The following is a 57671-nucleotide window of genomic DNA, read 5'->3' on the forward strand; positions in this document are numbered from 1 at the left end:
CAAAGGCTTGAATGGCAGGTAGCGCCTTTTCAAAAGCACTCGCTTCTCCGCCAATCATTACAGTTAAGGTCGCATTTTCAGCCCCAATGGTTTGACCACTGACTGGTGCATCAAGGAAATCTACATCTTGTTCTTTTAATTGGATTGCCAGTTTTTTTGCCGATTCAGGAACACCACTGGTGCAATCCACCCATACAGCACCGGATTTAATTTTGATACTGGCAATCAAATCTTCGACGTCTTTGCTGGTCGGTAGGCAGGAAAAAATGATGTCTGCTTGAACTGCCTGTTCAAGTTCAACTGCTTGCGTACCAAACTCAGTTGCATGCTGTTGGGCTTTTTCGAAATTACGGTTCCAGACATAGACCGTGTCGAAATGTTGAGGTAAATGTGCCGCCATGCGGTAACCCATCGCCCCTAAGCCGATGAATGCAACTGACTGAATCATGATGTGTCCTTTATATTTTGCTTGATCTATGTTTTAGCCATGTGGTCATAAATGGCCAGAATTCATTGGCACTAGATTGACTCGACATCAATCCTAAATGACCACCCGGAATAAGAGTAAACGTGACATCCTGACTATTTGTCAATTCAATTAAAGGCTTAACCGCCTCTGCAGATACGATTTGGTCGCTACGACCCGCACCCACCAATACAGAGCACTCAATATTCTTTAATTCGATATTGTTATCTTGTAATTGGATAACGCCATTTTTGAGCGGATTTTGTAGCCAGACATTAAAAATCATGTCCTGATTGATACCACCGGGATAATCAATCATGCGGTTGAGGAAATGTCCCATGGTGGCGTGTTCATACAAAATTTGCGTGTTATCCAAATTAAGCAGCAGTTGCTTTTGACTTTGAATCCATCCTATAGGGTCTATAATTTTAAACCCGAAAGCATTTAGCAATCCCGGAGTATGGATCAGATATTTAGGTAAAGATTCAGAAAAGATTTTATTTTGCAGAGCTCTATTTTTAGCAATCAGTTGATTGACTTTTTGAAACAGTTTGCCGGTACGGCCTGAGGCGTAACTGTCTACCGGACTGCCCAATACAATCAAATTTTTAACGTAATTCGGTTTATGCAGTGCGCAATACAGCATGACGAATACACCGGACATACTCCAGCCATGCAGTGAAATTTCATCGCTGTTTGAATGTTGGCGAATTTGCTCAATACAATGTGGAATTGCATCATCAATAAATGACATAAAATTGAGGAAGCGATCTTTATAGTTGTATTGTCCCCATTCGACCAAATAAACATCAAAACCACTATTTTGAAAATGTTTGACCAGCGAGCGGTAAGGGTACAAGTCATAAATTGCCATGTTGATGGCTAAAGGTGCAATAAAGACCAGTGGTTCTTTATATTGTTTGTCTGGAGAAGCGTAATAACGCACACGAGTTTGTTTATATTCAGCAATGACTTCATAAGGCGTGGTTTGCGATAAAACCAGCGACTTTGAATTAAACAAACTGGTCGACAGGTTTTTAAGCTTGCTTTTCTGTTTGGCAATTTTATTTTTAACTTGAATCATTGCTGAGAGTACTAACATATGAGTGGATTGATCGAAGTGTAGGCGATATTTATGCATTATACCTTGACCTTAAATACCATAGGCGCTCAAAATGTTGGCAATTATTAGCAACGGCAGTCTAAGGACTGGGTAGGAAAGATGAGCCAACAAGACGACATTGAATACCAATTAGATACTTTAGCCATCCGTACAGGTCATACACGCAGTTTTGAAGGTGAACACAGCGAGCCAATTTTCCTGACATCTTCATTTGTTTATGAAAATGCAGCAGAAGCAGCCGCTAAATTTTCCGGTCAAGAACCGGGAAATATTTATTCACGTTTTACCAATCCGACTGTAGCGATGTTCGAAAAACGTTTAGCTGCCCTGGAAGGTGCTGAACGTGCTGTGGCAACCAGTTCGGGTATGGCAGCCATTATGGCTGTGGCAATGTCCTATTTAAAATTGGGCGATCATGTCATCTGTTCACGTGCAGTGTTTGGTTCAACTGTATCCTTGTTTGAAAAATACGTGGCCAAATTTGGTGTAACTGTCGATTTTGTTGATTTGACAGATTTACAAGCATGGAAAAATGCCATCAAGCCTGAAACCAAGTTACTGTTTGTTGAATCTCCATCCAATCCGCTTGCTGAAGTTGCCGATGTTCAAGCCTTGGCAGATCTTGCCCATGCCAATGGTGCATTGCTGGCCATTGATAACAGCTTCTGTACGCCAGTGTTGCAACAACCGATTAAATTGGGTGCCGACTTGGTGGTTTACTCAGCGACTAAATACTTAGATGGTCAAGGCCGTGCTTTGGGCGGTGCTGTGGTGGGTAATCACAAACTGCTTGAAGAAGTATTTGGTTATGTGCGTACCACCGGTCCATCAATGAGCCCATTCAATGCATGGATATTTTTGAAAGGTCTGGAAACTTTACGTTTACGTATGCGTGAACATTCTGCAAGTGCCCAAAAGCTGGCTGAATTCTTGAACAATCATGAAAAAGTTGAAAAAGTGTATTACGCCGGTTTAACTTCGCATGTGGGTCATGAACTTGCAGCAAAACAACAAACTGGTTTTGGCGGCATTGTTTCATTTGAAGTGAAAGCTGGTCGTGAAGGGGCTTGGAAAGTCATTGACAATACCCAATTTATTTCTATCACCGGTAATTTAGGGGATGCGAAATCGACAATTACTCACCCAGCGACCACAACTCACGGTAAACTCTCAGCGGAAGCAAAAGAAGCGGCAGGTATTCGTGAAGGTTTAATTCGTGTATCTGTTGGTTTGGAAGATATTGATGATATTATTCGCGACATTCGTCGTGGTTTAGATTTAATCTAATTTATAAACACTGATTTAGAAAATAATTGTTCGGAGAATTTTATGAACATTAATATGTTGATGCAGCAAGCGCAACGCATGCAGAAAGATGTTGAAAGCAACATGAAAAAAGCCAAAGAAGAGCTTGCTCAGACTGAAGTGAATGCTGAAGCTGGCGGTGGTTTGGTGAAAGTGACCATGACTTGCCGTAACGTGGTAAAACGTATCGAAATCAGTCCTGAACTTCTGCAAGACGATCCTGATATGATTGAAGACTTGATTGCTGCTGCAATGAATGATGCTGCACGTCAAGCTGAAGCGGTTTCTGAAGAACGCATGAAAGCGGCTAACTCCGGTATGGGCTTGCCACCTGGCCTTTCTGGTTTGTTCTAAGGAATACGTTGAGTGTTTAGTGATCGGTTTGATCAGCTGGTACAAGCTTTACGTATTTTGCCAAGTGTTGGGCCGAAATCGGCTCAGCGCATGGCATTACACCTGATCATGAAAAATCGGGAAGGTGCCGTAGGCTTGGCCCATGCTTTAAATGAAGCAACCACCTATATTCATGAATGTAGCGTTTGTCATTCACTGACTGAAAATGAAGTCTGTGATATTTGCCTGTCCCATGAACGTGATGATCAGCTGCTCTGTGTGGTGGAATCACCTGCAGATGTGATGGCGATTGAACAAAGTGGCAGTTTTCGTGGTAAATACCATGTGCTGGGTGGGCATTTATCGCCACTGGATGGGATTGGCCCTGAAGAAATTGGTATTCCATATCTGATTCAGCGCTTGAGTCAAGGCAATGTTTCTGAAGTGATCCTGGCCACCAATGCCACTGTAGAAGGTCAGGCAACTGCACATTACTTGGTTGAAGCGAGCAAGCATTTGCCTGTACAAATGACCCGAATTGCTCAAGGGGTTCCTCAAGGGGGAGAGCTTGAATATGTTGATAGCCATACTTTAAGTCAGGCAGTTCATAACCGGATGCGTATGAAATAAGTACTTAGGTGCTTATTTTATCATTTAAAGAGTAAACCAAGACTTAACTAACGTTTAGCTCATTGAAATATAAACTTATACAAAAAAAATATAAGAAATGATTTTCGTTTAAAAGAAAGGCTTAAATTAAAGTAATAAATTCTACAAACATAAATTTTGTTATATCTAAATGTTATATATCGGTTAATATACTTTTAAAGAGAATCTGATTTTAGACTCGGTAATATGTTTCAGTTCATTCAGCACCAAAAAGACTTAGATAATATTTTGCATTTGATGGGGCAGACCTCCATTTATGGATTAGACACAGAATTTATTAAAGTCGACACCTTATGGCCTAAATTGGGTGTATTTCAGATTAATGTTGCAGGTCAAATCTTTTTGCTCGATGGGGCAAGTCTGGATTTGTCTGCATTTTGGCAAAAATTATTTCAAGCACAGCAAAATATTTTTCATGCCTGTAGTGAAGATATCGATCTCATCTATCACTATGCACAGCAAAAAAGCCTAAGCAATGTTTTTGATACCCAAGTGGGATTGTCTTTTCTGGGACATGGATTGCAAGTTAGTTATCAAAATGCGTTGAAACAAATACTTGATATCGATATCGACAAAGATCAGACACGATCTGATTGGCTGGCACGTCCGCTTAGTCCGGAACAGCTGACTTATGCAGCCAATGATGTGCTTTATTTGATGAATTTATCCAATAAAATTCAGCATGAATTAACCGAGAAAAATTTGCTTGAGTTTGCAATTGAAGATTGCCGTCATTTAACTCATGAGATTGGTCAAGAAACCCCACTAGATTTGCTCTACCATGATGTGGGAAATTACCGCCATTCACGCCGTCAATTGATGCAGTTACAGCAACTGGCAGTGTGGCGTGAACAGATGGTGAAAGCGCTGAATTATCCACGCAGTTTTATTCTGAAAACTTCAACTATGATTGATCTGGTGGAAAAAAATCCACGTAATCATTTTCAGTTATCCAGCATTAAAGATATTCGTCAAAATATCGTGCGTGATCATGGTAAGACCATTCTGGATTTATTGAACTTCTTACCCCAACAGGCGGAATGGCCACTTCGTATGGCACGACCAATTCGTCATTCCTCCAAGGATATTGGTGAAAAAGTCGATAACATTATTCAGGCGATAGTGGAAGAAACTACCGTACCGAAAGAAGTATTAATGCGTAAAAAATGGCTGAATGCACTGTATCAACATGTGGTTTTTCATAATGACGAACAGGATTTACCTGCCTATCTTTTAGGTTGGCGCTATGAGCTGTTAACCAAACCACTGATTGATGTTCTGCATGCGGATGAACAATATCTGTCTACCCAAATGAAGGTGATTGAGTAATTTTTAAACAGATTGCTTAAAGAATTATCGTTTATACAAAATCAAGACTGATGCGTTAATAATCACTAATGTATCGGTCTTTTTTTTGCTGTATGCTTAAGCCAAGTTTTATGAGTACTGTTTCAACTATGCATTGTTCAATTTTCAAATCCAGCAAAAAAGATGAAATGTATCTTTACATTGCCCGTCCTGAGCCAACTGAAAACGAAGCTGAAGCAGCAAGTCCGCTTGAGGTTTTACCTGAGCCGATGCGTATTGCATTTGGTCGTGCGACTTTTGTGATGGATTTAGAGATCTCTGAGAGTCGTAAATTGGCACGTGTAAATGTGTTGCATGTGATTGATTCAATTAAAACCAAAGGCTTCTTTATTCAAGTGCCACCAGAAGGTTTAATTAATCCTAATCAACCTGCCCCAGAAGGGTTGCGCGGTGCCTAAAATCGATTCAGGAGTTGCACGATGAATAGTTTTCTTTCTCTCCTCGATTCAATTCCTGAAGACAGCATTGCTGTCACGGTTTATGTATTGGGAAGTATGATTATTCTTTGGGCGTGGTATGCGATTGCGAAACGCTTGCCTCAACCTTTGGGTGGAATTACGTGGATCATTGGATTTGCGATTTTACTCACCCCTACGGTTTCTGAAGGAAATAATGCGTCCATCGCCCCGGCAATTTTTGGGTTGTTATTTGGCATTTTAACCAAAGAAACTGCTTTGGTCTGGTCAAATGCTTCCCTTATCTTATTTGTTGTGGGACTTGGTCTGGTGGTTGGCTATTTATGGTCAAGATACACCGCCAACAAAGCAAAATTTGTAGTCAATAAAAATAGTTCACCGCTTTAAGTAAAATAATAAGGTTAAATTATGTCTGTGGATACTCAACAATTTTCTGGTACAGATCAGTACATTGCGACTGATAGTTTAAAACTTGCTGTCAAAGCTGCACGCACACTGCAAAAACCGCTTTTGGTTAAAGGTGAGCCGGGTACAGGTAAAACTTTACTTGCAGAACAAGTCGCTGAAAGTTTGGGGCTTGAGCTGATTACCTGGCATATCAAGTCAACCACCAAAGCACAGCAAGGCTTATATGAATACGATGCAGTCTCACGCTTGCGTGATAGCCAGCTGGGCGATGATCGTGTTTATGATATTAAAAACTATATTAAACCTGGGAAATTGTGGGAAGCATTCACCCGTGAACAACGTTGTGTGTTATTGATTGATGAAATTGATAAAGCAGACATCGAGTTTCCAAACGACTTGTTGCATGAACTGGACAAAATGTCGTTCTTTGTTTATGAGACTGGGGAAACCATCACTGCGATCCAACGTCCAATCGTGATTATTACTTCAAACAATGAGAAAGAATTGCCGGATGCATTCTTGCGCCGTTGTTTCTTCCATTATATTGAATTCCCTGATGAAGCGACCATGCGCGAGATTATTGATGTGCATTTTCCGCAAGTATCAGCAAGCTTGGTCAACGAGGCTTTGCAAGTTTTCTTTAAGCTGCGTCAAATCCCAGGTTTAAAGAAACCACCTTCAACTTCTGAACTGATTGACTGGTTAAGCCTGCTAATGGCAGATGACATGCCTGAAGACGTTCTGCGCAATCATGATAAATCCAAAGCGATTCCACCACTTTATGGTGCGCTGATTAAAAATGAGCAAGATGTCCAGTTGCTTGAACGTTTAGCCTTTATGTCACGTCGTTAAGGGAGAAACACGCATGTTTGTGCGATTGTTTTATACTTTGCGACGTTACGGCGTGCCCGTTTCAACACGTGAACTGATTGATCTGAATGAAGCGGTTGCGTCTGGTCTGGTTTTTGCAGATCAGGACGAGTTCTATCAACTGGCAAAAACTGTCATGGTTAAAGATGAACGTTTCTTTGACAAGTTTGACCGTGCTATGAAAGATTATTTTGATGGTATCTCAACGTTTGACTTGGATGATTTGCTCAATCAAGTGCATAAATTGCCGAAAGACTGGTTTGATCTTGAGTTGCTGGAAAAGCATCTGACACCAGAGCAGCGCGAAGAACTCAAAAAAGCCGGTTCCCTTGAAGAATTGATGAAGATGCTGGAAGAGCGTCTGCGTGAACAGCACAAGAAGCATCAGGGCGGCAACAAAATGATCGGCACGGGTGGCACATCACCCTTCGGTGCGTATGGCGATCATCCTGAAGGTGTGCGCATTGGTGGGCCGGGACGTAAACGTTCTGCCGTCAAGGTCTGGGAGCAGCGTAAATATCAAAACCTCGATGATGAACAGATTTTAGGTACCCGCCAGATGCAAATGGCACTCCGCCGGTTACGTAAATTTGCCCGTCAAGGTGCTGCTGAAGAACTGGATATCAATAGCACCATCCGTGAAACGGCCAAGCAGGGCATTTTAGATGTGCAACTGGTGCCAGAGCGTCGTAACCGCATTAAAGTGCTGATGTTGTTTGATGTCGGCGGATCGATGGATTCACACATCGCGCAATGTGAAAAATTGTTCAGTGCTGCAAAAACCGAATTTAAAACCTTAGAGTACTTTTATTTCCATAACTGTTTGTACGATTATGTGTGGAAGGACAATATCCGTCGCTCTAACACGCGCATGAATACTTGGGATTTATTCAATACCTATGGCCGGGACTATCGTGTGATTGTGGTAGGCGATGCCAGTATGGCACCTTATGAGCTAAGCTCGGTGGGTGGTTCGGTTGAATATATGAATGATGAAGCGGGCAATGTCTGGCTGCATCGTTTACGTCAGCATTTTGAAAAGACCGCATGGCTCAATCCTGAAGAAGACCGGTATTGGCATTACACACATACCATCGGTCAAATTAAGCAGATTTTTGAAAATCATATGTATCCAATGACCTTGAAAGGTGTGGAAGATATGACGAAATATTTAGCTCGCTAGTATAATAAAACTTAACGCGTTGCTTTCAAATAAAGGAATTGGAAAATGACTCATCAAATTAATGGTATTCCATTGCCAAATGAAGAAGGTTTCTTTGGACAATACGGTGGTCAGTTTATTCCACCTCATTTAAAAGAAGCGATGGATGAAATTAATGTGGCGTATGAGAAAATTCGCCACACTGCAGAATTTCAAAATGAACTGGCAGATTTATTTACCAATTATGTCGGTCGTCCAAGTCCATTGTTTCATGCCAAGCGTTTGTCGGATCAATTGGGTGGTGCACAAATCTACTTGAAACGTGAAGATTTAAACCATACGGGAGCACACAAAATTAACCATTGTCTAGGCGAAGCTTTACTTGCCAAATATATGGGTAAAACTAAAGTCATTGCAGAAACCGGTGCCGGGCAGCATGGTGTGGCACTCGCAACAGCATGTGCTTTGGTCGGTATTCCGTGTGAAATTCACATGGGTCAAGTGGATATTGAAAAAGAACATCCCAATGTCGTGAAAATGAAAATTCTGGGTGTCACCCTAATTTCAGTCACACGCGGTACTGCAACCTTAAAAGATGCAGTAGACAGCGCATTTGATGAATATCTCAAAGATCCAAAAAACTTTATCTATGCCATTGGTTCAGTGGTTGGTCCACATCCATTCCCAAAAATGGTACGTGATTTTCAGTCCATTATTGGTGATGAAATTAAAGTTCAAACTCAAGACCGTTTTGGTTCGAATCCAGATTATATCGTGGCCTGTGTCGGTGGTGGCTCAAATGCGATAGGTGCTTTTACAGCGTTCTTAAATGAATCTGATGTGAAGCTTGTGGGGGTGGAACCTGCGGGACATGGTCTGGATACCAATATGCATTCAGCAACCTTGACTTTGGGTAAGCCGAGTCAACTGCATGGTATGGCTTGTTATGTGCTTGAAGATGAGCAAGGTGAGCCATTGCCGGTACATTCAATTGCGTCGGGTCTGGATTATCCGGGTGTAGGTCCACAGCACAGCTTCTTGAAAGATTTGGGTCGTGTGGAATATTCAACGGCAACAGATCAGGAATGCTTGGATGCATTTATGACCTTGTCGCGTGTAGAAGGTATTGTTCCTGCACTGGAAAGTTCTCACGCGGTGGCATGGGCGATCCGTGAATCACCGAAAATGGCGAAAGATGTAAAAATCGTGGTGAACTTGTCTGGTCGTGGTGATAAAGACGCTGATTATGTTGCGGAAAAATTAGGGTTGAACTAAAGATAAATTTCCCTTGATAAAAGGGGGATTTAGATGGATTAAAAAAACCTCTCAATATGAGAGGTTTTTTATTGGCTTAAATTAAAAGCTTAACTGGCAATATATTGTTGTAACTGATCAATGAGTTTACGCTGATCATCCATGACGGCTTTAACCAGGTCACCAATTGAAATCAAGCCGATCAGTTTGTCATTTTCAACCACAGGAAGATGACGCAAATGGCGGTCTGTCATAAGATCTAAGCAAGCTTCAACACTGGTTGATTTGGTCACTGTTAATACTTTTGCAGTCATAATTTCACTGACTGCAGTTTCTTTAGAGGTACGTTCCATCAACATAACCTTGCGTGTGTAATCACGCTCAGAAAGAATACCGACCACCTTATCTTGGTCAGTGACCACAACCGCCCCAATGCCTTTTTCTGCCATAAGTGAAATTGCTTCAAATACCGTTGCTTCAGGACTGATCGTAAATATGGTTTGTTCCATTTTGTCCTGAATAACTTGTGCTACCTTGGTCATTTACTGTCATCCTTTATTGTTTGTTATTTGACATTAAACTTAGCGCGAAATCAGAAAAATGCAAATACTTTTCAGTTCATAAATAAAATTTTACATCTCTATGTTTTTTGCTTTAACCCTTTGCACAATTGTTTAAGCAGGTTGCAAAGATTCAGAGAAAAATAAATCACGCATTTGTTGAGTGGTTAATTTAAATTTTCGACTAGAAGAATTACATAAAGCAGGGGTGACTTTTAAGCGCGTTAAGGTCGGCAGCAATGATTCTTGAAAATCCTGAGGTGTAATTTTACGCGGTGTATAGTCGGGCCAATGTAATTCAGCGTATTTATGCGCTTGAACATTGTTAAGCCAAAAAGGAAATATATAGTCTTCATGGTCAGACATCATTGCCCAGCCTTGTTGGTGATATAAACCCCAAAGTACACCGCAATACATCATTGACTTTAAAAGTGTGATTTTAAAGAACAAGTCTTTAGGAATAAGGTGTAAAGATTTAATCTGATTCATACCAAAAGCATCAAGTGACTTAAGACGCTATTGTAGGAAATTTAAATGAAAGTTCTGTGTAAGCTTTGAGAAACAATGTAAGAAAATATATATTTAAAAATAATAGGCATTAAAAAACGCCACCTTAGTGACGTTTTATTAAGCTTGCATGGTGGCTAAATTTTGCCAATATTGGGCTTTTAACGAGTCTCGTTCTACACGGAAACCTTGATAATAAAGTTCTGCTAGAAATAATGCAGCTTTACCATGCCCAGCACGAGCGACATCTTCCAATTTTTGAACTGCGTCTGCAAAATTCATTTGTGATTGAATCGTGTTTACTGCATCTGCATATGCATGTTCTAAGTCTTGATGAGAGAGTTGTTGAATCATATTAAACTCCTTATTGTAATTATGATTGCTAAGATTAAGACTTTTAAGTTTGTCTTGATATTACTTTAACCAGGTTTTGTTAAAGTAATATTACATTCAACTTAAATTGTCAAACAATATATGTGGGTCGTTGTTATAAATTCAAGTTTACATGATTAAACAATGCGCAAAATGATTTTTTATTAATATGGATATACGGAAGTTCGTAAATATAAGGAGAATAACATGACAAAAACATTAGATGGTATGAATTTTGATTTGCCTCCTACAGCCGATCAAATTGTTGAGCTGGCACATCAGCATCGCAAAAATTTAGACGAAGCCGTTTTTCATCAAGAAATTCACTTAGGTGACTTTTGTTTAGCTCAGCGCAAAAGAGTTTATGATTTTACCCGTCAGTTGGATCCCCAACAACGTGAACAGTTTTATGACGTTTATAATGGTGAGTTAATACGCATTGCGGATGATGATGAACTGCATCCAGCAGATTCGGAAAGAGGGGTTGGGGTTTTTGCTATTGCACTTGTTTTAGGGATTATTGCGTTGGTACTTTACTTTGCCGTAATTAGAAACGTAATAGGTTAAGCAATTGATGATTGCTCAATTTCTGCCACAAGTGCTTTGGAATTGAGCAAATCTGCTTGTACTTATTTTTACTGCGCCATACACTACCTGAAGTTCGAGGTAGGTTATGCATATTGCTATACAAAAAATTATTCAATTAAAATCTGAAATAAAGCTGGAAAATGTTTATAACGTGCTCATTGTTACGATTATTGCCATTATATTAACGTTGGCTTTTATTGCCCTGCATCGACCAATTTCAGTTTCACAATTTGAAAATATTGTGAAACTTTCTTCCCAAGCCAATTATCCTGATACCCAAGAAATGGCTTTGCACCTGATGCAGCAGCCTCAGATTCCTTATGCTCAATACTTTAAATTGATGCAGGCGCATCAGTTGGAAATGACACGGGCGCATCAGTTACCTCCTTTGCAGCTGGAGCAATAATTGTGTTAGGAATCTGTTCGATGGAAGGCGCTGAAAGCTTAGGTGCATCTGGAAGCAGATTTTGATTAAGGGCGGCTTCCAAGGCTACTTTATCGAGTTTTTCATTGACGACAATGATGGTCAAGCGTTCGGGATGCAGATGCTTGCGGATTGCATCTTGGATATCTTGGGCGGTCATTTTCTCTAATAATTTTGGATAATCATTTAGATAACCAGCTGCCTGATTATAAAAACCTATTGAGCCTAACTGGGCATTAATATTGGCATTGCTACTATAATTATTTGGAAAAGCTCGTAACATACCTGCTTTGGTTTCTTCCAGCTGTTTTTGATTAATCGGTTGTTTTACAAAATTGACCAAAGCCTGATGAGCAACTTGTATGCTATCGAGCAGTTGGTCTTGTCGGGTTGAGTAACTGAAACTAAAAGTACCCGAAACCTGGCTAAATGAAAATGAGCTATAAGCTCCATAAGTGTATCCACGTTTAACCCGTAGCTCTTTCATCAATACAGAATTGAAGCCACTACCACCAAACATTTGATTGGCAACTTCTAAAGCTAAACGGTCTGGATCAAAGCGTGTGGTGCCCAAATGCCCCATAGTTACATGTGCTTGGCTAGAATTAAAAGTAAGGTGACGAATATCAAAAGTTGATTTGTCGAGTGGCTGAGCCAGCGGCTTGGCTTTTTGCCCCTGTTTTAAATTACCTGCAATACGTTCAGAAAGTTGTAGTGCTTCTTTAGGGGTAAGTTGACCGGTAATGGCAATATTCAGATTTTGAGCCACCAGAAATTGATCACTAAATTGTTTTAATTGTACGGCAGTGATTTTACTGATGCTGCGTTGTGTTCCGGTAATCGGTTCTGCGTAAGGATGCTTCCCATACAAAGCACGATAAAACTGAACATTCATCATCCGGCTCGGACTTTCCTGAATCTGCTTTTGACCGACTTGGGTGTTGCTTAACACCAAATTAATACTCGATTTTTTAAAAGTGGAATGATTTAAAACTTCCATCATCATGCCTAATGCCGGCTCAAGTTTTTTCGGATCCGATAGCACTCTTAATTTTACAACGAACATATCCCGATAAGCCTGGGCACTAAATTGAGCACCCACTCTTTCAAAAGCACTGGCAATTTCGTTGGCATTATATTTTTCTGTACCTTCATCAATCAGCTTTGCTGCCATATTGGCAATCCCATACAAATCTGGAGCGATCTCTTCATCCCGTGCTGCACCTGCATTAAATGTCAGTTGGATATCAACCATGGGCAAATCTTTTGATTCTACAAACAGGCTGCGGACTTTATAGCGATTTTTCAGTTCATGAACATAGGGGGCATTAAATTGAAGTTGTTTATTATTAATTTTTAAACTTTGTAGAAGCGGGATTGAGGTTAAATGGGTTGGATTGTCATCGGTTATGTTATTTAAATCTACATCTGCAATTGTAGATTGAGCGCAGATCATTGAACTGAGTAAAACGATAGGGCGTAGCTTCAACATGTAAAATTCCGTTATTGTGCTTTATTTTCGGGAGAAAGATATAAAGTGCTGAGATTGTCACGGGTAAAATACATATTCGCCACGCGCTGAATATCTTGAGGGCTTACGGTTTCAAAATGTTTAGGCAGTTCATCCATTAAGCGAAAACTTAAACCATTGATTTCCAAGTTGCCAATCATTTTGGTTTGTCCCGCAATATCGTCTTGGCTATAGACTAAATTAGCCACGAATCTAGCCGTCACGCGTTCAACTTCTTCGGGTTTAATCAGTTCAGTCTTTAATAAATCAATTTCACTTTGAATGGCTTTTTCAGCCTCTTGTAAACTCACACCGTCCACAGGTAATGCGGAAATACTGAGTAAGCTGTCTCCACGACTATAGGGATCATACGAAACACTGATTGCGGTCAAAATTTTCTTGTCGCGGATCAGTCGATCTTGTAATCGGGAGGAAATACCGCTATCTAATACATTTTTAATAATAGTGAGGGCATAAGCATCTTGCGGATTTTTTGCGGTCACCAGTGAGCGGACATTCCATGCCATATATAAATTCGGTACTTGTACCGGTAAGTTGAGTTCCATATGGCGATAACCAACCCGATCAAACTCCAATACGTCATTTCTGGGTGGTGTTTTTCTGGCTGGAATGTCAGCAAAATATTTTTGGACTTGTAATAAAGTACTTTCAGAATCAACATCACCGACAATAATCAATATGGCATTATTGGGGGTATACCAGTCTCGATACCATTTTTTGACATCTTTAAGCTGAATATTTTGCAGATTTTTCATGTAGCCAATGACAGGTTGTCGGTAATGGCTGGTTGGATAGGTAATCCATTTAAATCGTTCGAAAGCCAGAGATCTGGGATTGTCATCGGTACGTAAGCGCCGTTCTTCCATGACTACTTTGATTTCCGGATCGTAATCTTGCTGCCGTAACAGCAGATTGCTCATGCGATCCGCTTCAAGCTCTAAAGCCATTGGTAAATAGGTTTTCGGGTAAAGCTGATAGTAGTTGGTGTAATTGGTAAAGGTTGAGGCATTGACGCTTCCACCATAAATCCGACTTAAGCGGGTAAACTCGTCATTCGGAACTTTATTGGTTCCTTTAAACATCATGTGTTCTAGAACATGGGAAATCCCCAATAAATTACCTGATTCATCGCTGCTTCCCACACCATACCAAATTTGAGTCATCACCATAGGCGAGCGATGGTCTTCACGAATAATCACTTTTAAGCCATTTTTAAGCGTGGTTTCAAAGGTGGTACGCGCTAATTCACTGCGGGTCTCGGCATGAACCCATCCGCTTTGCACTGAGAGTAATGCAAAGCACATGGCTAAAATGTATTTTTTAAAAAAAGACCGCTTTGGAAACAGTGAGAAGTAACTTTTGGGCACAATATTTACCAAAGTGATTATTTGTATTTATGACTATTTTTAAGAAATTCCTGTTTGAAAGCAAGGTGGAGTTGTTCGTTTTTGGTGTGTTGTACGTCTACTGGGGATTGCAAAGGAAATTTATGCTAGAATCCTTGTTTTTCAACGCAATGCTTTTCAAGGATTCGGCATGCAACAGCAATCTAATGGGCAAAATAAATTTTTGATTGATGCTGATATCGGAGATGACGATGTCACTTTACCGAATTTACCTGCGGTAAATGTACCTATTGTTGAAACTCCAAAACAAGAACAAGCAACTGTTTCTGCGCCTGTAGCCACAGAAACTGAGCAAGATGAAGCATCAAAGAGCGGTTTTTTTAGCCGCATGAAAGTCGGCTTAAGCAAAACCCGTAAAAACCTTGCCGATGGCATGGTGAATATTCTGATCGGTGGTAAAGAAATCGATGATGAATTATTAGAGGAAGTGGAAGAGCAATTACTGGTTGCAGATATCGGGGTTGAGGCAACGAAAACCATTATTGCCAATTTAACCGAGCGTACTACGCGTGGTGATTTGATCTATTCGCATTCGTTGTATAAAGCTTTGCAAGAAGAGTTGGTGGCGATCCTTGCTCCACGTGTCAAACCTTTACACATTGACCCAAATAAAGCGCCGTTCGTTATTTTAGTAGTAGGCGTCAACGGTGTCGGTAAAACCACAACCATTGGTAAACTGGCAAAACGCTTACAAGGTGAAGGCAAGAAAGTCATGTTGGCAGCAGGTGATACCTTCCGTGCTGCAGCTACAGAACAGCTTCAAATTTGGGGTGATCGTAATAATATTGCAGTAGTATCACAAGGTCATGGGGCGGATTCTGCCTCAGTGATTTTTGATGCCTTTGAAAGTGCGCGTGCTAAAGGTGTGGATGTTTTGATTGCCGATACCGCGGGACGTCTACATAATAAAAGTCACTTGATGCAAGAACTCACCAAAGTTAAGCGCGTGATGCAAAAAATTGATGCAACTGCACCGCATGAAATTATGTTGGTTGTTGATGCGGGTACAGGTCAAAATGCCATTAATCAAGTTGAAATGTTTGATGAAGCTGTTGGCCTAACCGGACTTACCATTACCAAACTTGATGGTACGGCCAAGGGTGGTGTACTGTTTAATATTGCTAGCCGTACCCATGTACCCATTCGTTTTATTGGTGTGGGTGAAAAAATAGACGATTTACGTCCGTTCTCGGCCAAATCTTTTGTTGCAGCATTATTTGAAACTGAAAAGTAAAATGCTTGATATTTCACACAAACTCCGCCAAGTGCGGAGTTTGTTGTTTTTAAGCTAATTGTTTGATTTAAAAAACATCATATAAAAATAACTTATTCAAAGGAGTGCTCTGGAAACGATTAGAATAAAAGGAGATTAAAAGCTTGGGCATTTGTATTGGGGAGTACTGCTGTGGCATTGTTAGAAAAAATTGGTCATGTCCTGACGGCAGATATCACCAAAGATTTTAAGCTTAAGAAAAGAGCTGCTGAAGAAATACACCAATTAACTTTTGTTGATCATTTGAAGAAACGTCGTAGCATCTATGTGCTCGGGAAAAAGGTTCATTATAGTCAAGCTTATTTGGCAGAACTCATTCAGCAAGCGGTACGAAGTTGTCCCTCGGCCTTGAATTCTCAAAGTTCACGTATTGTGGTGTTATTTGGTGATTCTCATGAAAAATTTTGGGACATTGTTAAAGAAGTACAACGTAAATTGGTTGCAGCGCATGTTTTTGCCGGTACAGAAATGAAGATTGGGCAGTGTGCCGCAGGTTTTGGTACGGTTCTTTTTTATGAGGATCAGCAAACCATTCAGCGATTACAAAAGAAAATACCTTTCAATGCTGGTGATTTTCCAGTCTGGTCAGAACAGACTTCAGGCATGGCACAATATGCAGTATGGACGGCCTTGGCTGATTCGGGGATCGGAGCTTGCCTGCAACACTATAACCCGAGTATAGATTCAGCAGTTACAGACCATTTTAATATAGACGCATCGTGGTTGCTTCGAGCACAACTGGTTTTTGGTTCAATTGAGCAAGATGCTGAGCCTAAAATAGATTTGCAGGAAGCTGATCGATTTAGAATATTGGTCTAAATGATACTATGCACAAATCAAGCACCTACTCGCGGTGCTTTTATATTTTTAAAGTCAGCATAAAATTGTTCTATAAATAAAACACAATGTCACTTTTTAGTCATGTACTCATACTAGAATTAAACTAAGATTAATCCATCCTAATAATGTTTAACAAAAATCAGAGGGAATTAAATCATGTCATTTCTAGAGCAAATTAAACAACGCCGTAGTATTTACTCAATCGGTAAAAATGTTCCCTTGGCACAAGAAAAAATCGAAGAAATCATTAGAGACGCTGTGCGCAATAGTCCATCTGCTTTTAATTCGCAGACATCACGTATTGTTACTCTATATGGTGACTCACATAGCAAATTTTGGAATATTGTGCGTGAAACACTCCGTAAAATGGTTCCAGCAGATGCTTTTGAAAAGACCGATACAAAAATTAATGGTTTTGCAGCAGGTTATGGCACCGTTTTATTTTTTGAGGATCAAGATGTTGTAAAGTCTTTGCAACAGCAGTTTGCTCTATATGCTGATCATTTCCCCGCATGGTCAGAGCATTCCACGGCTATTGCCCAATTTGCGGTATGGACAGCATTGGCAGAACACCATATAGGTGCTTCATTACAGCACTATCATCCGGTAATTGATGAGGAAGTTGCAAAGATTTTTGATATTCCCAAAAACTGGAAATTACGTGCTCAACTGGTGTTTGGTTCAATCGAAGCCCCTGCGGGAGAAAAAACCTTTATGGATGATAAAGAGCGGTTTAAGAAATTTGACTAAATTGTTGTTAATTTAAAATTATAGAGAGCGTTATTTAACGCTCTTTTTTATGGTTGGAAAAAAATTTAATATTTATATCTACGAAGTTGCAAAGCTTATCTCAATAAAGTATTGAAAATGCTGGTGTATTGAAAATGGCTTTGTCATAAAATCGTCATTTATACATTGCATAGTGCAACTCAATTTTAACAATCAAAGAAGAGAAAGCAGAATGGCTTTAAGATTAACTTTTGCAGCAGTTGCATTAATGATCAGTGGTGCTGCATTTTCAGCAGTCACGATTACAGCACCTGAAGAAATCAAAATTCTTGCGGTAAATGATCAGGAAGTTAATACAGGATTGTTTCGTTCGGCAAATAACCAATATAAAGTCGATGCAGGTGAAAGTAGTATTAGTGTGCGTTACACCCAATATTTTGAACATCTGAATGGTGAGCACGACATTGTTAAGTCTGGTGTAGTAACGCTAAAAACTCCCTCGCTAAAAGATGGTGAAAATTACCGATTAGATTTAGTCAATGCACCCGCAAGTTTTGAAGCTGCAAAAAAATATGCTGAACAACCTATCATTGCTTTGGTTGATAAAAATAAACAACTACTAGTTCAACAAACGGGTGCAAACACAGAACAAAAACCTTGGTTGGGACAAGGTATCTTTGCAAAAGCTACAGACTTAACCCAAAAGAAATCCACACCAGCTAATCAGCCAGCACCCGTTTATACACAGGCAGCAGTTATTGCAGGGGTTGCTTCACCAGCGAGCTTAAAATCTAGCGTATCAATTTATTCTACCCATACGGCAGATCAGCAACTGATTCAGCTTTGGAAGGATGCGAATAAAGTCGAACGTCAAAAATTTATGTCATGGTTAGCTGAACAAGCGAACTAATTCATGGATTCATTCATTGAAAGAAAAAACTGGCTTTAGCGGGTTTTTTCTTTTTTAGAGAGGTGATTGTGATGTCAGATTTGTATTTATGCATAAAAAAAGTACGAAAAAGACTTAAAAAGTGAGAAAAAAAGTATTTGGGTGTAAAAAATGAACAGTTGGTTCCGTTTTTTAGGTATTTTGATAGATAGGGGTTGCGCGGATGCTGAAACTGTATAGAATACGCCGCATACCAACGAGATATGTTGAAACGAACGAAGCGCGAAGCGCTGAGTTGTTGAGATTATCTTGTTGTTTCTTGTCTCTGACGAAGAGCAAGATAAATCATTAAGAACTTATGAAGAACAACTTGTGTGGATTTTTACTGGTTGATCGATCGAAATTATTTTCATTGATTGATGGTAAAAATGACTCGAAGTTTATTTGAGAAATATTTGTCAGAAAATTGATGAGCCAAGATTGGTGCCCTTTAAGGCACTAAGCAATATTAAACTGAAGAGTTTGATCATGGCTCAGATTGAACGCTGGCGGCAGGCTTAACACATGCAAGTCGAGCGGGGAAAAGTAGCTTGCTACTTTACTTAGCGGCGGACGGGTGAGTAATGCTTAGGAATCTGCCTATTAGTGGGGGACAACATTTCGAAAGGAATGCTAATACCGCATACGCCCTACGGGGGAAAGCAGGGGATCTTCGGACCTTGCGCTAATAGATGAGCCTAAGTCGGATTAGCTAGTTGGTGGGGTAAAGGCCTACCAAGGCGACGATCTGTAGCGGGTCTGAGAGGATGATCCGCCACACTGGGACTGAGACACGGCCCAGACTCCTACGGGAGGCAGCAGTGGGGAATATTGGACAATGGGGGGAACCCTGATCCAGCCATGCCGCGTGTGTGAAGAAGGCCTTTTGGTTGTAAAGCACTTTAAGCGAGGAGGAGGCTACTTAGATTAATACTCTGAGATAGTGGACGTTACTCGCAGAATAAGCACCGGCTAACTCTGTGCCAGCAGCCGCGGTAATACAGAGGGTGCAAGCGTTAATCGGATTTACTGGGCGTAAAGCGTGCGTAGGTGGCCAATTAAGTCAAATGTGAAATCCCCGAGCTTAACTTGGGAATTGCATTCGATACTGGTTGGCTAGAGTATGGGAGAGGATGGTAGAATTCCAGGTGTAGCGGTGAAATGCGTAGAGATCTGGAGGAATACCGATGGCGAAGGCAGCCATCTGGCCTAATACTGACACTGAGGTACGAAAGCATGGGGAGCAAACAGGATTAGATACCCTGGTAGTCCATGCCGTAAACGATGTCTACTAGCCGTTGGGGTCTTTGAGACTTTAGTGGCGCAGCTAACGCGATAAGTAGACCGCCTGGGGAGTACGGTCGCAAGACTAAAACTCAAATGAATTGACGGGGGCCCGCACAAGCGGTGGAGCATGTGGTTTAATTCGATGCAACGCGAAGAACCTTACCTGGTCTTGACATAGTAAGAACTTTCCAGAGATGGATTGGTGCCTTCGGGAACTTACATACAGGTGCTGCATGGCTGTCGTCAGCTCGTGTCGTGAGATGTTGGGTTAAGTCCCGCAACGAGCGCAACCCTTTTCCTTATTTGCCAGCGGGTTAAGCCGGGAACTTTAAGGATACTGCCAGTGACAAACTGGAGGAAGGCGGGGACGACGTCAAGTCATCATGGCCCTTACGACCAGGGCTACACACGTGCTACAATGGTCGGTACAAAGGGTTGCTACCTAGCGATAGGATGCTAATCTCAAAAAGCCGATCGTAGTCCGGATTGGAGTCTGCAACTCGACTCCATGAAGTCGGAATCGCTAGTAATCGCGGATCAGAATGCCGCGGTGAATACGTTCCCGGGCCTTGTACACACCGCCCGTCACACCATGGGAGTTTGTTGCACCAGAAGTAGGTAGTCTAACCGCAAGGAGGACGCTTACCACGGTGTGGCCGATGACTGGGGTGAAGTCGTAACAAGGTAGCCGTAGGGGAACCTGCGGCTGGATCACCTCCTTAACGAAAGATTGACGATCGGTAAGAATCCACAACAAGTTGTTCTTCATAAAGATGTATCTGAGGGTCTGTAGCTCAGTTGGTTAGAGCACACGCTTGATAAGCGTGGGGTCACAAGTTCAAGTCCGTTAGTCTCCACCATAATTTACAGAACTTAGTGAAAACTAAATTTGAGATTTAGATTTTATTAATTTCTGTGATTTAAGTATCACGGTATTAAACCTGACCTGACGAAGGCAAGTTTATTCATTAACAGATTGGCAAATTTGAGTTGAAATAATTGTTTAACTCAGAACTGAATTAAGTTTGGCAGTAACTTGTTACTGTTGAGTGAAATGAAGAACTGAGCACTAGCGAATTAACTGAATCAAGCGTTTTGGTATATGAATTCAATTGAAGCTGTACTGCAGTTCAATCTGCAAAACTTTGAACGATTAAGTTGTAGGCACTGCTTGTAGGTGTCGGCGACTGTTTGGGGTTGTATAGTCAAGTAATTAAGTGCATGTGGTGGATGCCTTGGCAGTCAGAGGCGATGAAAGACGTAATAGCCTGCGATAAGCTCCGGGGAGGCGGCAAATATCCTGTGATCCGGAGATTTCTGAATGGGGAAACCCACTTACCATAAGGTAGGTATTGCATGATGAATACATAGTCATGCAAGGCGAACGAGGGGAAGTGAAACATCTCAGTACCCTTAGGAAAAGAAATCAATTGAGATTCCCTTAGTAGCGGCGAGCGAACGGGGAAAAGCCCATTAAGTCATATAAGTTCTAGTGGAATGCTCTGGGAAGTGCAACCGTAGTGGGTGATAGTCCTGTACACGAAAGGGCTTATATGATGATGTCGAGTAGGGCGAGGCACGTGAAACCTTGTCTGAATATGGGGGGACCATCCTCCAAGGCTAAATACTCCTGACTGACCGATAGTGAACCAGTACCGTGAGGGAAAGGCGAAAAGAACCCCTGTGAGGGGAGTGAAATAGATCCTGAAACCGCATGCATACAAGCAGTGGGAGCCGGCATTGCGTCCGGTGACTGCGTACCTTTTGTATAATGGGTCAGCGACTTACATTCAGTAGCAAGGTTAACCGTATAGGGGAGCCGTAGGGAAACCGAGTCTTAATAGGGCGTTTAGTTGCTGGGTGTAGACCCGAAACCGGGTGATCTATCCATGAGCAGGTTGAAGGTTGGGTAACACTAACTGGAGGACCGAACCCACTGTCGTTGAAAAGCCAGGGGATGACTTGTGGATAGGGGTGAAAGGCTAATCAAACTCGGTGATAGCTGGTTCTCCCCGAAAGCTATTTAGGTAGCGCCTCGGACGAATACCATTGGGGGTAGAGCACTGTTTCGGCTAGGGGGTCATCCCGACTTACCAAACCGATGCAAACTCCGAATACCAATGAGTACTATCCGGGAGACAGACTGCGGGTGCTAACGTCCGTAGTCAAGAGGAAAACAATCCAGACCGCCAGCTAAGGCCCCAAAATTATAGTTAAGTGGGAAACGATGTGGGAAGGCATAGACAGCTAGGAGGTTGGCTTAGAAGCAGCCACCCTTTAAAGAAAGCGTAATAGCTCACTAGTCGAGTCGGCCTGCGCGGAAGATGTAACGGGGCTAAAACTATATGCCGAAGCTGCGGATTTACAATTTATTGTAAGTGGTAGGGGAGCGTTCTGTAAGCCGATGAAGGTGGATTGAGAAGTCTGCTGGAGGTATCAGAAGTGCGAATGCTGACGTGAGTAACGACAATGCGAGTGAAAAACTCGCACGCTGAAAGACCAAGGGTTCCAGTCCAACGTTAATCGGGGCTGGGTGAGTCGACCCCTAAGGCGAGGCCGAGAGGCGTAGTCGATGGGAAATTGGTTAATATTCCAATACTTCTGTGTAATGCGATGAGAGGACGGAGAAGGTTAAGTCAGCCTGGCGTTGGTTGTCCAGGTGAAAGGTAGTAGGCATGCATCTTAGGCAAATCCGGGGTGCTCTATGCTGAGAACTGATAGCAAGCTGTACTTGTACAGCGAAGTGGCTGATACCATACTTCCAGGAAAAGTCTCTAAGCTTCAGTTACACAGGAATCGTACCCTAAACCGACACAGGTGGTCAGGTCGAGTAGACCAAAGCGCTTGAGAGAACTCTGCTGAAGGAACTAGGCAAAATGGTACCGTAACTTCGGGAGAAGGTACGCTGTCGACGGTGATGGAATTTACTTCCTGAGCGGTTGACAGCCACAGAAACCAGGCCGCTGCAACTGTTTATTAAAAACATAGCACTCTGCAAACACGAAAGTGGACGTATAGGGTGTGATGCCTGCCCGGTGCTGGAAGGTTAATTGATGGGGTTAGCGTAAGCGAAGCTCTTGATCGAAGCCCCAGTAAACGGCGGCCGTAACTATAACGGTCCTAAGGTAGCGAAATTCCTTGTCGGGTAAGTTCCGACCTGCACGAATGGCATAATGATGGCGGCGCTGTCTCCAGCAGAGACTCAGTGAAATCGAAATCGCCGTGAAGATGCGGTGTACCCGCGGCTAGACGGAAAGACCCCGTGAACCTTTACTGCAGCTTGACATTGAACTTTGATCTTACTTGTGTAGGATAGGTGGGAGGCTTTGAAACCAGGACGCTAGTTCTGGTGGAGCCAATCTTGAAATACCACCCTGGTAATATTGAGGTTCTAACTCTGCTCCATAATCTGGAGCGAGGACCATGTCTGGTGGGTAGTTTGACTGGGGCGGTCTCCTCCTAAAGAGTAACGGAGGAGTACGAAGGTGCGCTCAGCGTGGTCGGAAATCACGCGTAGAGTATAAAGGCAAAAGCGCGCTTAACTGCGAGACCCACAAGTCGAGCAGGTACGAAAGTAGGTCTTAGTGATCCGGTGGTTCTGTATGGAAGGGCCATCGCTCAACGGATAAAAGGTACTCTGGGGATAACAGGCTGATACCGCCCAAGAGTTCATATCGACGGCGGTGTTTGGCACCTCGATGTCGGCTCATCTCATCCTGGGGCTGAAGCAGGTCCCAAGGGTATGGCTGTTCGCCATTTAAAGAGGTACGCGAGCTGGGTTTAGAACGTCGTGAGACAGTTCGGTCCCTATCTACCGTGGGCGCTGGAAATTTGAGAGGATCTGCTCCTAGTACGAGAGGACCAGAGTGGACAAACCTCTGGTGTACCGGTTGTCACGCCAGTGGCATCGCCGGGTAGCTATGTTTGGAAGGGATAACCGCTGAAAGCATCTAAGCGGGAAGCCTACCTCAAGATAAGATTTCCCAAGGACTTTATGTCCTCTAAAGAGCCGTTGAAGACTACAACGTTGATAGGTTGGATGTGGAAGTGCAGTGATGCATGAAGCTGACCAATACTAATTACTCGTGAGGCTTGACTATACAACACCCAAACAGTTGTATGGTTCGATTGAATCGATACAAAAACCTTGATTTAGTTAAAGAAACGCTAGACAATACTCAACTCAAACAGCCCAATCTGTCAAGATTTGGAAAAAGCCCAGGCATACACTGAAAAAGTGCAGCTAAGACCCAGGCAAGTATCCATAAACAGTTGTGCTGGCGACAATAGCAAGAGTGAACCACCTGATCCCTTCCCGAACTCAGAAGTGAAACCTCTTTGCGCTGATGGTAGTGTGGGGTTACCCATGTGAGAGTAAGTCATCGCCAGCTCATTATTCCTGAAANGGTGTACCGGTTGTCACGCCAGTGGCATCGCCGGGTAGCTATGTTTGGAAGGGATAACCGCTGAAAGCATCTAAGCGGGAAGCCTACCTCAAGATAAGATTTCCCAAGGACTTTATGTCCTCTAAAGAGCCGTTGAAGACTACAACGTTGATAGGTTGGATGTGGAAGTGCAGTGATGCATGAAGCTGACCAATACTAATTACTCGTGAGGCTTGACTATACAACACCCAAACAGTTGTATGGTTCGATTGAATCGATACAAAAACCTTGATTTAGTTAAAGAAACGCTAGACAATACTCAACTCAAACAGCCCAATCTGTCAAGATTTGGAAAAAGCCCAGGCATACACTGAAAAAGTGCAGCTAAGACCCAGGCAAGTATCCATAAACAGTTGTGCTGGCGACAATAGCAAGAGTGAACCACCTGATCCCTTCCCGAACTCAGAAGTGAAACCTCTTTGCGCTGATGGTAGTGTGGGGTTACCCATGTGAGAGTAAGTCATCGCCAGCTCATTATTCCTGAAACCCCCTCAAGAAATTGAGGGGGTTTTTTTATGCAGTGATTTTATATGCTAAAAAAGGCTCCATGCGGAGCCATTTTTATTTATTTCAAGAGTAAATAGCATCTGCTTTCACAATTTCAGCAGAACATTGTTTTATAGAAAATAGAAGTTGGCCTAAGAGTACATCTTTTGTTGTTAAAGCCACAATTAGCAGAGGGTAGTTTTTGTTAGGTATAGAAGAGAGCAGGGCTTTACCATTTTCAGCATCAAGAGTGATAGATTGACAACCCCTCAAGTTAATTTCACTTAAAAAAGCCTGAACCATTGCAAGAATGGAACTGCTCACAGCTGCTAATTTTCCGGCATTATCGACATTTTTTTTATGGACAGAAGTTAGTTCAAAGCCATCAGTAGAACAAATCATCACGTATTCAACACCACTTACATTCGTTAAAAGGTTTTGAATGTGTTGTTGAGCAGTTTGAATTAATGTTTCTGGAGCAGATCGTTGTTGATGATTGGAATAAGACATAAAAAATCTTCAGTTAGTGTGCTATTTGAATTTCAGCATTCGCAATTAGTGTTTCAACCAAAAGCAGAACGTCATTTTTGATACGGGCATCAATAAAAAAAACAGGATAGGTCTTCGATTGTAGTTCAGCCCATTCTCTGTAAATCAAGGTTGTATTTTTAGTTTTTTGATCAAGATGGGTGATTCCAATCACAATATTGTCATTCATTTCTTTGAAAGTGCTGAAATATTCATTAAGTTGTTGAATAGGATGTTCCGCACTGTGATCGATTAAAATAATGGTTCCTAGTGCACCTTTACAGATTGCCGACCAAATAAAGTCAAATCGCTCCTGTCCTGGTGTGCCATATAAGCCTACTTTAATATCTTCTTCTAGCGTAATTTCACCATAATCGATTCCGACAGTCGTTAATACTTTTTGATGGGAGGTAGTATCGGTATTTACTGCCTCTGTACTGAGTACAGATATATCAGAAATGGTGTTAATTGCTGCACTTTTGCCTGCACCCATGCTTCCTGCAAAAACAATTTTGTAGTGTTGTAAGATCATTAGAGGCCCAATTTTTTACGTAATTTATTAAAAAAACTTCGCATACCTGAAGTGTTTTCTGATCCGTATTGATGAATGGATTTATTTGCGTGATTTTTTACAGCAGATGCTGGAATTTCTTCTATCATGTCTGCCATAAAACAGGTAAAAATAAAGCGATGGATAAAATTGCCGCTGATATTCATTTGCTGTTGTATGTACTGTACGGTATTGCCTTGTTGCAAATAGGCTGCAATTGTCAGCAAATCTTTACGCTCAGCAGAAGCAACGGGTTGTGGCCAATGTTTTAAATGATAACAACCTTCATAAATTGGTGTTTCATAACTTAAATTTTCCCAAATGAGTTGCCATATACCTTGTTTAAGGTCTTGCTTTAAATATGTATAACGAAAAGCGACAATACTATCTAGGTCAGCATGGACGAAATGTAAGCTAGCATTTATTTTTTTTAAATTTTCATCGGTCCATATTTCTTGGCTTTGAGTATCAATCAGGGCAATCTTGTTTTTATCATTCATTAGAATGAATTTATGGACTGCATTCTCTTTTTTTAATAAAGAAAAGATATCCTGAAAATAGCTGTAATTAAGTTTTTCTGTATGCTTTTCTAGTTTCTGTTCGACAATATTTTTTTGAATATCTAAGTATGGAATGATATCGCATAATAACCATCGTTTTAATGCATCTGAATCGGTTAATGGTAAATGTAAAGTATTGTCTATAATTTCCCCTGAATATTCAGCATTATTGATAGTTTTTAAAATAAATAGATTTTTATGTTTTATATTTTTAATATTAGGAAGATCAAAAAAATGATGATTAAGAATTAAAATCTGTAAATGAGGATCTGCAATATTCGTCCAATTTAGCTGATAATCATAAGATAAAAGATCTTCAAGCATAATTTTAAGTTTATTAATTGTGCTTAAATTTAAACCAAATATCGAAATATTAATTTTATTTTTCACAATATGTCCACATGATACAGTAGTTTATAGAGACTACTTTGGAAAATAGTCTCTAAATAAAATATATTAAGAAAAATCTAATTCTTTTTCAAAACCTTTAAGCTCATGACGTGCCATTGCAAGATTTGATTTAGGACGATCTAATACGAGATATAAAAACAAGCTGTCATTTGATACTAATGGTCGAATCAAGTGATATTGTTTACCTAAAGTAATTAAAATATCTTCAATATTATCTTGAAGATTAAGTGAACGAGCCACTTTACGTTTAGCGCGAATAACTTCAGTATTTCCTGCAGCTGCTAATTCTAAGTCAATGCTTGAAACACCTTGGGTTGCTAGAGCAAGACCACTTTCACTATCTACAAGTGCAGCAGCAATAAAACCATCAATCTCTGCCAGACTTTCTAATGATACTTTAGCCATGATTTCCCCTTATATAATATAAAATAAATTAGATAGATAATAAATAATATCCACCTAAGCGTTATAGTCCAGTATTTTTATATTGTTATCAATGGCAGAATTTTAATTTAGATGTGAAAGTTGCTTTTTTATTCAAGATTTTAAAATAACAAATAATTATATTTTATATTTAAATTAATAGTATATTTATATTATATAATTAAATTAATTTATTTGTATAAAATTAATAGTCAGAGAAGATAAAAATATATCTCTAATGAGATATTTTAGTAGTTTTAGAGTAAAAAGAGAGTATTAGCCTCTTACCTAAATAATTGCTGTCAGAATATATTTTCTATTTTAATTTGATTATTAAGCCCTTTGTAAGGTTGATCTCAATTCTGAGCTTATGCATATTGAATATAATACAAAGCCATTTCTTACAATTTTATTGTCATTATTTTTAGCAAAACTTTCTTCTTTTTCATCGTTGTATTGTCTGTAACCGATGATGCCGATATTTGTAAAATTCTTTGCTGTTTCTTCCATATCTAGCAGCTTTCCTTTATCTTTTCTACTGTAGTAATTAGTATAGGGCTGCAGGATATAGGCTTAATTTTAGACCGGTTTGGTCTTAAATCCATTATGGTTTGGGCGCTATTTTAGCTGCAAGCCTATTGATCCTCAGTTCACTGTTTCCTGTAGGGGAAGTATTTTGGCACAGGGATATTGATTGGAATTTCGGTCAGTGGTGTGGCTGCTATTGCAATGGTTTATATCGGTGAAGAAATAGCTAAATATCCTAAATATCGGTTTTGCCATCGGTTGTATATATAGGTGCTGCTCTGGGCTGAATAGGTGACAGTTGCAATGTTGGGCTTTTTGTTGATTTTATTTCCTAGCAAAAGGCAACTTTGATGATTGGTTTAGTCATGGCGGTGAATTTTTATAAGGTTTTACCCACGTCTAATTACTGGAGTCTATAGTTCACATGGTGCAGCGAGTTAGTGAAATAGGTTTAGGTAAAACAAAGTGCTTACTGCAATGTTAATGGCTATGCTTGTCGATTTATGGCTGATGCGGACTCCCTGATTCGATCAGTTTTATTGGGACTGGTGTTATTTCACTTTTTTATTTTTTGCGGAACATTCTCTCTGAATTAGTTGGGTATTGATGCAATTCATACAATATGGAGTAGTAGACTCTTTACTTTATTTGTTAATTTACTACATGAAATCCATTATTTTGGTCAGTCGTATTGGTTGAATGTGGCAAAACTCTGGTTGGAAAGGCTTAGGGCTGATCTTATTATTTTGGCTATTCGGCTCCATTGCCCATCATCTTTACAAGCCTTAAATAATTAAAACTTTAAATCTCTGTTTTTGTATATTTTTTAATCGGCAATGTAAGTGGAATTCATGGTAAAATGATCGGCTTTCATCTTTGATCTCATTTTTAAGATCTTTCATCTGCCAGCCGAGAATTTGCTATCCATGTCTACAGCTTATACCGCACAGACAGCGCCGACCGCGTTGTTTGATTACGACAAATATTGGGCGTCTTGTTTTGAACCCGCACCATTTTTGCCGATGTCACGCGAGGAAATGGATCTACTCGGCTGGGATGCCTGTGACTTTATTTTAATTTGTGGCGATGCCTATATTGACCACCCATCTTTCTGTTCAGGCATTATTGGACGTACCCTTGAAGCCCAAGGCTTCCGTGTGGGGATCATCGCTCAGCCAGATTGGACCGATCCTGAAGCATTCCGTGTATTGGGTAAACCGGCCATTGCTTGGGGCGTGACTGCCGGCAATATGGATTCCATGATCAACCGTTATACGGCTGACCGTAAAATCCGTTCCGATGATGCCTATTCACCAGATAATCAGCCGAACAAACGCCCAGACCGTGCAGCAACTGTGTATTGTCAGCGCTGCCGCGAAGCATTCCCTGATGTACCTGTACTGTTAGGTGGAATTGAAGCATCATTGCGTCGTATTGCGCATTATGATTACTGGTCAGACAAAGTCCGTCGTTCCGTATTGATGGATTCAAAAGCCGATTTATTGATGTACGGTAATGGCGAGCGCTCGATTACTGAAGTGATGCACCGTTTGGCCAAAGGTGAAAAAATTCACGAAATTACCGATGTTCGTGGTACAGCATTTATTGTGAATAAACATAACCGTGCGTCTAAAGCCAAATTTGTTGAAATTGCATCCAATGATGTTGATAGCATTGGACGTGTCGATGCGATCATCAATCCGTATGTAATGACGGAAGATTTGGATGGTTGTGAAATTGAAAAAGACAAAGGTAATTCTTTAACTCAATATCAAAATTTCCAAAAAGAACCGGTTGCCAATCCAATTATCCGCGAAGGGGATAATCTGGATGCCGATACGCAAATTGTTCAGCTTCAAGCTGCGCCATCCAAAGCCATTAAACATAAATTACCGCCACGTGAACTGGCTGTAATTCGTTTGCCTGCATTTGAAGAAGTGGCCAGTGATCCGGTGCTGTATGCACATGCCAATCGTATTTTGCATTTGGAAACCAATCCGGGCAATGCCCGTGCCATGGTGCAAAAGCATGGCGAACGCGATGTCTGGTTAAATGCTCCGCCAATTCCATTGACCACTGAAGAAATGGATTATGTGTTTGACTTGCCGTATGCACGTTTGCCACATCCAGTTTATGGTGAGGCACGTTTCCCCGCATTCGACATGATCAAGTTCTCCGTGAATATCATGCGTGGCTGTTTTGGTGGTTGTACTTTCTGTTCGATTACTGAACATGAAGGTCGTATTATTCAAAACCGTTCTGAAGAATCGATTCTGCGTGAAGTGGAAAAAATTCGTGATACCGCACCTGGCTTTACCGGCATTATTTCCGATTTAGGCGGACCGACTGCGAACATGTATCGTTTGCAGTGTAAAGATCCTGAAATTGAGAAAAACTGTCGTAAACCATCGTGTGTATTCCCGGGTGTTTGTCAAAACTTGCATACCGATCATGCACCATTGACGCAGTTATATCGTAAGGCACGTGAACTAAAAGGCATTAAAAAGATTCTGATTAGTTCAGGTTTACGTTATGACCTGGCTGTATTGAACCCTGAATATGTGAAAGAGCTGGTTCAGCATCATGTCGGTGGTTATCTGAAAATTGCACCGGAACATACCGAAAAAGGTCCATTGTCGAAGATGATGAAACCGGGTATTGGTACCTATGATCGCTTCAAGCAAATGTTTGACCGTTTCAGCAAGGAAGCCGGTAAAGAACAATACCTGATTCCTTATTTCATCGCGGCGCATCCGGGTACTACCGATTATGACATGATGAATTTAGCGATTTGGTTGAAGAAAAATGGTTTCCGTGCCGATCAGGTACAGAATTTCTATCCTTCACCCATGGCAACAGCAACCACTATGTATCACACTGGTAAAAACCCGTTGGCGAAAGTGGCGCGTTATACTGAAAATGTGGACATTGTGAAAGGGGACAAGCGTCGTCGTTTGCATAAAGCATTCTTGCGTTATCATGATTCAAACAACTGGCCATTGCTGCGTGAAGCATTGAAAGAAATGGGTCGTTCTGACCTGATTGGTAACTCGAAACAGCATTTGATTCCGACCTATCAGCCTGTAGGCACTGAAGGTCAGTATCAATCGGCACGTAAGAAGAATTCGACAGTTGCCGGTGATTCGCAAAAACGTAGTAGTGATAATACTGTTCGTAATCAAACTGCGGGCAGCCAAAGTCGTCCTTCAAATACCAAGAAGCGTCCTGAGCGTGGTCAAATCTTGACTCAGCATACTGGTTTACCACCTCGTGAAACAGGGGATGCTAAAAAACCATTTGGTGGCCCAAAACCAAAAAGTAAATCTAAGCCGAAATCAAAAGCTTGATTTCAAAATAAGAGAGAACGCTAAGGCGTTCTTTTTTATTGTTCAATAAAATCAACCGTTGCTAAAACAGTTCGTCGGAATTGTCCGACAATATCCAATAGTCTTATTGCATCACGACTTAGCCTTGATATACCCTATTTATAGTGTCTGAGCAGGGATTAATTTAGACCGCGATGACATAAATAAAAGAACTGCAATTTTTTGTCAGTTTTTATAATGATTTTGTCATCATTAAATGAAGTTTGTTTACTTAAAATATTTAATAAAAATACGAGCTGTATACTCACTTTCATAACAATCGGTGTGACACCGGACAGATTATAAAAATTTTAAAGGACTAAGAGGATGATGATTTACATTTTAATTGCGAGTTTGCTTCTATTGTGTGTATTAATGATGGCTTGGAAAAGTCTTGAAAGTAATACAAAACAGCAAGATAGCGCTTTAAAGCAAAGGGCTATTTTCAATATTAATCAACAATTAACCTATACGCGACTCACGGGAATATTACCGAAGAGTACCGTATTGGCGCATGTTTCATTTGATGCACTGCTGACGACTAAATACTCTCGTACCCGCTATAAATATCGCAATATGGTGGCAGATTTTGTCTTACTTGACGAGCATCATCAAGTCACCGCCATTATTGCACTTGATGATCCGCTGGCATTAAAACATTTAAAGAATGCGCAATATCAAGATGCACTTTTAGCTATGGCGGGATATCGGGTAATTCGTTATGAGGATGTCCCTGAATATTATCAGTTAAGACAAGATTTTCTTCTTGAACAATCTTCTCACCTTGCATTAGAAACCCAAGCAGAAGATACACCAAAGAAGTATAGTTTTTATCCTGAATTGGAACGAAAAAAAATCCGAATTGTGGGTTAATCACAACAAGCATGAATTCATATTTTTCATGCTTGTGCATTTATTTCTTTTAACTTCAAGCACGAACAGCAGTCACCGTCATTTCTACTAAAACATCTGGTGCATAAAGTTTTGATTCAACACAAGTTCGTGCAGGTGCTTGATCTTCAGCCACCCATGCATCCCAAACTTCGTTCATTGCCGCATAATCTTGTTCTATATCTTTTAAGAAAATCATGACAGATAAAATATGGATTTTATCTGTTCCTGCATCTGCCAATAAACGGTCAATATTATCTAGAGTTTCTTGGGTTTGCGCTTTAATATCCAGTGAAGTGTCATTTGCCAATTGTCCGGCTAAATGAACCAGATTGCCTGAAATCGCTACTTCGCAATAACGCTTTTCTATATGTAGACGCTGAACGCTCATAAAATTTTAATCCTGGGTTGTGGGCATCATCACCGCGGCTATAGCTGTGAGTAAACAGCCAATAGCCAAGTAATTGCTACATAATGCCATGAACCATTACCGCAAATCACTAGTGAAGTGGCAATAGCACGGATGCCACCCACCGACAATACTTGTGGCCTGATCGTAAATCTCTTGGCTGCTATAACGGTATTGGCTACCCAAAAGTGACGTAAAAATCGGTTGCTGAACACTGATCATCCTATTATGGGTAATATTGGCTAGAAAATAGCAATGAAAACAATTATCTAAGTGGTAGAGCTAGTGACTTGTCTGATGCTTAAACCACTTTATCAATGAATTGTTGAGCTTCATCTGGATCACGAGGGATCCATATCGCAATGCCGATCAAGACAATACTGGCAATGAAAGGTATACCTCAGCCATGCCCAAGCGGCAAAAGCGTCAACCTTCAGAGCGACAACAATAAATAATCGAGATTGCACCAATAGCCAAAACCAGTTCAACGCCAGCACCCTTAAAGCTGCACAGCCCCCATTCACTAGTCATGATGAAATTTTGTAATGCACGTAGTATGACTAAGAGAACCGCTGCTTACCGGCCAATGTCTGTAAAGTTGCAGAATAAAGTAATCCCGAAGGTGGGGACAGTCCCATTAAAACTACAGAAATGACGAGCATTTTTTGCGTTCGAGTTTGTCACCGAAATAACCCAAGACTTCATTACTCAGTGGCCGGAATAAAAAGCCAACCCCTAAAGTTGCAAGCGCAGCTAAGCTGCCGATATGGTCATTTATACACGGAAAATTGGTTTTTAAAAATGAGTGCGGCAACAATGCCCTAAAGTAGAAACTGGTATTAACAACCTGCAACAGCAGCAATGAAACGACTGAGTACGGCTTTACGCTCGCGTTTTTTTTGGAGATTTACGGATAGATTTCAAGATATTGACAGGACACAAGCAAGAGGGAGTTCCATGGTTGACAACAGAGTTGCCCTGCAACATTCGGATTTGATCGTCACGCCAATCACAGGACAGCATGCTAAAAGTAAAGGTGATTTTTAGCATCTCAGCGGCTACATGGATAAATGTATCGCGCCAATAGAGTACCGCAAAATGCGCAGTTGTGTAGTATTAATTGGTCTGGTTTTATTCTTTTGGTTGAAAAATATTCAAATATTTACCACAGAGAAAGCTGTGGCTGATCTTGCTGGTCGGAAAGTTGGTAAACCCCAACCCCGATTAAACGAAATTGAAAATGTTCAGGAATCTGCATTTCGTGCAGTAATTGCTGAAGCACATCCTGCAGTTGTTTTTGATTTTCCAAGGGCTGTTTAAAACTTTTACTGTGCTGTAAAACCTGGAAATTTTTTAGCTTGAGCTTGGCTGAAACACCACGTGCACAGAGGTTTTTTTTATCTAGACTTTGCCAGACTTGCTCCATCAGTTTGGGCCAATAGGCCTGGCACTGAATTAAAGTTAGATCATCATCAAAGGTGGTTTCCTTGGAAATTTGCTGCCGTTCCCGTTCAGTTTGCACTGCTCGCTCATCAATCCCTTGAGCATAGAGAAAGAGCTGTCTGCCATATTTGCCAAAATGCTGAATCAGCATGCCTTCTTCGATTTGCTGTAAATCGCCCAAGGTTTCCAGTTGCAAATTTTTGAGTTTTTCTTGGGTGACTTTGCCGACACCGGGAATTTTCTTCAGTGGTAAATGTTGAATAAAGTTTTGCACCTGTGAGGGTTTAATCACCCAGATGCCATTGGGTTTATTCCAGTCTGAGGCAATTTTAGCTAAAAACTTGTTTGGCGCGACACCGGCTGATGCAGTTAAGCCTGTGGCTGTGAAAATATCTTCCCGGATTCGCATGGCGACTTCAGTTGCACTGGGAATGTTTTTTAAATTTTCAGTGACATCCAAATAGGCTTCATCTAAAGACAAGGGTTCAATAATCGGTGTATAACACTGAAAAATATGATGAATTTTAGCAGAGACTGCACGGTATTTTTCAAAATTGGGTTCAATCACCACCACTTGAGGGCAACGTTTTCTAGCTTGTGCCATCGACATGGCTGAACGTAGACCAAACTCACGTGCAGGATAAGAGGCAGCACAAACCACAGCGCGTGGATGATGCGAAGAAACCACCACGGGTAAATGCTTTAACTCAGGTCGGTCTTTGAGTTCCACGGAGGCATAAAAGGCATCCATATCGATGTGAATGATTTTTCTCATGCAGCCCTAATTCTGCCTCTAATTCTATATAGCTTGAGTATCTCATCTTCATGGCCGAGAGTGTAGCGCAGGATCAAGTGCATACGACACAGGCTGACTGAGTAAAATGACCTGTGTTTTTTGTGGTTCAGCCGCTTGAATCAGAATCTTTAAGCTTTGCTCGGTGTTATCGGCCAGATAAGGCAAAAACTCCAGAGGCTGGATATTACCATTTTTGAAAACTGGAAACTTGGCCAGAAGGTTGCAGTAAAAAAACCATGCCAGCCACCAAAAATAGAATAAGCAGTTCAATGAAACCAAAATTCCTTGTTTAATCGATATAATTTTCCTGTTTGTAATTGGTTATTATTTTTATTGTTGATGAAGACTTGAACTTGTCTTGTTATTTTTTCGGTAAATTTTCAATTGGTTTTTGAGGGTAAATCTTATTTTTTTCTAAAAAACTGATCCAATCAGATTGCTTACCATTAAATACATTTAAGTCGACCACTTTGGAAATGCCTTTAATGGTTCCCTGATTGGTATGTTGCCAGAACAGCCATTTTGGATTGCCTTTTAAATCGGGTTTATCCTGATATTCACGTACCCACAGCGGTGTTTTAGAAAACTCCCCCGCCAGAATAATGTTATAAAACGACTTGGAAATATAGAAAATCGGTTGTTTGCCATAATGCTGATACAGCCGATCATGCATGACCTGAATTTCTTTAAGCAGTTGTTCCTTGGTATAGGTATTGATACAGTTACTGTCATATTCCAGATCAATTACCGGCGGTAAGGCATCGGCTTTATTCGGTACCGTTTCAATAAAGTTTTGTGCCTGAATTTCACCATCACGGCACAAGCGATAAAAATGATAGGCACCGACCATCAAGCCATGTTCGCGGGCCTGTAGCCAATAGTCCTGAAATTTTTGATCTTTAAAGTCCCCACCTTCCGTGGCTTTGAGATACACAAACTGATAGTTTTTTGGGGAAATCTGTTTCCATTGAATATCGCCCTGATGATGCGATACATCAAATCCTTTGACCGGATAATCCTGTGCCGAGGCAGGGTTGGTATGCAATACAAAAACATAAACGATGATTGCGACACAAATCAGCACCAAGCCTGCGCAAGAGGCATAAAGCTTTTTATGGCTGTTCCGGGCTAATCGTTTTTTAGGCATGAATAAGTTGGCGATGATTGATCGAACACATGATAACGCGATCTGAGGCTTCAGACCACGTTGTTTCTAAAATCCGATTAAACAGGCGTATTACGTGGAATACGCGAGAAAATGAAAGCCGTGATGATATTAATACAGCCCACTAAAATCAAGGTGCTATGGAACGCGGTAGTGATCTGTTCGACACCATAATAGGCTGTAAAAACGTTGACCAAGGTTCCTGCCAAAGCCACACCAATACTCATCGATACCATCATGATCATCGACAAGAAACTGTTACCACTGCTGGCATCCTGCTGCGGTAAATCCTTTAAAGTTAAGGTATTCATCGAGACAAATTGCAGAGAGTTTAGCATCCCGAAAATAAAGAAGTGCACCGCGCGCAACCAGATAGGTGTGTCTGCCGTAGTCAGGGCGAAACTGGCGATACAACCGCCGACCAACAAGGTATTGACTAGCAGCACTTTACGATAGCCAAAGCGTTGAATAATTTGCCGAAGAACCGGTTTAGATGCCAGTGAACCCAGTACCGTAGGAATCATTAGCAAACCGGTAATAAACGGCTCAAAACCAAAGGCCACCTGTAGCATCAGGGGGATGAGAAAAGGCATGGCATTGCCGCCTAAGCGAGCAAAGAAATTACCCACAATCCCAATGGCATAAATTTGATTGCTAAATAATTTGCTGCGGAACAGTGCATTTTGATGACTATGCGCATGATAGGCGTAAATAGCCACCGCCATTAAACCTGCAGTGATTAATCCAGCACTCCACCATAAGGGCTGATGAGGGCTAGAAAAGTTTTCGATTCCCAGTGAAACGCCGACCATGGCAATCACCAACAGTATAAAACCGGAAAAATCGAATGATTTAACAGTAGGCTCTGTGATATTGGGCATAGCTTTGACTGTAATTAAACAGCCTAAAAATCCCATCGGAATATTGATGAGAAAGATCCAGTGCCAGGTCGTCACTTCGACCATCCATCCACCCAGTGTTGGGCCGATGAGTGGACCCATTAACCCTGCTAGACTCATCAGGCTCATGGCAGATAAAAACTGGGTGCGCGGAATGACCTTGAGCATGGCCAAACGCCCGACCGGTAATAATAACGCTCCGCCAATCCCCTGAATAACCCGATAGAGCAGCAGTTCATTTAAGCTGTTGGCAAGTCCACAGCCTAAAGAGGCCAGAGTAAAGATAATAATTGCGCTAAAGTAGGTATTACGTACTCCAAACCGGTCTGCAAGCCAGCCACTTAAGGGAATACACGCAGCCACGGAAAGCACATAGGCCACCACGACACTATGCATCTGCAGCGGATCTTCACCCAGGTTTGCCGCCATCGCAGGAATTGCGGTATTGACAATGGTGGTGTCCAAACCTTGCATAAAAAAGCCAATAGACACCAACAAGACCAAGAGTCTAAATTCAGGTTGTAAGGCTTGATGTGTTGGCGTGGCGTTCATATAAGTATAAATGTGAAATTTTTAAACAGTTTAAAGGAATCCTCTAAAGATGGTGTAAGAAAAAGTTGTTCTATTGATAGCCAGATAAGGGCAATAAAGCCATGAACAGACCATCATGCTACAAGATAGCTTTAAGGTGAAAAATAGTTGAAATTTCATACAAAGCCAATAAGATCCAGAGCACAGTTCAGCTTTTGTTCTTCTCCTCCTCATAGAGTCGGTCGTTTAATGTGCAGCCATTCAGTTTATTTGAAATAAAAAATGCAGATAAAAACAACATGAAGCTACTTTTTTAGAGACCAGAACAAAATCTTGTTATGCTGATGTCATTAAAATGACATAAAACTGTCATAATCTGGCCCAGCCTCCAGCCATGCTGGACGAGTTCTTTTAATTGGTGAAAAAGGTTTTGTTTTTATGACAATCGAAATTTTGATGATTGTTGGCTTCTGTCTAGCCGCGTATTCAATTGTCGGAAATGATGTGCCGCAAACCTTAGGCACCTTTATTTCATCCAATGCCCATCGTCCCTGGTGGATACTGTGGTTATATACCAGCAGTATTTTAAGCGTGGTGTTGTTTTATGGCTGGTGGGTTTCAGGTGTTGGTGATGCCTCTTATGGCCGTCTGGAAACCATTGCTTTTCCTGAAGGTGGAATTACCTGGCTGTATATTGTTCCACCTATATTACTGATTATTTTGACCAAATATGGTATTCCGGTCAGTACCACATTTTTAGTCCTCACCATTTTTTCGCCCAGCAGTTTGGGTTCCATGCTGACCAAATCGATGATGGGGTATGCCGTTGCATTTGTGGTGGCCATCATTGTCTATCGTTTTGTGATTAAAGGCATTTCGGTTTATTTCAGTAAGACCCGAGACCATAAGGTTTCTCATATCTGGATAGGTTTGCAGTGGGTCTCCACCGCGTTTCTGTGGAGCCAATGGCTGATTCAGGATCTGGCCAATATTTTCGTCTATGTGCCACGTCAGGTTCCGCTGGGATTCCTGATTTTCGCGATTTCGGTTTTTGTCATTCTCTTGGGCATGATTTTCTACCAACGTGGCGGTGCCATCCAGAAAATTATCGACACCAAAACCGGTGTGGCGGATATTCGTTCCGCGACCATTATTGATTTTATTTACGCCCTTATTTTGCTGGTCTTCAAAGAGTGGAGCAACATTCCAATGAGTACCACTTGGGTGTTCTTGGGTCTGCTCGCAGGTCGTGAATTTGCCATGTCGATGCATCTGGCTGAAGTGAATAAATACCGGACTTCGCGCAATGTCAGTAAAGATGCGATGAAGCTGATGATCGGCTTAATCATGAGTATTGTCTTGGCAACCACGCTACCGTGGTTCTATAACTTTATTTCAAATTTATAGCGCGTCCAGGGCAATTAAAAAAGCGGGCTTGAGGCCCGCTTTTTTATTGTTTCTTATAGTGAGGAAATAAATTTAAATGGCAAAGTGTTTCGGAGCGCCAAGGTTTTTAAGCGCATTCAGAATTTGATCGGCATGATTACAAATAATCAGTTTTGCCCGATGCTGGGGCGGTAAAAATCCTTCACTGACCGCATGATCAAGCTGGGCAATTAAAGCATCATAAAAACCATTCACGTTATACAGCATCATCGGTTTTTGATGCTGATTCAACTGACCCCAGGTGGCAATTTCCAGAATTTCTTCAAAGGTGCCCAAGCCACCGGGCAGGGCAACAAAAGCACTGGCACGTTCTGCCATCATGGCTTTGCGTTCATGCATGTTGTCTACAATATGCAATTCAGTCAGCTGGTGGTGTGCAATTTCATAATCGAGCATAAATTTAGGAATCACTCCGACCGTTTGCCCACCGCGTTGTCTGACCGCGTCAGCGACTTGTCCCATCAGGCCAATACTGGCGCCGCCATAGACCAGTCCAAAATCTAGGTCTGCTAGCGCTTGAGCCAGAGCAATGGCTTTTTCTTGGTAAATCGGCTTGTTGCCCGAACGTGAACCGCAGTACAGCGCAATAAGGGGTTGCGTGGTTTTAGGAGATGGATTTTTATGTTTTGGAGTCATTTTTAATACACTGTTCATCATTATCTTTTTCACCATAGCATTTTATTTTTTCTTGCTCTAGCTTAAGTCGGAAATATGACAAAGCCGCTAAGGTCATGCATAGACTTTGCAAAGATTTGTTAAAACCTAATGGCAGAAGGCAGGAGGAGTGCTGAAAAAAAGATGAATTTCCAGTTCATCTTGTTATACTAAAAATCTGTTTTCCAATAAATGAATCAACATGAGTAGTGGTTGTCCTCACTCTGAACATCTCAATTCTTCTTCAAAAATTATACAGAATGCTGTTCATAGAATATTTGCCGATTTTAATATCAACCTCCTAAAAGCAGTCCTTAAGCCCCAGCAGGAGAACATCCAATGATCTTTGAATGGATGTCAGATCCATCTGCCTGGATTGGATTGGCTACTTTAGTGGTTTTAGAAATTGTTCTCGGTATCGATAATCTGGTCTTTATTGCCATTTTGGCGGAAAAACTTCCACCCGAACAGCGCAATGCCGGTCGTATTGTCGGGTTGCTGCTTGCCTTGGGTATGCGCCTGATTTTGCTGGCTTCCATTGCTTGGGTGGTGACCTTAACCCAGCCCCTGTTTCATATTCTGGAGCATCCTTTCTCCGGCCGCGACCTGATTCTGCTGTTTGGTGGGGTGTTCCTTTTATTTAAGGGCACCATGGAACTGCATGAACGGATTGAAGGAACTCAGACCCAGAAAGAAGAAAATCCAGTGCATGCCGCTTTCTGGATGGTAATTGTTCAAATTGTGGTGCTGGATGCAGTTTTCTCTCTAGACAGTGTGATTACCGCAGTCGGAATGGTAAAAGACCTTTCGGTGATGATGATTGCGGTGGTGATCGCAGTCGGTATTATGCTGTGGGCATCGAAACCGCTGATGGATTTCGTCAACAAGCATCCAACCGTGGTCATTCTATGTCTGGGCTTCTTGATGATGATTGGTTTTTCACTCATTGTTGAAGGTTTCGGTTTCCATATTCCAAAAGGCTATTTATACGCAGCCATTGGTTTCTCGGTGGTGGTTGAGTTTGTGAACCAAACCATGCGACGGAATCAGGAGAAGATGGTTACCACCACGGACTTGCGTTACCGCACCGCTTCTGCAGTGATGCGTATGCTCGGCGGCAAGTCAGAATCACAAAATAATGAGTCAGAAGATGTGCTGGCAACCCGTGCATATGCCGATGAAGTTTTTAATGAACAAAATGGGGCTTATCACAGTGTGATGGTGCAAGGTGTACTTGGACTGTCTGAACGACCGGTAAAATCGGTGATGACGCCACGCCCTGAACTGGAATGGATTGATTTAGACGAAGATGATGCGGCCATTAAAGAACAGTTGTTGAGCATGACCCATTCACGTTTAATTGTGGCGCATGGTGAGCTGGACAACATTGCCGGTGTGGTTCTGACCCATAAAGTGATGAATGAATACATTGAAACAGGTGTAATTAATTTTGAACGTCACTTACGTGAACCGGTGATTGTGCATGAAAATGCCCAGGTATTAATGGTGATGGAGCAGTTGCGTCAGGCACCGTTACAGTTGGCAATTGTACTGAATGAATACGGTTCGATTGAAGGGATTGCAACCCCGATTGATGTACTTGAAGCGATTGCGGGGGAATTCCCGGATGAAGACGAATTTGAAACAGCAGCAGAAAGTTTGGAAGATGGCACTTTAATTCTGGACGGTTCTACTGATATTCGCCACGTATCCTTACTTCTAGACTGTGATCTGGTCGATGAGTCTGACCAGTATTCCACCTTGTCGGGATATATTTTGCATCACTTGGGTCATTTACCAGAAAGTGGCGCAAAACTCGAAGCGGATGGTTATATTTTTGAAGTGGTGACGATGGACGGTCATAAGATTGATAAGGTTCATATCATTCCGCAAATTGAAAACAATGCCGATGATTAACTTAAATGACGGTAGATGATCTTTGAAGCAAGATAATTGATTAAAATAGCCCGTATTGTCGGGCTATTTTTTATTGGGAAAATTTGATGTCAGAAAACAATTGTCCATGTGGTGTTGGAATGTATGCCAGCTGTTGCCAGCCGCTACATTTGGGGCAAGCGCAAGCACAAACTGCAGAACAGCTGATGCGTTCACGTTATAGTGCATTTGCCAAGCATGAAATTGATTATATTGTCAAAACCACAGCGATTGGACAACAACAGGCATTGGATGTGGCTGCTCTTGCTGAATGGAGTAAATCTAATCAATGGCTCAAGCTTGAAGTCATACAGGCCAAAGAAAAAATAGATAAAAATCATGCCCAGGTAGAATTTAAAGCACATTATCACGATGGTCATCAGGCACAGGTACATCATGAAATTTCACATTTTGTGCTACATGAGGGAACTTGGTATTTCCTTGATCCGACCACAGCGATGCAAATCACCATGAAGCAAGCCTGTATTTGTGGATCGGGGAAAAAATTTAAACAATGTTGTGCCCAATATCTGTAAATTTCATCTGAATTTGCCTTAGAATAACGCGCATCGATTACCCTCAGTGGAAGAAGGGCAATGTTGTTATTGGTGATTTATATTATTGCAATTACGGCCGAAGCCATGACCGGCGCTTTATCGGCTGGTCGGCGTAGTATGGATTGGTTTGGGGTAACGCTGATTGCTTGTGTGACGGCACTGGGTGGCGGTTCAGTTCGGGATGTACTGCTCGGACATTATCCACTGACTTGGGTCAAACATCCTGAATATCTGGTGCTGACCTGTGCTGCTGCCTTTGTCACCATCCTGATTGCCAAATGGATGCGGCATTTACGCTCTATCTTCCTTATTTTAGATGCCATGGGATTGATTGGCTTCACCGTCATTGGGTGTCAGATTGCGCTTCAGATGGGACATGGTTTCGTGGTTTCGGCTGTCGCTGGAGTTCTGACCGGTGTGTCAGGTGGTATTCTGCGGGATATCCTGTGTAACGATGTACCCTTGGTGTTCCGCCGTGAACTGTATGCCAGTATTTCCTTTGTTTCGGTCATTTGTTATTGGGTCTGTCAGGAGATTGGTTTCTCTTTAGAAGTCACCGTGATTTCGACCCTGATTTTCGGTTTTTCTTTACGCTGTATCGCCATCTACTTTGGGCTGGAAATGCCGAAATTTATTTATAAAGATGATGATGAGCAATCGGCATCTTCCAAAGATGCTTCATAAAAAATTGCACAAAAAATGATAGATGACTGAAGATATGAGCGATCAATATTTTCAATTAGCGTATAAAAATCAGCACAATTATAAATCCTGTTGGGAAAGCAGTATGTATCCGTTCACCAAATCAGAGATCTTGTTATGGATTTAGTCTCACGTGTACAACGCTTACCCATCGGTAAGTTTCACTATACTTTGCTATGGGTGATCGGACTCGGCTGGATGTTCGATGCAATGGATACCGGCCTGATTGCTTTTATCTTGACCACCATGGCCGAAGAATGGAACATGAGCCCGACTGAAAAAGGCTGGGTAGTGTCGATTGGTTTTGTCGGCATGGCCATTGGCGCAGTTTTCTCTGGTGGATTGGCGGATCGTATTGGACGTCGTAGCGTATTCGCGATTACCTTGGTGACTTATAGTATTGCCACCGCTTTATGTGCCTTTGCACCGAATCTCACCTGGCTATTGGTATTCCGTTTTATTGTAGGACTAGGGCTAGGTGGGCAGCTTCCGGTTGCGGTGACTTTGGTCAGTGAATATATTCCTGCACAGGTGCGTGGACGTTTTATCGTTTTACTGGAAAGTTTCTGGGGTTTAGGCTGGTTGGTTGCCGCCTTGGTATCTTATTTCGTAATTCCAAATTATGGCTGGCATATTGCATTTTTAATTGGCGGTTTACCTGCCATTTATGTATTTATGATTCTGAAAAAAGTGCCGGAATCTGTTCCTTACTTAATTAACCGTGGACGCATTGAAGAAGCCCATGCCTTGGTTCAGAAACTGGAACGTCAATGTGGTGTGGAAGTGATTCAACACATTGAAGTCAAACCGGTTGCGGAAAAACAGAATATTTCTTTTAAACAGCTTTGGACGGGACCGTTTGCCCGTCGTACCTTAATGCTGTGGCTGATTTGGTTCGGTATTGTCTATTCGTATTATGGGATTTTTACCTGGTTGCCAAGTTTGCTGGTCAAACAGGGTTATACCATTGTGCAGTCGTTTGAATATGTGCTGATTATGATTTTGGCGCAGCTTCCGGGTTATGTCGCGGCAGCATGGCTGGTAGAAAAACTGGGGCGTAAACCCACATTGGCGGGCTTTATTGGCATGTGTGCCGTTTCGGCCTATTTCTTTGGTCAAGCCAATACCGTGAACATGATTATGTTCTGGGGTTGCTTGATGTCGTTCTTTAACTTGGGCGCATGGGGCGTACTGTATACCTATACGCCGGAACAGTATCCAACCAATATTCGTGCCTTTGGTTCGGGTTGGGCCTCTGCGGTGGGACGTATGGGCGGGATTGTAGCCCCCATGGTGGTCACCCATATGATGGTGATGAACAATGGTTTCACGCATGTCTTTACCATGTTTACTGCAGTATTACTGGCGGTGGCTTTGGTGATTTTAGTCTTAGGTGAAGAAACCAAGGGCAAGACTTTAGAATCGATGGGGCTGTAAGCCTCTATAACATACTCAAAGTGCTGAACGTCAAACATGGGGAACTAGTCGATTACCCAATGTTTGGCAGAATGCACCACATCTTGATTTAACATCAAGGCTATGCTTTGTAAGTTAAAGCTGTCTCGCTGCTCAGGTAATTGCAGTAAAATAGGCAATCGTGTCACGCCATTTTCACCATCGGCAAAGGCATAATGGCGTACTTTGGGATCATCCGCAGAGATTAAGTTCTTCGCCTCTAAATAAAGACTGTGCTGAGAGAATTGTTTTTGAATACGAATAATCTCAAGATAACAGCGATGATGCACTTCAAGAAGTGATGCTTTTAATTCATTTATTTTCTTAATATTATTTTCTGGTTTACTGATTAGCCGCTTGAGAAAAGTGCTTTTTACCGATTGTTTAGTATTGCGTTCCAATTGACGCAACTGCTGTTGCAGAAGACGACTTTGTTCAATGGCGCCATTCACCTGATCTTGCAGTTGCTCCAAGGGAGTCGTGACTAAATTGAGATGCTGTCGATAGTGAGCTTGGTCTTCAAACTGAACAAAAATATAAGCACGACGCTGCTTTAATAAATTTAGATAAGCAATCAACCGGTACTTGAGTTGACGTGCATGAGGATTAAATTGAATGGCAGGTTCCTGAGAGAACACTTCAAAACTGTGCAACAATTCGGTCATTAAACGTCGAATATTTAAAAAGCAAAATTCCAACTCATCGGGTTGCTGAATACTGTTTTTGAGACCGTTTTGAAAGGGTTCAAGAATATTGACACATAAGTCTTTTTCAATTTCCGTTAAATGCTCATTGATCAGGTGATCAATTGAAAAACCCTTAATTTTAATAATTTGAGTTATTTTTTCCCGAAGTTGATGTTGATTGTAATGATGTAATGACTCCATCAGCTCGACAATGTGAGGGTTCATTTGGCGTTGTAAGCCAATCATTTTTCCCATCTGTTGTTTAAAGTTTTCAAGGTAGTCTGCAACATCAAGCTGTTTAGGATCAAGCACCAAACCACTCATATAAAACTTATTCGCCACGCCAAAATTTTCTTCGGTTAAAAAGCGTCGAATAGAATAAGAAGATACTCGGCTGTCGCCAGAACTGCCAATGACAAAGTAATAATCTGAGGTTGGAATAATTTCAAAGTCACGTACACGTTGTTCATGACTAAAATAATCTTGAAAAATAGGCAGTTCCTGCTGCGCATATTCACTGGGCAAAATATGGGCAAACCAGCTTCCCAAAATTTCACTTTTCATGAAAACTTCAAATATAAAACAGCGCACTTGATCAGATGTTAAGCCACGAAAATTTTGCGTGACTGAAAAATTGATCTGCTGAATACTCAGCGCAGCATCATATAAAAATGCACTTTTTAATAGCTGTTGGGCCTGAATATCTTTTTGGTCCTGTAGCTCTAGACTATTAATTTCATAAGTAATGGTTTCTAAATAATCAGCAATTTGGACATCAGTTTGATATTTTTCTAAATACTGAAAGGTGGCACGAATTTTTTGCGCAAGCTGTAACAGACCTGAATGCTGGATATAACTATGAAGTTCATGCAGCCCAACATGACCTTTAAACTCAAAAATTTGCGATAAATAGTTCCAATGAATATTCTTTGGCTTTAAATATTCATCTTCGATCTTGCAATGCAGATGTTCAGCTGTGGAAGCCAGCAGGAGACTAAGACGCTGTTGCCAGTGCTGATCTAAAATAGGGTCAATCTGTTTTAATTTTACCCGAAGCTGATAAGGAATATACATTTGCATAGGATGAGTCAGACGCTTCCAAAAAAATGTTGCATAGTTAAATCAAAATGCATATTAATGTGATTTATATCGCAATATTATCTAGTATAGCCAATTAAAATAATATTTATACTTAAGTTTAATAGAATTTGTACTGCTATGCGGTTAATCGTTTTCAGTTGCTTTGTAAACATAAAATGAATATTTTTACTTCATAAGACACAATTTGTCGTGCAGTATCAATGACTGCTCTTGTGTAGTCGGCACTCGCGACTTAGCATAGCCACATAGATACAAAAACGAATTATTTAGGATTTCACGCTTTTATGACCAGCCTTGTGCATCAAGCCACAGAAAATCGTTCCGTAGCAGAATTTACCGAGCAAGCTTATCTTAATTATGCCATGTACGTGATTATGGACCGGGCCTTGCCGCATATCAGTGACGGCTTAAAACCGGTACAGCGCCGTATCGTTTATGCGATGAGTGAGCTGGGTTTAAAGCATAGTGGCAAGCCAAAAAAATCTGCCCGTACGGTAGGTGATGTACTGGGTAAGTACCATCCGCATGGTGACTCGGCCTGTTATGAAGCGATGGTGCTGATGGCACAGCCGTTTAGTTATCGTTATCCGTTTATTGAAGGTCAGGGCAACTGGGGTTCACCCGATGATCCGAAATCTTTTGCAGCAATGCGTTATACCGAAGCCAAACTTTCACTTTACAGTGAAGTGCTGTTGTCCGAGCTGGGTCAAGGCACCTGTGATTGGCAGGACAACTTTGATGGCTCGATGAAAGAGCCGGTCAATCTGCCTGCACGTGTACCGAATATCTTGTTAAATGGAACCACCGGTATTGCCGTAGGGATGGCAACCGATATTCCGCCACATAACTTACGTGAAGTGATTAAAGGCACCATTGCCCTGATTCGTAATCCGAATTTAACGGATGAAAAAATTGCAGAATATATTCCGGCACCGGATTTACCGACCAAAGCGGAAATTATTACCTCGGCTGAAGATTTGTTAAAAATTCAAACTACAGGTCGTGGCAGTTATCGCATGCGTGCGGTGTACACGATAGAAAAAAATGAAATCGTGATTACAGAGCTGCCGTATCAGGTTTCAGGTTCAAAACTGATCAGCCAAATTGCTGACCAGATGCAGGCGAAAAAGCTGCCTTTGGTCAGTGATATTCGTGATGAATCGGATCATAAAAACCCGACCCGTTTGGTGATTGTGCTACGTTCCAATCGTATTGATGCTGAAGCGGTAATGAGTCACTTGTTTGCAACCACGGATTTAGAGTCGAGCTATCGTGTCAATATGAACATGATTGGTGCCGATGGCCGTCCGCAAGTGAAATCGATTCGCCATATTTTGCTGGAATGGATTGAGATTCGTAAGAATACCGTGACCCGTCGTCTGCAATATCATTTAAATAAAATTGAAAAACGCCTGCATATTCTAGCCGGTCTTTTGATTGCGTATCTGGATCTGGATACGGTAATTCGTATTATTCGCGAAGAAGATCATCCGAAAGCCGAACTGATTGCACATTTTGGTATTGATGAAATTCAGGCTGAAGCCATTTTGGAACTCAAGTTACGTCATTTGGCAAAACTTGAAGAAATGGAAATTCGCCGTGAACAGGAAGAATTGGAAGCACGTGCTGCCATTATTCGTGAACAATTGGCCAATCCGGAATCCTTGAAGAATCTGATTATTAGCGAACTGAAAGAAGATGCAAAACGATTTGGTGATGACCGTCGTTCGCCAATCGTACAGCGCGCAGAAGCAGCCGCAATTAGTGAACAAGACCTGATGCCCGCTGACCCAGTGACTGTGGTATTGTCAGAAGCAGGTTGGGTTCGCTGTGCCAAAGGGCATGAAGTGGATGCAGAAAACCTGAATTTCCGGGCAGGCGATCAGTACTTAAGTCATGCAACCGGTAAATCAAATCAGCGCACTTACGTACTCGATGAAACAGGACGTAGTTATGCGTTAGCGATTAACAGTTTGCCATCGGCACGTGGTTTAGGTGAGCCGTTAAGCTCCAAACTTGCTCCTGCAAACGGCATTGGCTTTATTCAAGTGCTGATTGCGGAAGATGAACAGGAAATTATTGCAGTAAGCTCTAAAGGCTACGGCTTTAAATCCAATGCAAAACAGCTGGATACCAATGCCAAAGCCGGTAAGGCTTTCTTGACGGTATCGGATGATGCTAAAGCCCTACCTTTGCAAATGGTAGAGGCCCATACGCATCTAGCCATCCTGAGTACCGCTGGTCGGTTACTGGTGATTGATTTGTCAGAATTACCAATGCTGAACAAAGGTAAAGGAAACAAGTTGATACAACTTGAAGCGAAAGAACAAATTTTGTCCATGACATTGCTTGGTTTAAATGAAATAATTCAAGTGGTTGCAGGACAGCAACAATTAAAACTAAAAGGTGATGATCTTCATAAGTATATTGGTAAAAGAGCCTCTAAAGGTCAACTGTTACCACGGGGATATCAAAAAGCAAATAAACTGTTCATTCAGAGATAAAACTAGCATCCATTGATCAAAATACGTTATATATGATTCGTATTCGTGTAAATGGATGTCATGTTATGCATAAATAAGTTCAATAATGACGCATAACATTGAAAAAGAGTTGAAAACTAGGGATTACAGATTGGAGATAAGGGCATTATGGAAAAGATTTGGTTCGCTGAATACCAAAAAACAGGGATTCCGGAAACTGTAGAATTACCACCAGAAAATACCTCACTTAATGATGTTTTTGAACGTAATTTTCAAAAATTTGGTTCACGTGATGCCTTTATCTTTATGGATAAAGTCTTAACATTTAATGAACTAGAAGAAGCAAGCCGTAAATTTGCAACCTATTTACAAAGCTTAGGTTTGGCAAAAGGTGCTCGCGTTGCAGTGATGATGCCAAACGTGCTGCAATATCCAGTGGTTGCATTGGGTGTATTCCGTGCAGGTTTGGTTCTGGTGAATGTGAATCCACTCTATACCTCGCGTGAACTTGAACACCAGTTGAATGATTCGGGTGCGGAAGCATTGGTGATCATTGAAAACTTTGCCACTGTTTATCAAGCTATTATTGGTAAAACACCGGTGAAACATGTGGTGGTGGCTTCCGTTGGCGATATGCTTGGTGCATTAAAAGGCACATTAGTGAATTTTGTATTGCGTTCAGTACGCAAGCAAATTCCGGCATGGGATATTCCAGGACATATCAAATTTAATGCGGCAATGTCGAAAGTCAGTGCCAGCAATTACAAACGTCCAAGCTTGACTTTAAGTGATACGGCTGTACTGCAATATACCGGTGGTACGACTGGCGTTTCTAAAGGTGCAGAGCTGACCCATCGCAATCTTGTCGCGAACATGTTGCAGTGTGACGGTATTTTCCAAAGTAAATTTGGTGCACAAGACGGCTCTAAAGATGACCGTATTTTCTGTGCATTGCCGCTTTATCACATTTTTGCGTTCATGGTTTGTGCCATGTACGGCATGTATAAAGGTCAAGCCAACATTCTGATTCCAAACCCGCGTGACTTGCCCGCGGTCATGAAAGAATTGCGCAAATATCGTCCATCATTCTTCCCGGCAGTAAACACTTTGTTTAATGCACTGGTTAATAATGAAGAGTTTAAGCAACTTGACCATAGCAACCTTAAAATGGCGATGGGTGGGGGGATGGCAGTTCTGGCTTCTACAGCTGAAGCATGGAAAAAAATTACCGGTACAAATATCATTGAAGGTTATGGTCTATCAGAAACTTCCCCTGTTGCGACTGCAAACCCGCCTTCATCAATGGAATTTAGCGGCACAATTGGTATTCCGTTGCCACTGACTGAAGTTGCGATTCTTGATGATGATGGCAATGAAGTTGCATTAGGTGAGCAGGGTGAAATCTCGATTCGTGGTCCACAAGTCATGAAAGGCTACTGGAATCGTCCGGATGAGACTGAAAAAGTCATGACCCATGGCTTCTTCCGTACCGGTGATATCGGTGTGATGGATTCGCGTGGTTATATCAAGATTGTTGACCGTAAGAAAGACATGATTCTGGTTTCTGGCTTCAATGTTTACCCATCTGAAATTGAAGAGGTGATTTCTCAACATCCAAAAGTATTGGAAGTTGCAGCAATTGGTGTGCCTGATGAAAAATCAGGTGAAGTGCCTAAGCTGTTTGTGGTGAAAAAAGATCAGTCTTTAACTACGGAAGAAGTCCTTGCTTTTGCTAAGGAAAACTTAACCGGTTATAAACGTCCGCGTTATGTTGAGTTTATGGATGAGTTACCAAAATCAAACGTAGGTAAAATCTTACGTAAAGATTTACGTAAAACAGCATAAATCCTGCAATAAAAAAAGCGCCGTAATCGGCGCTTTTTTTATCCCTGAACTTTTAATCTTTCATCAACCAGCGATCAATATAAGGGCGGCCTATACCCATAATCCAGATGAAAGTCGTGATACTGCCGAACTGATAAAGGTAGCGCTGTGAATCAAATGCACCAAAGCTATAGAAATTATCAAACACACAGTAAACAGCCACGACTGTGGTCCAGATCCAAAGGGCTTGACGCTTAATACCGACCATCCAAAGTGCGATAATTGAAATCACAATGGTGAAAATCAGAGAAAACCTGTTTAAATTGGCACACATGACTGCAAGTAAAAATCCCACAATCGGCAGCACGATTTTGAGTACACGATCTACTCTAAGTTGATGCAAGTGCTGTTTTTCCAAGACATCCAACATTTTTTGCTGATCTGGGTTGACCATAGGGGAGCCTTATTCCTCATTAATAAAAACATTATAATTTAACAAAAATTATTACTGAACCGCCATGCTATGATACTTGGCAGAAAATCTTAATGAGAAAAATGAGATGCAAAACATCAGCGGAATAATCTATCTCATCTTAATTGCATGTTTATTGCCTTACGTTTTTACCATGATTGCAAAAAAAACTTCTGGCTTTAAAGGACGAGATAATCAAAATCCGCGCGATTTTTTAGCCAACACCACTGGTTTGGCGGCACGTGCTAATGCAGCACAGCAAAATAGTTTTGAAAGTTTACCTTTGTTTATTGCTGCCATTTTAATGGCGGAATATATGGTGGTTCCTCAAACCGTAATCATGACCTTTGGTATGGCCTATATCGTGCTGCGTATTATTTACGGTATTTGCTATTTGGCCAATTGGGCAACGTTGCGTAGCATTGTGTGGACCTTGTCTTTGTTGTGTCCAATTTGCTTATTACTTCTGGTGATTAAATTAACTTAAGATCGGCATCAGTCTGTGGAAATACATATTTTGACGTGGCGGATGTATAATCGCAAAGTTATTTAATTCTCAAAAACCGTTATAATCATGTCGGTTTAAATAAGATTTAACTTGTTAAAGAGTGATGCTATGAGCTACAGCAATATCCCAGCGGGTAAAGATGCACCAAATGACATCTATGTCATTATTGAAATTCCTGCAAACGCAGCACCAATCAAATACGAAATTGACAAAGATTCAGATGCTTTATTTGTAGACCGTTTCATGGGGACAGCAATGTTCTACCCAGCGAACTACGGTTATGTACCGAATACCTTATCTCTAGATGGCGACCCATTAGACGTATTGGTGGTAACACCCTATCCAGTTGAACCAGGTTCAGTGATTCGTTGCCGCCCTGTCGGTAAATTGAACATGGAAGATGACGGTGGTATTGATGCGAAACTGGTTGCTGTACCGCATGAAAAATTGACACCGATCTACAAAGACGTGAAAGAATACACTGATCTTCCTCCGTTATTGATCAGTCAAATCGAGCATTTTTTCCAGCACTACAAAGATTTGGAACCAGGAAAATGGGTTAAGTTAAGTGGTTGGGAAGGTGCTGACGTTGCGAAACAAGAAGTGCTTAGCTCAATTGAAGCTTACAAAAATGCATAATTGATTTTTGGTATTTAGCACTGATTGTTAAATATCAAAAACAAAAAAACCTGCACAATGTGCAGGTTTTTTATGTCTTGAACTTCCTGTGAATTAAAAAAATTTCACAGGAATATCAAGGAAGATACGCCATTCATTGGTATCACCAAGGTACGCATTTTGGTATGCATCATTAGCACGGTAAATTGAGTTACGAACGCGTAAGCTTGCATCTTTGGCAAAGCCACTTTGAACCGTGTATTTTACTTGGTTAAAGAATTCCTTTTCTTTACCTTCTTGAGCAGTGTCTACAACGTTAATGTCCCAACCATAAACATATGCAGTCGTCCAGTTCAAGCCTGGAATACCATAATCATTAAAGTTCAAGTTGTATTGAACTTGTGCTGATTTTTCATGGTTCCCGTTGAAGTCAGACAAGTATGAGTTTGCGACATAAATTGACTGCCCGCCGTCAGCATTTTCGCCATAGTCATAGCCGGTATTGCCAGTATTTTGCTGGTAAGCAAGCATGACCGAGTGAGCGCCCTGATTCAAAGTACCGGATAATGACCAAATATTGTTGCTGCGGTCTTCAACATTTGAATTACCTAATGATGAAGAGTTAGTCGCGGCTTCTTTATCCCATTCTGTGTGATAGCCGTTAAAGTCTAAAGTTAAAGAGCGCTTTTCGGCCAAAGGAAGGGTGTAGTTGGCATTGATATAATGGCGGTCAAGTTTATCTTTAGAATCCATGCCGTAGTAAGATGCATTCAATTGATCATCAAACTTGTATTTCGCGCCCCATACAATTGCGTTGTCCAAGTGACGGCCATCAGTATTGATTTGGTCTGAATATTGGTCTTTTGTAAATTTACCGGCAACGACTTCTAAATCTTTAATTTCACGGCTCTTGATTAAAGTACCTTCGAAATATTCAGGCACCATACGCCCAGTATTGCTAGCCAATACAGGCAAGTCTAAAACTTGTGTCCCGTAACGCACTTCGGTGTTAGAAATACGTGCTTTTACATTTGCACCGCCGCGTGTCCAATGGTCATATGCAGAACCATCAGCATGTTTAGGAATCATTTGGTTGCCAGCATGCTTGTTGTCACCCAGCTTGAAGGATGCATCACCTACAACGCCGACACCAAAACCAACAATACCTTTGGTATAGCCCGACTCTAAATCAAAAATTGCAGATTGTGCTGAAGAGCGAGTATCTGTGCCTGCGGGAACATTTTTTTTGTCACGGTCAATAAAACCGGTGCGAAACAATACAGAACCTTCGGCATCTTCAATAAAGCCTTTGGCTTCGCTTTGTTCACTGGCATAGGCGGTTGAAATTAAAGCAGCTTGAATTAAAACAGCTAAAGTTAATTTTTGTGTTTTTTGCATTGGGAGAAGGCCTTATACAAAATTGAACGAAGAAATTGGAGGAATTGTATACGTAATGTAGAGCAAAAATAATCTTTTTTTATTGATTTTATTTCATTAAAGTTATGCATTCTTTGAATATAATATTGTACCTTTGCGTTGGTAAAAAATATTCAAATTTTACTGTTGGTTAAATTTTTTTTACAAAACAATAATATATTTAAAGTATAAGTAACTTGATAAGTGGTTTTGAACAGTTATATCAAGCTGAAATTTACGAATTACACTAAAATCTATGAAGCTTTCCTGTTTTAAACTTTAGTCTAATATGGTTTAAAAGCGTTGATTGATGAATGTTCATAAAGAAGCGAGTGAACAATTAGAAATTTTTAAAAAATTGTATCGCTATGGAAATTTCATTTAAATTTTTAAGGCAAAAATTTAATTTACTTCAATATGAAGCTGACTTATTGATTATTAGTTGAATAAAAGTAAGCCAGAATGATCTGAAAAATTAACCCAAAAGTATAAAAAAGTTCTAAAATTTGCAGCCAAATTCATTGTTGAACAGAATCTTTAATAGATTCTACATAGGATAAAAATGCTGCACAATTCACACAAAGTTGCGTTATCTTTATTGCTTACCATAATCACAATGTCTGCATTTGCAGAACAACAGTCAACTTCAGCAACAACGGGAGCATTAACAGGTAATTTTGCTGTGGTGAATAAATATATTTTTCGCGGTGGTGTGGAAAATGATGATGTTGCTCTACAAGCTGGCGTTGAGTATGCACATCAAAGTGGTGTTACAGTTGGGTACTGGGGTTCAACCCTCGATTATGATCTGTCTGATGATAGTGAAGATAAAGATCATGGTTTTGAACATGATTTTTATGTGGCATACGGTAATGAAATTAATCAAAACTGGAGCTATAAAGTTCAAGGAACTGCCTATTACTATCAGGATGGCGGTACTGTATATGGCGAAAATGACGATAAACGTAAAACCACAGCATTCGATGTATTGGGTGAATTGGCTTATAAAGACTTAACTTTAGGTGCCTCGCTAATGCTTGCCGATGCTTCTTTTGCAAATGCCGGGGATGTGTATTTAAGTGCAGCATATAGTTATGCTTTGCCGCAAAACTTTATGATGAATACATCCATTGGCGCATCTATTTATAATAGTAGTCGTGATGACAGCATGATTGAAACTAAAAATACGGTTGCTTTTAATGAAGCGCGTATTGGTGTGAGTAAAGGAATTGCAAATACGGGAGCTACCGCCTCTTTAGATTATGTGGTCGGTGGTCAGGATCGCTTCGATACAGATTTTGATGATCAGGTTGTATTCGGTTTGAATTTTAGTTTTTAAGCCTAAAAAATGTAAGAATTTTTGAAAGTGTATAAATTGCTTTAAATTTGTGCACTTTTTTTAAGCATAATAAAATAATCTGCTTAAAAAACAGCCTCAAAAAGAGGCATGATGTAAGTAAATATGAATCTTGTTTTAAAGCTCAAGTGAGTTTTAATGCTGAACCAACTGGCTAGAGCAGCGAATGAACTGGATTTCAGATAAGCTTGTTCAACTTGATTAAAATTTAATAAAAACAATAGGATAGATTTTTTTATTTTTTATTCTCGATCACTGATAGCGATCTCGTTTTGTTTTTGGCATAGCAATTGCTACTACCTCATTGAGTTTATCGAAATAACCAAAAAAACCGTCGTAGTACGATGTGGGGGAATCAAACAATGAAATTAACTTTAAATGCATTATCTCTAGCTGTATTAGGCGCAGCATCTAGCTTTACTTTCGCAGACGAGGTACCTGCATCACCATTAGGTTTGTCTTTTAGCGGTAGTGCAGCATTGACTTCAGACTACCGTTACCGCGGTATTACTCAAGCATTCAATGATCCAGCCGTCCAAGCAGGTTTCCTCTTATCTCATGAATCCGGCCTATATGCAGGAGTGTGGGGTTCAAATGTGGATTTTGGTGGCCCTGCACATCTAGAACTTGACCCTTATGTGGGCTATACCACCACTTTAGAGAATTTTGCCAGCAAGCCTGTGGTAGATGTGGGCTTATGGTACTACGGCTATCCAAGTGATGGTGACCTGAATTGGTTAGAAGGTTATGCTAAATTAAGCTTTAAGGATGTATTGGTAAAAGATGCAAGCTTATTAACAGCAGTCAACTACAGCAATGACTTTTTGGGTTTAGATACCAATGCCTGGTACTTCAATGCTACTTATAATGCACCATTTGGTTCAACAGGCTTTGGTGGTGTAGCCAGTTTGGGTTATACCGTAACTGATGATTATGACTTTGGTGGGGGTGATGACAGTTATCTTGATTGGAAAGCTGGTGTAACTTACTCATTTGCTTCTCTTGGTGGTCTAACTGCTGAATTGGCTGCAGTGGGCACAAATATCGATACCGATGGTATGACACATGTTGCGAGCCGTGGGGTCGAAACTGGTGCGGTATTTACCTTAACCAAAACATTCTAATTTTTAATGCTGATCTAAGTCATTAAAAGCCTCCAAAGTTCGACTTTGGAGGCTTTTTTATCGAGATGATTTAGGGACTTCTGACCTTTCATTCCCTTGCGCTGAACATAAAGCACCGCTTTATTTTTGTTCATATTGCAGAAAATGCAGCATGATAACTCACGATTCCTTAAAGAACTTTCTGACCAAAAACCAAAACCTGAAAATATTCAGCCAAAACATGTTCTAAAATGAATGCAGGTATAGCGTTAAAACCAAATTTAGAATAAAAATTCGCATCACCTAACACCACACAGCCTTTTGCGCCAATCGTTTCCAATGGACTGGGTGTGGATTGAATCAGTGCTGAAAAGGATTCTTTGTAGTTGTCATTCAGGTAAAACAGCAATAGGTATCCCAAGCCATGTCAACCCTCTATACCTGAAGAAATTCGGATAGCAGAGGTGGCAATATGCCCCACAATTTGCTGATTTAAAACAGTGGTTAAAGAAAGAGTCAGTGCATTTACCTTTCGAAGTACATCCACAATATAGTGCGCGATATGACTCCGAATAGTGCTGAGCTTGAAAAGCCTATTCGATGACCTCTGAAATAGCAGCCTAATCAGCAAGATTTTCACTATGGGGCAGCATTTGTATTTTGGACTAGCCCTGTTGCGCCCGATAAGACAACGCTTCAGTTAAATGCTGGCTTTGAATCTCCGAATGCTGGGATAAATCGGCAATACTTCGCGCGACCCGTAATACCCGATGATAAGCACGGGCAGACAGGTTTAAGCGCTGCTGTGCCATTTCCATGATTTTTTTTGCCTGTGGATCGAGAGGAACAAATTGTTCAAGCTGTTTAGGGCTTAAAGCGTGATTCAGACATTGCTGTCGTTGTATTTGCAGGTTGTAGGCTTCAATCACGCGCTCACGTACGGTCTGTGAATTTTCGACTGGGGTGGTATCTTGTAATTCATGTGCTTGTAAGGGTGGCACCTCCAGATGCAAATCAATACGATCGAGTAGTGGACCTGAAATACGATTCTGATAACGCTTAATCGCATCCGCGGAACATTGGCAACGAATATCCTGATTAAAAGCATAACCGCAAGGGCAGGGATTCATTGCCGCAATCAGCTGAAAGTTTGCCGGAAAGGTGATTTGTCGTGAAGCACGTGAAATTACTATTTCTTTAGATTCCAGCGGTTGTCTCAAGACTTCCAATACTTTTCGGTCGAATTCAGGCAGTTCATCTAAAAAGAGGACACCTAAATGGGCCAGAGTGATTTCACCGGGTTTGGGATGTGAACCGCCACCGACTAGTGCGATCGCTGAAGCAGTATGATGCGGTGCCCGAAAAGGGCGCTGGCCAAAAGGGTGCGAGTTATTGGAAACTGAATAAATACTGGCAACTTCCAGATTTTCCTGACTGTCCAAAGGCGGTAAAATACTGGCAAGCCGTGATGCGAGCAGGGTTTTTCCTGAACCGGGCGGACCTTTAAACAATAAAGAATGTCCGCCTGCTGCGGCAATTTCCAAGGCGCGCCGTGGACGCAGTTGACCTTTGACATCGGCCAAATCAAATTTGTATTGATCTGGTGCAATAGAGTGGCTGGCTTGATATTGCTGGATGGGCTGTTGATGAGAAAGGTGATCACAGACATCTTTTAAATGTTTGGCTGCAAACACTTCAAAATGAGGCAGTTGAGAGGCTTGCTGGGCATTTTGTTCTGGCAAGATCAGCTGATGGCCTAACTGTTGGCAAGCAATCGCAATACTCAAAATCCCGGTAATGGGGCGAAGTTGCCCATCCAAAGCCAGTTCACCGATGAATTCCAGATTGTCGGTAACATTTTCAGGGATTTGCCCAGATGCGATAAGGATGCCTAAGGCAATCGGTAAATCGAGACGTGAGCCATCTTTGGGTAAGTCTGCCGGGGCTAAATTGATAGTTAAGCGCTTAGTCGGAAATTGAAAACCACTATTGATAATGGCTGAGCGGACCCGATCTTTACTTTCACGAACTGCCGCTTCAGGCAGCCCGACAATGGTTAAAGAAGGCAAACCCTGACTGACATGAACTTCAACCTCAATTAAAGG

51 protein-coding genes and 4 rRNA genes (2 of these 55 running past the window's edge) are annotated in these 57671 nt (G+C 41.2%); 32 read left to right on the plus strand and 23 right to left on the minus strand.

All coding sequences use genetic code 11. From position 1 onward, the window contains the following. On the minus strand, positions 1 to 448 hold the 5' portion of the coding sequence (locus AY606_RS05340) for an NAD(P)-dependent oxidoreductase (RefSeq protein WP_067865842.1). 425 nt of this gene lie to the left of the window's left edge; only the first 448 of its 873 coding nucleotides appear in the window; the start codon lies at positions 446 to 448; the stop codon falls past the left edge of the window. Between the two features lie 10 nt (positions 449 to 458). Next, positions 459 to 1550, minus strand: a complete 1092-nt coding sequence (locus AY606_RS05345; RefSeq protein WP_067866604.1) for an alpha/beta fold hydrolase — start codon at positions 1548 to 1550, stop codon at positions 459 to 461. A 138-nt stretch (positions 1551 to 1688) separates the two neighbouring features. Between AY606_RS05345 and AY606_RS05350 the strand changes: the two genes are divergently transcribed. The 9 genes from AY606_RS05350 (at position 1689) to trpB (ending at position 9395) form a co-directional block, all read left to right on the plus strand. Further along, a complete protein-coding gene (locus AY606_RS05350; protein WP_067865846.1) occupies positions 1689 to 2876 on the plus strand; it encodes an O-succinylhomoserine sulfhydrylase in 1188 nt (395 codons plus the stop codon). Between the two features lie 42 nt (positions 2877 to 2918). Continuing rightward, positions 2919 to 3248, plus strand: a complete 330-nt coding sequence (locus tag AY606_RS05355; protein WP_067865849.1) for a YbaB/EbfC family nucleoid-associated protein — start codon at positions 2919 to 2921, stop codon at positions 3246 to 3248. 12 nt (positions 3249 to 3260) lie between these two features. Beyond that, positions 3261 to 3857, plus strand: a complete 597-nt coding sequence (recR, locus tag AY606_RS05360) for a recombination mediator RecR (protein WP_067865852.1) — start codon at positions 3261 to 3263, stop codon at positions 3855 to 3857. A 225-nt stretch (positions 3858 to 4082) separates the two neighbouring features. Beyond that, positions 4083 to 5225, plus strand: a complete 1143-nt coding sequence (locus AY606_RS05365; RefSeq protein WP_067865855.1) for a ribonuclease D — start codon at positions 4083 to 4085, stop codon at positions 5223 to 5225. A 128-nt stretch (positions 5226 to 5353) separates the two neighbouring features. Further along, positions 5354 to 5662 (plus strand): YcgL domain-containing protein, encoded by a 309-nt coding sequence (locus AY606_RS05370; protein ID WP_067865858.1) that lies wholly within the window; start codon positions 5354 to 5356, stop codon positions 5660 to 5662. A 21-nt stretch (positions 5663 to 5683) separates the two neighbouring features. Continuing rightward, on the plus strand, positions 5684 to 6067 hold the full coding sequence (locus AY606_RS05375; protein ID WP_067865861.1) for a hypothetical protein: 384 nt from the start codon (positions 5684 to 5686) through the stop codon (positions 6065 to 6067). Between the two features lie 21 nt (positions 6068 to 6088). Continuing rightward, entirely contained in the window at positions 6089 to 6940 is an 852-nt protein-coding gene (locus AY606_RS05380) for an AAA family ATPase (protein WP_067865864.1), read from the plus strand. 13 nt (positions 6941 to 6953) lie between these two features. After that, positions 6954 to 8141 (plus strand): vWA domain-containing protein, encoded by a 1188-nt coding sequence (locus AY606_RS05385; RefSeq protein ID WP_067865867.1) that lies wholly within the window; start codon positions 6954 to 6956, stop codon positions 8139 to 8141. A gap of 45 nt (positions 8142 to 8186) precedes the next feature. Further along, complete coding sequence (gene trpB / locus AY606_RS05390) at positions 8187 to 9395, plus strand: tryptophan synthase subunit beta (protein ID WP_067865870.1); 1209 nt, start codon at positions 8187 to 8189, stop codon at positions 9393 to 9395. An 89-nt stretch (positions 9396 to 9484) separates the two neighbouring features. Here the strand turns inward: trpB and AY606_RS05395 are convergent, their stop codons facing one another. The 3 genes from AY606_RS05395 to AY606_RS05405 all read right to left on the minus strand — a co-directional run bounded on the left by AY606_RS05395 (position 9485) and on the right by AY606_RS05405 (position 10795). Continuing rightward, complete coding sequence (locus tag AY606_RS05395; RefSeq protein ID WP_067865872.1) at positions 9485 to 9916, minus strand: CBS domain-containing protein; 432 nt, start codon at positions 9914 to 9916, stop codon at positions 9485 to 9487. A 132-nt stretch (positions 9917 to 10048) separates the two neighbouring features. Further along, positions 10049 to 10423: a DUF2750 domain-containing protein gene (locus AY606_RS05400; protein WP_067865875.1), complete on the minus strand. Its 375-nt coding sequence runs from the start codon at positions 10421 to 10423 to the stop codon at positions 10049 to 10051. A gap of 138 nt (positions 10424 to 10561) precedes the next feature. Continuing rightward, positions 10562 to 10795, minus strand: coding sequence for an SEL1-like repeat protein (locus AY606_RS05405; RefSeq protein ID WP_067865878.1), 234 nt, complete (start codon positions 10793 to 10795; stop codon positions 10562 to 10564). Positions 10796 to 11020: 225 nt separating this feature from the next. On the opposite strand from AY606_RS05405, the gene AY606_RS05410 reads away from it, so the two are divergent. Together AY606_RS05410 and AY606_RS05415 are read left to right on the plus strand one after the other, a co-directional pair. Beyond that, entirely contained in the window at positions 11021 to 11380 is a 360-nt protein-coding gene (locus AY606_RS05410) for a hypothetical protein (protein ID WP_067865880.1), read from the plus strand. 106 nt (positions 11381 to 11486) lie between these two features. Further along, complete coding sequence (locus AY606_RS05415) at positions 11487 to 11807, plus strand: hypothetical protein (RefSeq protein WP_067865883.1); 321 nt, start codon at positions 11487 to 11489, stop codon at positions 11805 to 11807. On the opposite strand, the gene AY606_RS05420 is transcribed toward AY606_RS05415, so the two are convergent. Together AY606_RS05420 and AY606_RS05425 are read right to left on the minus strand one after the other, a co-directional pair. Further along, positions 11734 to 13281 (minus strand): M16 family metallopeptidase, encoded by a 1548-nt coding sequence (locus AY606_RS05420; protein WP_502692114.1) that lies wholly within the window; start codon positions 13279 to 13281, stop codon positions 11734 to 11736. The genes AY606_RS05415 and AY606_RS05420 overlap by 74 nt on opposite strands. Before the next feature lie 47 nt (positions 13282 to 13328). Further along, complete coding sequence (locus tag AY606_RS05425) at positions 13329 to 14660, minus strand: M16 family metallopeptidase (RefSeq protein WP_067865889.1); 1332 nt, start codon at positions 14658 to 14660, stop codon at positions 13329 to 13331. 232 nt (positions 14661 to 14892) lie between these two features. On the opposite strand from AY606_RS05425, the gene ftsY reads away from it, so the two are divergent. The 8 genes from ftsY to rrf (AY606_RS05470) all read left to right on the plus strand — a co-directional run bounded on the left by ftsY (position 14893) and on the right by rrf (AY606_RS05470) (position 24736). After that, positions 14893 to 15996, plus strand: a complete 1104-nt coding sequence (gene ftsY / locus AY606_RS05430) for a signal recognition particle-docking protein FtsY (protein ID WP_067865892.1) — start codon at positions 14893 to 14895, stop codon at positions 15994 to 15996. A 171-nt stretch (positions 15997 to 16167) separates the two neighbouring features. Continuing rightward, positions 16168 to 16854, plus strand: coding sequence for a nitroreductase family protein (locus AY606_RS05435; protein ID WP_067866606.1), 687 nt, complete (start codon positions 16168 to 16170; stop codon positions 16852 to 16854). A gap of 177 nt (positions 16855 to 17031) precedes the next feature. Further along, the gene (locus AY606_RS05440) at positions 17032 to 17625 is read left to right on the plus strand and encodes a nitroreductase family protein (RefSeq protein ID WP_067865895.1); all 594 of its coding nucleotides are present in this window, start codon (positions 17032 to 17034) and stop codon (positions 17623 to 17625) included. A 211-nt stretch (positions 17626 to 17836) separates the two neighbouring features. Then, entirely contained in the window at positions 17837 to 18514 is a 678-nt protein-coding gene (locus AY606_RS05445; protein WP_067865897.1) for a DUF2057 domain-containing protein, read from the plus strand. Positions 18515 to 19003: 489 nt separating this feature from the next. Beyond that, positions 19004 to 20541 (plus strand): 16S ribosomal RNA (locus AY606_RS05450). Positions 20542 to 21022: 481 nt separating this feature from the next. After that, positions 21023 to 23919 (plus strand): 23S ribosomal RNA (locus AY606_RS05460). A 176-nt stretch (positions 23920 to 24095) separates the two neighbouring features. Next, positions 24096 to 24210 (plus strand): 5S ribosomal RNA (rrf, locus tag AY606_RS05465). Between the two features lie 411 nt (positions 24211 to 24621). Beyond that, a 5S ribosomal RNA gene (rrf, locus tag AY606_RS05470) occupies positions 24622 to 24736 on the plus strand. The 16S, 23S and 5S rRNA genes sit together here, the layout of an rRNA operon. A gap of 98 nt (positions 24737 to 24834) precedes the next feature. Here rrf (AY606_RS05470) and AY606_RS05475 read toward each other — a convergent pair. The 5 genes from AY606_RS05475 to AY606_RS16070 all read right to left on the minus strand — a co-directional run bounded on the left by AY606_RS05475 (position 24835) and on the right by AY606_RS16070 (position 27732). Further along, positions 24835 to 25260: a roadblock/LC7 domain-containing protein gene (locus tag AY606_RS05475; protein ID WP_067865899.1), complete on the minus strand. Its 426-nt coding sequence runs from the start codon at positions 25258 to 25260 to the stop codon at positions 24835 to 24837. 13 nt (positions 25261 to 25273) lie between these two features. Beyond that, a complete protein-coding gene (locus AY606_RS05480; RefSeq protein ID WP_067865902.1) occupies positions 25274 to 25810 on the minus strand; it encodes a GTP-binding protein in 537 nt (178 codons plus the stop codon). Continuing rightward, positions 25810 to 26778, minus strand: a complete 969-nt coding sequence (locus AY606_RS05485; protein ID WP_067865905.1) for a hypothetical protein — start codon at positions 26776 to 26778, stop codon at positions 25810 to 25812. The genes AY606_RS05480 and AY606_RS05485 overlap by 1 nt, the downstream gene beginning before the upstream one ends. A 66-nt stretch (positions 26779 to 26844) precedes the next feature. Beyond that, complete coding sequence (locus tag AY606_RS05490; protein WP_067865909.1) at positions 26845 to 27204, minus strand: roadblock/LC7 domain-containing protein; 360 nt, start codon at positions 27202 to 27204, stop codon at positions 26845 to 26847. A gap of 351 nt (positions 27205 to 27555) precedes the next feature. Then, on the minus strand, positions 27556 to 27732 hold the full coding sequence (locus AY606_RS16070) for a hypothetical protein (RefSeq protein WP_155858127.1): 177 nt from the start codon (positions 27730 to 27732) through the stop codon (positions 27556 to 27558). A gap of 944 nt (positions 27733 to 28676) precedes the next feature. On the opposite strand from AY606_RS16070, the gene AY606_RS05495 reads away from it, so the two are divergent. Beyond that, the gene (locus AY606_RS05495) at positions 28677 to 31097 is read left to right on the plus strand and encodes a YgiQ family radical SAM protein (RefSeq protein ID WP_067865911.1); all 2421 of its coding nucleotides are present in this window, start codon (positions 28677 to 28679) and stop codon (positions 31095 to 31097) included. 345 nt (positions 31098 to 31442) lie between these two features. After that, positions 31443 to 31988 (plus strand): DUF2726 domain-containing protein, encoded by a 546-nt coding sequence (locus AY606_RS05500; RefSeq protein WP_067865914.1) that lies wholly within the window; start codon positions 31443 to 31445, stop codon positions 31986 to 31988. Positions 31989 to 32043: 55 nt separating this feature from the next. Here AY606_RS05500 and AY606_RS05505 read toward each other — a convergent pair whose 3' ends face one another. The 5 genes from AY606_RS05505 to mdtD form a co-directional block, all read right to left on the minus strand. Beyond that, positions 32044 to 32397 (minus strand): RidA family protein, encoded by a 354-nt coding sequence (locus tag AY606_RS05505; protein ID WP_067865917.1) that lies wholly within the window; start codon positions 32395 to 32397, stop codon positions 32044 to 32046. Positions 32398 to 33577: 1180 nt separating this feature from the next. Continuing rightward, the gene (gene dinB / locus AY606_RS05510) at positions 33578 to 34633 is read right to left on the minus strand and encodes a DNA polymerase IV (RefSeq protein ID WP_067865920.1); all 1056 of its coding nucleotides are present in this window, start codon (positions 34631 to 34633) and stop codon (positions 33578 to 33580) included. 48 nt (positions 34634 to 34681) lie between these two features. Continuing rightward, positions 34682 to 34924: a hypothetical protein gene (locus AY606_RS16370; RefSeq protein WP_067865923.1), complete on the minus strand. Its 243-nt coding sequence runs from the start codon at positions 34922 to 34924 to the stop codon at positions 34682 to 34684. A 91-nt stretch (positions 34925 to 35015) separates the two neighbouring features. Then, positions 35016 to 35801, minus strand: a complete 786-nt coding sequence (locus tag AY606_RS05520) for a glycoside hydrolase family 25 protein (RefSeq protein ID WP_081408366.1) — start codon at positions 35799 to 35801, stop codon at positions 35016 to 35018. 77 nt (positions 35802 to 35878) lie between these two features. Further along, the gene (mdtD, locus tag AY606_RS05525; RefSeq protein ID WP_067865931.1) at positions 35879 to 37270 is read right to left on the minus strand and encodes a multidrug transporter subunit MdtD; all 1392 of its coding nucleotides are present in this window, start codon (positions 37268 to 37270) and stop codon (positions 35879 to 35881) included. Between the two features lie 417 nt (positions 37271 to 37687). On the opposite strand from mdtD, the gene AY606_RS05530 reads away from it, so the two are divergent. Further along, positions 37688 to 38656, plus strand: coding sequence for an inorganic phosphate transporter (locus AY606_RS05530; protein WP_067865937.1), 969 nt, complete (start codon positions 37688 to 37690; stop codon positions 38654 to 38656). Positions 38657 to 38728: 72 nt separating this feature from the next. Here AY606_RS05530 and AY606_RS05535 read toward each other — a convergent pair whose 3' ends face one another. Beyond that, complete coding sequence (locus tag AY606_RS05535) at positions 38729 to 39349, minus strand: LOG family protein (RefSeq protein ID WP_067866607.1); 621 nt, start codon at positions 39347 to 39349, stop codon at positions 38729 to 38731. 339 nt (positions 39350 to 39688) lie between these two features. Between AY606_RS05535 and AY606_RS05540 the strand changes: the two genes are divergently transcribed. The 4 genes from AY606_RS05540 to niaP all read left to right on the plus strand — a co-directional run bounded on the left by AY606_RS05540 (position 39689) and on the right by niaP (position 43980). Then, positions 39689 to 41266, plus strand: coding sequence for a TerC family protein (locus AY606_RS05540; protein ID WP_067865940.1), 1578 nt, complete (start codon positions 39689 to 39691; stop codon positions 41264 to 41266). 86 nt (positions 41267 to 41352) lie between these two features. Beyond that, entirely contained in the window at positions 41353 to 41820 is a 468-nt protein-coding gene (locus tag AY606_RS05545; RefSeq protein WP_067865942.1) for a YchJ family protein, read from the plus strand. Between the two features lie 60 nt (positions 41821 to 41880). Next, the gene (locus AY606_RS05550; protein ID WP_067865945.1) at positions 41881 to 42525 is read left to right on the plus strand and encodes a trimeric intracellular cation channel family protein; all 645 of its coding nucleotides are present in this window, start codon (positions 41881 to 41883) and stop codon (positions 42523 to 42525) included. A 135-nt stretch (positions 42526 to 42660) separates the two neighbouring features. Further along, on the plus strand, positions 42661 to 43980 hold the full coding sequence (gene niaP, locus AY606_RS05555) for a niacin transporter NiaP (RefSeq protein WP_067865950.1): 1320 nt from the start codon (positions 42661 to 42663) through the stop codon (positions 43978 to 43980). A 44-nt stretch (positions 43981 to 44024) separates the two neighbouring features. Here the strand turns inward: niaP and AY606_RS05560 are convergent, their stop codons facing one another. Then, on the minus strand, positions 44025 to 45764 hold the full coding sequence (locus tag AY606_RS05560) for a hypothetical protein (RefSeq protein ID WP_067865954.1): 1740 nt from the start codon (positions 45762 to 45764) through the stop codon (positions 44025 to 44027). A gap of 305 nt (positions 45765 to 46069) precedes the next feature. On the opposite strand from AY606_RS05560, the gene parC reads away from it, so the two are divergent. Beyond that, complete coding sequence (parC, locus tag AY606_RS05565; RefSeq protein WP_067865959.1) at positions 46070 to 48289, plus strand: DNA topoisomerase IV subunit A; 2220 nt, start codon at positions 46070 to 46072, stop codon at positions 48287 to 48289. A gap of 147 nt (positions 48290 to 48436) precedes the next feature. Continuing rightward, positions 48437 to 50113 (plus strand): AMP-binding protein, encoded by a 1677-nt coding sequence (locus tag AY606_RS05570; RefSeq protein WP_067865964.1) that lies wholly within the window; start codon positions 48437 to 48439, stop codon positions 50111 to 50113. 52 nt (positions 50114 to 50165) lie between these two features. On the opposite strand, the gene AY606_RS05575 is transcribed toward AY606_RS05570, so the two are convergent. Beyond that, positions 50166 to 50546: a hypothetical protein gene (locus AY606_RS05575; RefSeq protein WP_067865967.1), complete on the minus strand. Its 381-nt coding sequence runs from the start codon at positions 50544 to 50546 to the stop codon at positions 50166 to 50168. A 106-nt stretch (positions 50547 to 50652) separates the two neighbouring features. Here AY606_RS05575 and AY606_RS05580 point away from each other — a divergent pair, with 106 nt between their 5' ends. Both AY606_RS05580 and ppa read left to right on the plus strand, forming a co-directional pair. Further along, positions 50653 to 51051, plus strand: a complete 399-nt coding sequence (locus AY606_RS05580) for an MAPEG family protein (RefSeq protein ID WP_067865970.1) — start codon at positions 50653 to 50655, stop codon at positions 51049 to 51051. Between the two features lie 129 nt (positions 51052 to 51180). Continuing rightward, a complete protein-coding gene (gene ppa, locus AY606_RS05585) occupies positions 51181 to 51711 on the plus strand; it encodes an inorganic diphosphatase (protein WP_067865972.1) in 531 nt (176 codons plus the stop codon). A gap of 93 nt (positions 51712 to 51804) precedes the next feature. Here the strand turns inward: ppa and AY606_RS05590 are convergent, their stop codons facing one another. After that, positions 51805 to 53088, minus strand: coding sequence for an OprD family outer membrane porin (locus AY606_RS05590; protein WP_067865975.1), 1284 nt, complete (start codon positions 53086 to 53088; stop codon positions 51805 to 51807). A 580-nt stretch (positions 53089 to 53668) separates the two neighbouring features. Between AY606_RS05590 and AY606_RS05595 the strand changes: the two genes are divergently transcribed. Together AY606_RS05595 and AY606_RS05600 are read left to right on the plus strand one after the other, a co-directional pair. Continuing rightward, on the plus strand, positions 53669 to 54445 hold the full coding sequence (locus AY606_RS05595; protein WP_067865978.1) for a TorF family putative porin: 777 nt from the start codon (positions 53669 to 53671) through the stop codon (positions 54443 to 54445). Positions 54446 to 54825: 380 nt separating this feature from the next. Further along, on the plus strand, positions 54826 to 55587 hold the full coding sequence (locus AY606_RS05600; RefSeq protein WP_067865981.1) for a TorF family putative porin: 762 nt from the start codon (positions 54826 to 54828) through the stop codon (positions 55585 to 55587). A 169-nt stretch (positions 55588 to 55756) separates the two neighbouring features. Here AY606_RS05600 and AY606_RS15745 read toward each other — a convergent pair whose 3' ends face one another. Both AY606_RS15745 and AY606_RS05610 read right to left on the minus strand, forming a co-directional pair. Further along, a complete protein-coding gene (locus tag AY606_RS15745; RefSeq protein WP_155858129.1) occupies positions 55757 to 55987 on the minus strand; it encodes a GNAT family N-acetyltransferase in 231 nt (76 codons plus the stop codon). Between the two features lie 244 nt (positions 55988 to 56231). Continuing rightward, positions 56232 to 57671: the 3' portion of a YifB family Mg chelatase-like AAA ATPase gene (locus tag AY606_RS05610; RefSeq protein WP_067865984.1), read on the minus strand. Its footprint extends 48 nt past the window's final position; the window shows 1440 of its 1488 coding nt (coding positions 49-1488); its start codon lies beyond the right edge, outside the window; it ends in the stop codon at positions 56232 to 56234.

The sequence above is a fragment of the Acinetobacter sp. SFB genome (assembly GCF_001647545.1).
In the GTDB taxonomy this organism is placed as follows: domain Bacteria; phylum Pseudomonadota; class Gammaproteobacteria; order Pseudomonadales; family Moraxellaceae; genus Acinetobacter.

Coding starts and splice junctions, on each gene's coding strand:
- AY606_RS05345 (WP_067866604.1), bottom strand. CDS start 1,550: ATGATTCAAGTTAAAAATAAAATTGCCAAACAGAAAAGCAAGCTTAAA.
- AY606_RS05350 (WP_067865846.1), top strand. CDS start 1,689: ATGAGCCAACAAGACGACATTGAATACCAATTAGATACTTTAGCCATC.
- AY606_RS05355 (WP_067865849.1), top strand. CDS start 2,919: ATGAACATTAATATGTTGATGCAGCAAGCGCAACGCATGCAGAAAGAT.
- AY606_RS05365 (WP_067865855.1), top strand. CDS start 4,083: ATGTTTCAGTTCATTCAGCACCAAAAAGACTTAGATAATATTTTGCAT.
- AY606_RS05370 (WP_067865858.1), top strand. CDS start 5,354: ATGCATTGTTCAATTTTCAAATCCAGCAAAAAAGATGAAATGTATCTT.
- AY606_RS05375 (WP_067865861.1), top strand. CDS start 5,684: ATGAATAGTTTTCTTTCTCTCCTCGATTCAATTCCTGAAGACAGCATT.
- AY606_RS05380 (WP_067865864.1), top strand. CDS start 6,089: ATGTCTGTGGATACTCAACAATTTTCTGGTACAGATCAGTACATTGCG.
- AY606_RS05385 (WP_067865867.1), top strand. CDS start 6,954: ATGTTTGTGCGATTGTTTTATACTTTGCGACGTTACGGCGTGCCCGTT.
- trpB (WP_067865870.1), top strand. CDS start 8,187: ATGACTCATCAAATTAATGGTATTCCATTGCCAAATGAAGAAGGTTTC.
- AY606_RS05395 (WP_067865872.1), bottom strand. CDS start 9,916: ATGACCAAGGTAGCACAAGTTATTCAGGACAAAATGGAACAAACCATA.
- AY606_RS05400 (WP_067865875.1), bottom strand. CDS start 10,423: ATGAATCAGATTAAATCTTTACACCTTATTCCTAAAGACTTGTTCTTT.
- AY606_RS05405 (WP_067865878.1), bottom strand. CDS start 10,795: ATGATTCAACAACTCTCTCATCAAGACTTAGAACATGCATATGCAGAT.
- AY606_RS05410 (WP_067865880.1), top strand. CDS start 11,021: ATGACAAAAACATTAGATGGTATGAATTTTGATTTGCCTCCTACAGCC.
- AY606_RS05415 (WP_067865883.1), top strand. CDS start 11,487: ATGCATATTGCTATACAAAAAATTATTCAATTAAAATCTGAAATAAAG.
- AY606_RS05420 (WP_502692114.1), bottom strand. CDS start 13,281: ATGATCTGCGCTCAATCTACAATTGCAGATGTAGATTTAAATAACATA.
- AY606_RS05425 (WP_067865889.1), bottom strand. CDS start 14,660: ATGTGCTTTGCATTACTCTCAGTGCAAAGCGGATGGGTTCATGCCGAG.
- ftsY (WP_067865892.1), top strand. CDS start 14,893: ATGCAACAGCAATCTAATGGGCAAAATAAATTTTTGATTGATGCTGAT.
- AY606_RS05440 (WP_067865895.1), top strand. CDS start 17,032: ATGTCATTTCTAGAGCAAATTAAACAACGCCGTAGTATTTACTCAATC.
- AY606_RS05445 (WP_067865897.1), top strand. CDS start 17,837: ATGGCTTTAAGATTAACTTTTGCAGCAGTTGCATTAATGATCAGTGGT.
- AY606_RS05475 (WP_067865899.1), bottom strand. CDS start 25,260: ATGTCTTATTCCAATCATCAACAACGATCTGCTCCAGAAACATTAATT.
- AY606_RS05480 (WP_067865902.1), bottom strand. CDS start 25,810: ATGATCTTACAACACTACAAAATTGTTTTTGCAGGAAGCATGGGTGCA.
- AY606_RS05490 (WP_067865909.1), bottom strand. CDS start 27,204: ATGGCTAAAGTATCATTAGAAAGTCTGGCAGAGATTGATGGTTTTATT.
- AY606_RS16070 (WP_155858127.1), bottom strand. CDS start 27,732: ATGGAAGAAACAGCAAAGAATTTTACAAATATCGGCATCATCGGTTAC.
- AY606_RS05495 (WP_067865911.1), top strand. CDS start 28,677: ATGTCTACAGCTTATACCGCACAGACAGCGCCGACCGCGTTGTTTGAT.
- AY606_RS05500 (WP_067865914.1), top strand. CDS start 31,443: ATGATGATTTACATTTTAATTGCGAGTTTGCTTCTATTGTGTGTATTA.
- AY606_RS05505 (WP_067865917.1), bottom strand. CDS start 32,397: ATGAGCGTTCAGCGTCTACATATAGAAAAGCGTTATTGCGAAGTAGCG.
- dinB (WP_067865920.1), bottom strand. CDS start 34,633: ATGAGAAAAATCATTCACATCGATATGGATGCCTTTTATGCCTCCGTG.
- AY606_RS05520 (WP_081408366.1), bottom strand. CDS start 35,801: ATGCCTAAAAAACGATTAGCCCGGAACAGCCATAAAAAGCTTTATGCC.
- mdtD (WP_067865931.1), bottom strand. CDS start 37,270: ATGAACGCCACGCCAACACATCAAGCCTTACAACCTGAATTTAGACTC.
- AY606_RS05530 (WP_067865937.1), top strand. CDS start 37,688: ATGACAATCGAAATTTTGATGATTGTTGGCTTCTGTCTAGCCGCGTAT.
- AY606_RS05535 (WP_067866607.1), bottom strand. CDS start 39,349: ATGAACAGTGTATTAAAAATGACTCCAAAACATAAAAATCCATCTCCT.
- AY606_RS05540 (WP_067865940.1), top strand. CDS start 39,689: ATGATCTTTGAATGGATGTCAGATCCATCTGCCTGGATTGGATTGGCT.
- AY606_RS05545 (WP_067865942.1), top strand. CDS start 41,353: ATGTCAGAAAACAATTGTCCATGTGGTGTTGGAATGTATGCCAGCTGT.
- AY606_RS05550 (WP_067865945.1), top strand. CDS start 41,881: ATGTTGTTATTGGTGATTTATATTATTGCAATTACGGCCGAAGCCATG.
- niaP (WP_067865950.1), top strand. CDS start 42,661: ATGGATTTAGTCTCACGTGTACAACGCTTACCCATCGGTAAGTTTCAC.
- AY606_RS05560 (WP_067865954.1), bottom strand. CDS start 45,764: ATGCAAATGTATATTCCTTATCAGCTTCGGGTAAAATTAAAACAGATT.
- parC (WP_067865959.1), top strand. CDS start 46,070: ATGACCAGCCTTGTGCATCAAGCCACAGAAAATCGTTCCGTAGCAGAA.
- AY606_RS05570 (WP_067865964.1), top strand. CDS start 48,437: ATGGAAAAGATTTGGTTCGCTGAATACCAAAAAACAGGGATTCCGGAA.
- AY606_RS05575 (WP_067865967.1), bottom strand. CDS start 50,546: ATGGTCAACCCAGATCAGCAAAAAATGTTGGATGTCTTGGAAAAACAG.
- AY606_RS05580 (WP_067865970.1), top strand. CDS start 50,653: ATGCAAAACATCAGCGGAATAATCTATCTCATCTTAATTGCATGTTTA.
- ppa (WP_067865972.1), top strand. CDS start 51,181: ATGAGCTACAGCAATATCCCAGCGGGTAAAGATGCACCAAATGACATC.
- AY606_RS05590 (WP_067865975.1), bottom strand. CDS start 53,088: ATGCAAAAAACACAAAAATTAACTTTAGCTGTTTTAATTCAAGCTGCT.
- AY606_RS05595 (WP_067865978.1), top strand. CDS start 53,669: ATGCTGCACAATTCACACAAAGTTGCGTTATCTTTATTGCTTACCATA.
- AY606_RS05600 (WP_067865981.1), top strand. CDS start 54,826: ATGAAATTAACTTTAAATGCATTATCTCTAGCTGTATTAGGCGCAGCA.